At 61.9% G+C, this 56,848-nt stretch carries 55 protein-coding genes and 2 pseudogenes (1 of these 57 cut by a window edge); 33 read left to right on the forward strand and 24 right to left on the reverse strand.

Annotated features, from left to right (window positions below; genetic code table 11):
- The first annotated feature begins 88 nt into the window (after positions 1–88).
- The 5 genes and pseudogenes from LAN64_07315 (at position 89) to LAN64_07335 (ending at position 2,538) form a co-directional block, all read left to right on the forward strand.
- The gene (locus LAN64_07315; protein MBZ5567646.1) at positions 89–358 is read left to right on the forward strand and encodes a hypothetical protein; all 270 of its coding nucleotides are present in this window, start codon (positions 89–91) and stop codon (positions 356–358) included.
- Positions 359–360: 2 nt separating this feature from the next.
- Positions 361–651: a hypothetical protein gene (locus LAN64_07320; GenBank protein MBZ5567647.1), complete on the forward strand. Its 291-nt coding sequence runs from the start codon at positions 361–363 to the stop codon at positions 649–651.
- A gap of 203 nt (positions 652–854) precedes the next feature.
- Positions 855–1,349: pseudogene (locus LAN64_07325) on the forward strand (transposase).
- Between the two features lie 229 nt (positions 1,350–1,578).
- Positions 1,579–2,076, forward strand: a complete 498-nt coding sequence (locus LAN64_07330; protein MBZ5567648.1) for a hypothetical protein — start codon at positions 1,579–1,581, stop codon at positions 2,074–2,076.
- Between the two features lie 210 nt (positions 2,077–2,286).
- Positions 2,287–2,538 (forward strand): hypothetical protein, encoded by a 252-nt coding sequence (locus LAN64_07335; protein MBZ5567649.1) that lies wholly within the window; start codon positions 2,287–2,289, stop codon positions 2,536–2,538.
- Positions 2,539–2,903: 365 nt separating this feature from the next.
- Here the strand turns inward: LAN64_07335 and add are convergent, their stop codons facing one another.
- The 7 genes from add to LAN64_07370 all read right to left on the reverse strand — a co-directional run bounded on the left by add (position 2,904) and on the right by LAN64_07370 (position 10,300).
- On the reverse strand, positions 2,904–3,902 hold the full coding sequence (gene add / locus LAN64_07340; GenBank protein ID MBZ5567650.1) for an adenosine deaminase: 999 nt from the start codon (positions 3,900–3,902) through the stop codon (positions 2,904–2,906).
- A gap of 87 nt (positions 3,903–3,989) precedes the next feature.
- Entirely contained in the window at positions 3,990–5,555 is a 1,566-nt protein-coding gene (locus tag LAN64_07345) for an amino acid permease (GenBank protein MBZ5567651.1), read from the reverse strand.
- Positions 5,556–5,659: 104 nt separating this feature from the next.
- Positions 5,660–5,821: a hypothetical protein gene (locus tag LAN64_07350; GenBank protein MBZ5567652.1), complete on the reverse strand. Its 162-nt coding sequence runs from the start codon at positions 5,819–5,821 to the stop codon at positions 5,660–5,662.
- A gap of 216 nt (positions 5,822–6,037) precedes the next feature.
- Complete coding sequence (locus LAN64_07355) at positions 6,038–8,638, reverse strand: UvrD-helicase domain-containing protein (protein ID MBZ5567653.1); 2,601 nt, start codon at positions 8,636–8,638, stop codon at positions 6,038–6,040.
- Positions 8,639–8,648: 10 nt separating this feature from the next.
- Positions 8,649–9,134: a hypothetical protein gene (locus tag LAN64_07360; protein ID MBZ5567654.1), complete on the reverse strand. Its 486-nt coding sequence runs from the start codon at positions 9,132–9,134 to the stop codon at positions 8,649–8,651.
- A gap of 68 nt (positions 9,135–9,202) precedes the next feature.
- Complete coding sequence (locus tag LAN64_07365) at positions 9,203–9,658, reverse strand: DUF971 domain-containing protein (protein ID MBZ5567655.1); 456 nt, start codon at positions 9,656–9,658, stop codon at positions 9,203–9,205.
- Between the two features lie 435 nt (positions 9,659–10,093).
- Positions 10,094–10,300, reverse strand: a complete 207-nt coding sequence (locus tag LAN64_07370; GenBank protein MBZ5567656.1) for a hypothetical protein — start codon at positions 10,298–10,300, stop codon at positions 10,094–10,096.
- A 120-nt stretch (positions 10,301–10,420) separates the two neighbouring features.
- Between LAN64_07370 and rpmB the strand changes: the two genes are divergently transcribed.
- A complete protein-coding gene (gene rpmB / locus LAN64_07375; GenBank protein MBZ5567657.1) occupies positions 10,421–10,609 on the forward strand; it encodes a 50S ribosomal protein L28 in 189 nt (62 codons plus the stop codon).
- 109 nt (positions 10,610–10,718) lie between these two features.
- Here the strand turns inward: rpmB and LAN64_07380 are convergent, their stop codons facing one another.
- On the reverse strand, positions 10,719–11,096 hold the full coding sequence (locus tag LAN64_07380) for a RidA family protein (GenBank protein MBZ5567658.1): 378 nt from the start codon (positions 11,094–11,096) through the stop codon (positions 10,719–10,721).
- Between the two features lie 298 nt (positions 11,097–11,394).
- Here LAN64_07380 and LAN64_07385 point away from each other — a divergent pair, with 298 nt between their 5' ends.
- The 7 genes and pseudogenes from LAN64_07385 to fsa all read left to right on the forward strand — a co-directional run bounded on the left by LAN64_07385 (position 11,395) and on the right by fsa (position 17,227).
- Complete coding sequence (locus LAN64_07385) at positions 11,395–12,030, forward strand: DoxX family protein (protein ID MBZ5567659.1); 636 nt, start codon at positions 11,395–11,397, stop codon at positions 12,028–12,030.
- A gap of 63 nt (positions 12,031–12,093) precedes the next feature.
- Entirely contained in the window at positions 12,094–12,660 is a 567-nt protein-coding gene (gene hslV, locus LAN64_07390; protein MBZ5567660.1) for an ATP-dependent protease subunit HslV, read from the forward strand.
- Positions 12,661–12,701: 41 nt separating this feature from the next.
- Positions 12,702–12,887, forward strand: a pseudogene (locus LAN64_07395) (DUF3052 domain-containing protein).
- A gap of 26 nt (positions 12,888–12,913) precedes the next feature.
- Positions 12,914–14,329: an ATP-dependent protease ATPase subunit HslU gene (gene hslU / locus LAN64_07400; GenBank protein ID MBZ5567661.1), complete on the forward strand. Its 1,416-nt coding sequence runs from the start codon at positions 12,914–12,916 to the stop codon at positions 14,327–14,329.
- Between the two features lie 107 nt (positions 14,330–14,436).
- Entirely contained in the window at positions 14,437–15,519 is a 1,083-nt protein-coding gene (locus tag LAN64_07405) for a hypothetical protein (protein ID MBZ5567662.1), read from the forward strand.
- A gap of 103 nt (positions 15,520–15,622) precedes the next feature.
- Positions 15,623–16,426, forward strand: coding sequence for a fumarylacetoacetate hydrolase family protein (locus LAN64_07410; GenBank protein ID MBZ5567663.1), 804 nt, complete (start codon positions 15,623–15,625; stop codon positions 16,424–16,426).
- 126 nt (positions 16,427–16,552) lie between these two features.
- On the forward strand, positions 16,553–17,227 hold the full coding sequence (gene fsa / locus LAN64_07415) for a fructose-6-phosphate aldolase (GenBank protein ID MBZ5567664.1): 675 nt from the start codon (positions 16,553–16,555) through the stop codon (positions 17,225–17,227).
- 473 nt (positions 17,228–17,700) lie between these two features.
- Here the strand turns inward: fsa and LAN64_07420 are convergent, their stop codons facing one another.
- The 9 genes from LAN64_07420 to LAN64_07460 form a co-directional block, all read right to left on the reverse strand.
- Positions 17,701–18,729, reverse strand: a complete 1,029-nt coding sequence (locus LAN64_07420) for a hypothetical protein (protein ID MBZ5567665.1) — start codon at positions 18,727–18,729, stop codon at positions 17,701–17,703.
- A gap of 65 nt (positions 18,730–18,794) precedes the next feature.
- Positions 18,795–19,571 carry an SDR family oxidoreductase gene (locus tag LAN64_07425; GenBank protein MBZ5567666.1) on the reverse strand — a complete coding sequence of 259 codons (777 nt, stop codon included), beginning with the start codon at positions 19,569–19,571 and terminating at the stop codon, positions 18,795–18,797.
- A 148-nt stretch (positions 19,572–19,719) separates the two neighbouring features.
- Entirely contained in the window at positions 19,720–20,535 is an 816-nt protein-coding gene (locus LAN64_07430) for a gamma-glutamyl-gamma-aminobutyrate hydrolase family protein (protein MBZ5567667.1), read from the reverse strand.
- Between the two features lie 78 nt (positions 20,536–20,613).
- Complete coding sequence (locus tag LAN64_07435; protein ID MBZ5567668.1) at positions 20,614–21,408, reverse strand: 1-acyl-sn-glycerol-3-phosphate acyltransferase; 795 nt, start codon at positions 21,406–21,408, stop codon at positions 20,614–20,616.
- 147 nt (positions 21,409–21,555) lie between these two features.
- Positions 21,556–22,932 carry a bifunctional folylpolyglutamate synthase/dihydrofolate synthase gene (locus LAN64_07440; GenBank protein ID MBZ5567669.1) on the reverse strand — a complete coding sequence of 459 codons (1,377 nt, stop codon included), beginning with the start codon at positions 22,930–22,932 and terminating at the stop codon, positions 21,556–21,558.
- 80 nt (positions 22,933–23,012) lie between these two features.
- Complete coding sequence (gene accD / locus LAN64_07445) at positions 23,013–23,870, reverse strand: acetyl-CoA carboxylase, carboxyltransferase subunit beta (protein ID MBZ5567670.1); 858 nt, start codon at positions 23,868–23,870, stop codon at positions 23,013–23,015.
- Between the two features lie 96 nt (positions 23,871–23,966).
- The gene (gene cobO / locus LAN64_07450; GenBank protein MBZ5567671.1) at positions 23,967–24,503 is read right to left on the reverse strand and encodes a cob(I)yrinic acid a,c-diamide adenosyltransferase; all 537 of its coding nucleotides are present in this window, start codon (positions 24,501–24,503) and stop codon (positions 23,967–23,969) included.
- Positions 24,504–24,595: 92 nt separating this feature from the next.
- On the reverse strand, positions 24,596–25,039 hold the full coding sequence (locus tag LAN64_07455; GenBank protein ID MBZ5567672.1) for a 23S rRNA (pseudouridine(1915)-N(3))-methyltransferase RlmH: 444 nt from the start codon (positions 25,037–25,039) through the stop codon (positions 24,596–24,598).
- Between the two features lie 138 nt (positions 25,040–25,177).
- Positions 25,178–26,014, reverse strand: coding sequence for a class I SAM-dependent methyltransferase (locus tag LAN64_07460; protein ID MBZ5567673.1), 837 nt, complete (start codon positions 26,012–26,014; stop codon positions 25,178–25,180).
- Positions 26,015–26,418: 404 nt separating this feature from the next.
- On the opposite strand from LAN64_07460, the gene LAN64_07465 reads away from it, so the two are divergent.
- The 18 genes from LAN64_07465 (at position 26,419) to LAN64_07550 (ending at position 44,436) form a co-directional block, all read left to right on the forward strand.
- Positions 26,419–26,586, forward strand: coding sequence for a hypothetical protein (locus LAN64_07465; GenBank protein MBZ5567674.1), 168 nt, complete (start codon positions 26,419–26,421; stop codon positions 26,584–26,586).
- A gap of 155 nt (positions 26,587–26,741) precedes the next feature.
- Positions 26,742–27,653: a universal stress protein gene (locus LAN64_07470; GenBank protein ID MBZ5567675.1), complete on the forward strand. Its 912-nt coding sequence runs from the start codon at positions 26,742–26,744 to the stop codon at positions 27,651–27,653.
- A gap of 202 nt (positions 27,654–27,855) precedes the next feature.
- On the forward strand, positions 27,856–28,572 hold the full coding sequence (locus LAN64_07475; GenBank protein ID MBZ5567676.1) for a Crp/Fnr family transcriptional regulator: 717 nt from the start codon (positions 27,856–27,858) through the stop codon (positions 28,570–28,572).
- Positions 28,573–28,937: 365 nt separating this feature from the next.
- Entirely contained in the window at positions 28,938–29,138 is a 201-nt protein-coding gene (locus LAN64_07480; protein MBZ5567677.1) for a hypothetical protein, read from the forward strand.
- Positions 29,139–29,314: 176 nt separating this feature from the next.
- Positions 29,315–30,622 (forward strand): OFA family MFS transporter, encoded by a 1,308-nt coding sequence (locus LAN64_07485; GenBank protein ID MBZ5567678.1) that lies wholly within the window; start codon positions 29,315–29,317, stop codon positions 30,620–30,622.
- 88 nt (positions 30,623–30,710) lie between these two features.
- Positions 30,711–33,974: a TonB-dependent receptor gene (locus tag LAN64_07490; protein MBZ5567679.1), complete on the forward strand. Its 3,264-nt coding sequence runs from the start codon at positions 30,711–30,713 to the stop codon at positions 33,972–33,974.
- A gap of 158 nt (positions 33,975–34,132) precedes the next feature.
- A complete protein-coding gene (locus LAN64_07495; protein ID MBZ5567680.1) occupies positions 34,133–35,533 on the forward strand; it encodes a CoA transferase in 1,401 nt (466 codons plus the stop codon).
- Between the two features lie 14 nt (positions 35,534–35,547).
- Positions 35,548–36,918, forward strand: coding sequence for a CoA transferase (locus LAN64_07500; GenBank protein MBZ5567681.1), 1,371 nt, complete (start codon positions 35,548–35,550; stop codon positions 36,916–36,918).
- A gap of 9 nt (positions 36,919–36,927) precedes the next feature.
- Complete coding sequence (locus LAN64_07505; GenBank protein ID MBZ5567682.1) at positions 36,928–37,305, forward strand: hypothetical protein; 378 nt, start codon at positions 36,928–36,930, stop codon at positions 37,303–37,305.
- Positions 37,306–37,319: 14 nt separating this feature from the next.
- Complete coding sequence (locus LAN64_07510) at positions 37,320–37,955, forward strand: hypothetical protein (GenBank protein ID MBZ5567683.1); 636 nt, start codon at positions 37,320–37,322, stop codon at positions 37,953–37,955.
- Between the two features lie 9 nt (positions 37,956–37,964).
- Complete coding sequence (locus LAN64_07515) at positions 37,965–39,623, forward strand: acyl-CoA synthetase (GenBank protein ID MBZ5567684.1); 1,659 nt, start codon at positions 37,965–37,967, stop codon at positions 39,621–39,623.
- Positions 39,624–39,825: 202 nt separating this feature from the next.
- Positions 39,826–40,278 (forward strand): PAS domain S-box protein, encoded by a 453-nt coding sequence (locus tag LAN64_07520; protein ID MBZ5567685.1) that lies wholly within the window; start codon positions 39,826–39,828, stop codon positions 40,276–40,278.
- 24 nt (positions 40,279–40,302) lie between these two features.
- A complete protein-coding gene (locus LAN64_07525) occupies positions 40,303–41,049 on the forward strand; it encodes an alpha/beta fold hydrolase (protein ID MBZ5567686.1) in 747 nt (248 codons plus the stop codon).
- A gap of 16 nt (positions 41,050–41,065) precedes the next feature.
- A complete protein-coding gene (locus LAN64_07530; protein ID MBZ5567687.1) occupies positions 41,066–41,365 on the forward strand; it encodes a hypothetical protein in 300 nt (99 codons plus the stop codon).
- Between the two features lie 30 nt (positions 41,366–41,395).
- Positions 41,396–41,905: a hypothetical protein gene (locus LAN64_07535; protein MBZ5567688.1), complete on the forward strand. Its 510-nt coding sequence runs from the start codon at positions 41,396–41,398 to the stop codon at positions 41,903–41,905.
- A 28-nt stretch (positions 41,906–41,933) separates the two neighbouring features.
- Positions 41,934–42,878 carry an ABC transporter substrate-binding protein gene (locus LAN64_07540; protein MBZ5567689.1) on the forward strand — a complete coding sequence of 315 codons (945 nt, stop codon included), beginning with the start codon at positions 41,934–41,936 and terminating at the stop codon, positions 42,876–42,878.
- Positions 42,847–43,650 (forward strand): ATP-binding cassette domain-containing protein, encoded by an 804-nt coding sequence (locus LAN64_07545; GenBank protein MBZ5567690.1) that lies wholly within the window; start codon positions 42,847–42,849, stop codon positions 43,648–43,650. The genes LAN64_07540 and LAN64_07545 overlap by 32 nt, the downstream gene beginning before the upstream one ends.
- 6 nt (positions 43,651–43,656) lie before the next feature.
- Complete coding sequence (locus LAN64_07550; GenBank protein MBZ5567691.1) at positions 43,657–44,436, forward strand: ABC transporter permease subunit; 780 nt, start codon at positions 43,657–43,659, stop codon at positions 44,434–44,436.
- 26 nt (positions 44,437–44,462) lie between these two features.
- Here LAN64_07550 and LAN64_07555 read toward each other — a convergent pair whose 3' ends face one another.
- The 7 genes from LAN64_07555 to LAN64_07585 all read right to left on the reverse strand — a co-directional run bounded on the left by LAN64_07555 (position 44,463) and on the right by LAN64_07585 (position 54,767).
- The gene (locus LAN64_07555) at positions 44,463–45,041 is read right to left on the reverse strand and encodes a hypothetical protein (GenBank protein ID MBZ5567692.1); all 579 of its coding nucleotides are present in this window, start codon (positions 45,039–45,041) and stop codon (positions 44,463–44,465) included.
- 251 nt (positions 45,042–45,292) lie between these two features.
- On the reverse strand, positions 45,293–47,149 hold the full coding sequence (locus LAN64_07560) for a hypothetical protein (protein ID MBZ5567693.1): 1,857 nt from the start codon (positions 47,147–47,149) through the stop codon (positions 45,293–45,295).
- Positions 47,150–47,222: 73 nt separating this feature from the next.
- Positions 47,223–49,103 carry a cytochrome c3 family protein gene (locus LAN64_07565; GenBank protein ID MBZ5567694.1) on the reverse strand — a complete coding sequence of 627 codons (1,881 nt, stop codon included), beginning with the start codon at positions 49,101–49,103 and terminating at the stop codon, positions 47,223–47,225.
- Positions 49,100–50,101, reverse strand: coding sequence for a 6-bladed beta-propeller (locus LAN64_07570; protein MBZ5567695.1), 1,002 nt, complete (start codon positions 50,099–50,101; stop codon positions 49,100–49,102). Before LAN64_07570 ends, LAN64_07565 begins: the two co-directional genes overlap by 4 nt.
- A 52-nt stretch (positions 50,102–50,153) precedes the next feature.
- Positions 50,154–52,919, reverse strand: coding sequence for an AMIN domain-containing protein (locus LAN64_07575; protein MBZ5567696.1), 2,766 nt, complete (start codon positions 52,917–52,919; stop codon positions 50,154–50,156).
- Between the two features lie 59 nt (positions 52,920–52,978).
- A complete protein-coding gene (locus tag LAN64_07580; protein MBZ5567697.1) occupies positions 52,979–53,608 on the reverse strand; it encodes a cytochrome c3 family protein in 630 nt (209 codons plus the stop codon).
- 55 nt (positions 53,609–53,663) lie between these two features.
- Positions 53,664–54,767, reverse strand: coding sequence for a 6-bladed beta-propeller (locus LAN64_07585; protein ID MBZ5567698.1), 1,104 nt, complete (start codon positions 54,765–54,767; stop codon positions 53,664–53,666).
- Positions 54,768–55,642: 875 nt separating this feature from the next.
- Between LAN64_07585 and LAN64_07590 the strand changes: the two genes are divergently transcribed.
- Together LAN64_07590 and LAN64_07595 are read left to right on the forward strand one after the other, a co-directional pair.
- A complete protein-coding gene (locus LAN64_07590; protein ID MBZ5567699.1) occupies positions 55,643–56,344 on the forward strand; it encodes a NapC/NirT family cytochrome c in 702 nt (233 codons plus the stop codon).
- Positions 56,341–56,848, forward strand: partial view of a cyclic nucleotide-binding domain-containing protein gene (locus LAN64_07595; protein ID MBZ5567700.1) — the 5' portion only. It continues 89 nt past the right edge of the window; the window shows 508 of its 597 coding nt (coding positions 1–508); the start codon lies at positions 56,341–56,343; its stop codon lies off the right edge, out of view. Before LAN64_07590 ends, LAN64_07595 begins: the two co-directional genes overlap by 4 nt.

Consider the following 56,848-nt stretch of genomic DNA (forward strand, 5'->3'; position numbering starts at 1 on the left):
ATGGGCTGGAAGGACATCTGGCAACTGAGAGCAATCCTAGGAAGAGGAGAAACAGAAAAAGCTGCGACTAAGCAGGAGGTCGCGTAACATGATCCCGAGCGCCGCTCTTCAACCTCCAACTAAAAGCGGGACACTCTCCCAGAAATTTGCGCAACAACTAGAGAGGCAACTGTCGAAGGATGGTCTCAGTAGCGTCCATAAAACCGAGAAGAGCCTACAGAAGCCTGTTACAGAGCACAAAGCGAAGCTGGCCGATCCGAATCTGCAATACAAGAGTGCAATCGTGAAGCAGCTCGCAAAACAGGAACGGCAACTACAAACTGTCAAGGAATTTTTGACGGACATTCCGAAGGACTGAATATGGCTGACGATCAGGATGTACCGAATGGGCAACAGCGAATAGAAGGTCTGACCGAGAGATTTTATCGATTGGTTAGAGATAAGAATTTACTTTCGGATGAAGTGGCCCAGGATGTTGCCTATGCAATGAAAGAGGTGCATCGTTCCGGCGCGTTGTTCTATGAGCAGTATCTCCCAAGTCTGCTTAGCAACCCTGATGCTGATCCAGATACGCTCCGAGATCGGCTGTGGGACATCAGAGAAGAGTTTCGCAGGCTCCAAGCAGTGATCGAGGAAGCTGTCGAGTTTTGAAATGTGGCTGGCGACGGGTGGCCCACATTTGCCCGGTGTTGGGGGGGCTGGCCCACTCTTTCAGTCAAGAAAAATCCCGAGGTTGCCCCACCCTTGTCTCGCCTGACAGCGCCCTGCCCCGAAACGGAGCAATAGCGAGACAGGGTGGGGATTTTCCGTTCGCATCACAGGCTCCTATCATGTTAAAGGATTATGCTTATGGTATGCCTTGGGGACTGAAGCGTTACCAACAGTCACGCTGCCTGCACTTTATCACCTTCAGTTGTTACCATGGCGAACCCCTGCTGGCGACGCCTCGGGCGCGGGACATCTTCGAGGCAGAACTGGAGCGGGTGCGGCGCTGGTACGGCTTTTACGTGAGCGCCTATGTCGTCATGCCCGAACACCTACATCTGCTGGTCAGCGAGCCGGAGCGCAAGCAGCTTTCGGTTGCGATCCAGATGTTGAAGCAGATCGTATCGCGCAAGCTGCGCCGGCCCGGTGAGCGTCAGTTCTGGCAAACCCGCTACTATGACTTTCCCACTCCTGGCGAGAAGAAACGCGTTGAGAAACTGCAGTACACACACATGAACCCGGTCAAGCGCGGCCTGGTAAAACGACCTGATGACTGGAAATGGAGCAGTTTTCTTCATATCGCCGCCGGGTACGGAGGGACAGTGGTAATCGAGTCACAGTGGACGGCGCGGAAGCGAGAACGCTCGGGTAATGCCTTACCGATGGTGCGCCGTCAGGAACTACCCCACCCTGTCGCTCCAAACCCGGGAGCGACAAGGGTGGGGCAACCTCAAGAGTAGTCGCGCGCGAAAGGGTGGGCCAGCCCCCACAGGAGGCTCCGGGGCAACAACCATAGCAATCCAGAACGCCGCAGGGCGTACCGTCACGAAAATCAGGTACTAAGCAATGTGTGCCACTCAAAGAGGAGAAACTGTGAAGCTGGGCGAGGACGAAATCGTTTCGCTCTTGAATGAAGCGAAGTATCTCTTCTTGCGCGACATCTCTGAACCCGAGGAGAACTCACTACGCCTTGTTGTTGAAGAGGCGATTGCGGATCACACGCAGACCATATCAACGACAGACTCAGCCAGTCCGTTCGCTGAAATCATGAAAGGTGCTTCGCCGGTCAAGGCAGTCGAGGGCTGTCGGAGATTCGAACTCCAGTGGAGCCGCTACGTCGCCTATCTTGTTACCGAAGAGAGCGTGGGTTCTGGCGGGAACTACGAGGACGAGGTTTACACCGGCAAGCTGTTTCGGGAGTACACCAAATCGCATTTTCTCGACCTTCTTGCCCGTGACACGGGAGGCCACTTCGAGCCGATCTTGCAGTACAAGCTGATCTGCCAGAACCATCTCATTGACGTGGCAGCCTACGGCCCACCGGAAGTTCGGCTCTTGGAGAGTAGCGGGACAAAGCTTAAGCCTAACTGAATCAAGACCGACGCGCTCGATAGGCGGGTGGCACACCTTTCAAGTAGAACCAAACTCGTGGGTGGCCCACCTTTCGCGGTTTTCGAAAGGTGGGAGTAGCGGATTTCTGATTTCGGTACTCTGACTTGGCCCACTTTGCGCATCTGATTTGGCCCACCCTGTAAACCGAATCGACCTACTCTGTTCCAACCAGCCGGAACGGGGAGGCCGATGGACAGGAGACGCAAGGTGGAGCTGTTTGAAGAGATCAGACGGGAGTACACCCACGGCGTTGGCACGATCCAAGGCACCGCGCAGAAGTTGGGGGTGCACCGGCGGATGGTGCGGCAAGCGCTGGCCAGCGCAGTTCCTCCGGAGCGGAAGCAGCCGGTACGACGCAAGCCGGCGGGTGGCACACCCTTTAGGCAGCTCAACCCTACCCCAGCGTGGGTGCCCGACCTTTCGCTTCGAAAGGTGGGATAGCGAATCGTCAAGCCTTGATTTATGACTGCCAGTCATCATGCCGCCTTGTCACACTGACCTATGACCAAATCGCTTGACCTCCCGAGATATAATGGAACTAGCTGAAAACTCGGCTGGCATTCGGGCCGCAGGCTTCAATCCTGCGGCCCGCGGTGTCTTGCCACTATTACTTGTGGTCGTGAGGTGTGACAACAGTATATCTTCGGTTTTCCAGAAAACCCGAACGTATCTTGTTGATTCTACAGACCAGCCCCACAGTAACCGTGCCGAATCCACGGTATACCGTGCGTAACTCATTGATTCCACACGATAGGAGTGGGGAGGGGGGTGGGTTAACAGCCCTATGGGTGACTAAGTAGTACTGATTAGAAATTCAGCAGAAATTCTCGCTTGCGCTCTTCCGGCAAAAACGATGCCCGAAATGAATTCTTCGCCAATTCGCGCAGTTGCTCATCGCTGAAGCCGAACGTTTCCTGCGCCAGCTGGTACTCGCGGCAGAGTGAAGTTTCGAACATTGCGGGATCGTCGGTGTTGAGCGTGACCACGATTCCGCGGTCGTAATAAGTCCTCAGCGGATGCTGCTCAATTGCCGCGCAACATCCAGTACGCAGGTTGCTGGTAAGGCAGACCTCGATCGGCACTTGCGTCTTCGCCAGCCGCGCCATCAACTCGCTGTCCTGGCACGCGGTGAGCCCATGCCCGATGCGCTCGGCCCTCAAGGCGTCCAGCGCGCCGAGAATGGATTGCGGCCCGCTGGATTCGCCGGCGTGCGCGGTGAGGCGCAGGCCGTTGCCTTTGGCGCGTGCGTACAGCTTGCGGAAGAGTGCGGGCGCGGCCAGACGCTCGTCGCCGCCGATGCCAATGCCGACCACGTTGCGCTCGCGAAGCTCAATGGCCTTGTTGAAGACGTGCTCCGCCGCCTCGACGCCGAAGTGGCGCACCGCGTCGAAGATCCACAGCAGCGAGACGCCGAAATCGCGCTCGCCGCGCTGTCGCCCGCGCTCCAGGCCCTCGAAGATGGCGTCGAAGTCGCGATTGCGGAACAGGATCACGCCGACCGAAACGTAGACCTCGGCGTGAAGCACGTTTTCCGCCTTGAGCTTCTGCATCAGGCGATAGGTGATCAGCTCGTAATCGTCGGGCGTGCGCAGCCATTGCGTGATGCGCTTGAACGCCTCCAGAAAGGCAGTGAAATCCCGGTGTTTGTAGAGCTGCGCCAGGCGCGTGCGATCCACCGGCCCGCCGCCGTGACGGACGATCAGCTCGGCCAGCTCATCCGGGCCGATGGAGCCTTCCAGGTGGAGATGGAGTTCGGCCTTGGGAAGAGAGCGGATGTAGGTCGACGGTTCCCTCGCTCCGATCACGCAAAAACCCGACACAGAGACACTGAGAGAAAAACGATGATCAATATATCTCTGTGCCTCTGTGTCTCTGGGTTCATCGTTCGTTGCTCAGTGCCGAGCGAATTCTGAGTGCCGCCGGCTCCACAGGAAATAGATGCATAAGCCAATTGCCAGCCAGACGAAGAAACGGATCCAGGTGATGACCGTCAGTCCCGTCATCAGGCCGCCGCAAAGCACCACGGAAATCAGCGGGAACAGCGGCACCAGCGGGACGCGGAAGCCGCGCGGACGATCCGGCTGCGTGCGCCGCAGGAAGATCACGCCCAGAGAGACGAGCACGAAGGCAAACAAGGTTCCGATATTGGAGAGATCGGCGGCATCGCCGATGTCCACCACTCCAGCGGGAATGCCGACTGCGAAACCCGCGATCCAGGTGGACCAGTGCGGCGTCTTGAACTTCTTGTGCACGACGGAAAAGATGCGCGGCAGCAGGCCGTCGCGCGACATGGCAAACCAGATGCGCGTCTGGCCGTACTGGAAGACGAGCAGCGACGACAGCATTCCCGTCAGCGCGCCAATGATGATCACCGACTGCCACACACGGCTGGCGCCGAGGTGCTTGAGCGCGTACGCGACCGGCGCTTCGGCGGCCGCGCCCTCGGTGAAAGTTGTGTATTTCATCATGCCCAGCAGCACCAGCGCCACGCCGACGTAAAGGATGGTGCAGACGATGAGCGAGGCGATGATGCCGAAGGGGATGTCCTTCTGCGGCTCCTTGGATTCTTCGGCGGCGGTGGAAACCGAGTCGAAGCCGATATAGGTGAAGAAAATGATGGCGCCGCCGGTGACCACACCGGCAAAACCCGAGGGCATGAACGGATGCCAGTTCGCCGGACGCACCAGCATGCCGCCGACGATGAGGAAGATCACGATGGCCGTGAGCTTGACGGCAACCATGATGTTATTGGTCTCGGCCGACTCACGCACGCCGCGCACCAGCAGGATGGTCAGGACAAACACGACGAGGAATGCGGGCAGGTTGAAGTACGCGCCGGTCCATTTGCCCGAGGCCCAGACGGCGCTCGACCAGTGATCCGGCAAGACAATGCCAAAGGCGGCGAGCTGGGCTTTCAGATATCCGCTGAATCCGACGGCGACCGCGACGTTGCTGACCGCGTATTCCAGAATCAGGTCCCAGCCGATGATCCAGGCGAAGATTTCGCCGAGCGTGGCGTAGGAGTAGGTGTAGGCGCTGCCGGCGATGGGGATCATCGAAGCCAACTCGGCGTAGCACAGCCCGGCGAAGCTGCACGCGACGGCGACCAGGATGAACGAGATCGCGATCGCCGGTCCCGCCGGAGGACGTCCGTGCATGAGCGCGCCCGCACTCGACGCGTGGCGCAGCCAGTTGGCGATCAGGTCGAGCACCTGCGCGTGCAGGATGGAGGGAACCTCGAAGTGTTCGCCCGCGGCGGCTGTTCCGGTGAGCACGAAGATGCCGCTGCCGATGATGGCGCCGATGCCGAGCGCGGTCAGGCTCCACGGGCCCAGCGTTTTCTTGAGCCGGTGTTCGGGCCGCTCGGAGTCGGAGATCAGCTTGTCAATGGACTTACGGGCGAGAAGCTGGGAGCGCGGGTGTGCGCTCGTCTCTGTCGTGGCAGGTGTTTTGAGCAAAAGGATTTCCGCCGTGATTGAGAATTGCGGAATTGCGGAACCGCGGAATCGGGTAATTGGAATCAAGCACAATTACCCGATTACCTGCTTCAACAATTCCCCGATTAACGTTTGCTCTGGCCGCGCACCATCTTTTTTACTTTGCGCTTCTTGGAGCCGCGGGCGTAATCGCGTTTCTTCTTCGGTTTCTCGATCGAGGCCTTCTTACGGGCCGTGCGCTTGATTTTCTTGCGTTCTTCCTTGGACAGTGCTTGCGTATTTGCCATGAGTTCTCGCTAGATTGGATTAGTTCTGTCGCCCGCTGAAGCGGGCTTGATCTCTTGTTCCCTGCGACCCACGGCTTACGCCGTGGGCTACGTTCTGCCGCGCGCTTCGCTTGCTCGAAGCCGGTCCACAACCGCGAAACAGCCACGCTGCATAGCTGAAAGCTGACAGCTCATAATGACGGCTGCGAGCCGATAACTGGCAGCCGGTAGCTTGTTTCACACGCGCTCCAGTTGCGCATACTTCTCGACCAGCTTCTTCAATCCGAATCTTGGGAATTGTACCGTAAGCTTGGCGTCGTCTCCTTCGCCCTCGCGCTTGTACACCGTGCCCTCGCCGTATTTCGGGTGCTTGACGCGCTGGCCGGGACGGAATCCGGTTCTCCCGGTCGGTGCGGCAGCCTCGACCTTCGGTCGAGCGAATTTCTTGCCGCGCGAGGCGAAGAACTCGGCGATGTTGTCAATTGAGTTGTAGGTTGGGTGCGACGACGCATACGACGCCCGCTTCTGCCGGCCGTATCTGGGACGCTGGTCTTCGCTCTCGTAGTCGTAGTGCGAAGAGGCGTCGTCAGAACCCACACGCGAGGGCGCGTGTGCCACACCATTGGTTTCGCTCCAAGCCGAACGGCGCGGCGCGCCCAGGTCGTCCAGCAATTGCTCCGGAATCTCCTCCAGGAAGCGCGAGGGAATGGAGGCCTCCGGCATATCGGTGCCGTAGCGGCGGCGATAACGAGCGCGGCTGAGGATGAGCTGATCCATGGCGCGCGTCATGCCGACGTAGCACAGGCGGCGCTCTTCCTCGATGTCGTCGGGATTAAGGAACGTCCGCGAGTGCGGAAACAGGCCCTCTTCCATGCCGGCGAGGAAGACGAGCGGAAACTCCAGCCCCTTGGCGGAGTGCAGGGTCATAAGCGTGATCTTTGCCGCGGCATCGTACTGGTCCTGGTCGCTGACCAGCGCGGCGTGATCGAGGAATTCCTGGAGCGACTCGCCGCGGTCACGCGAATCCATGGCGGCGTTGACCAGCTCGCGCAGGTTCTCGACGCGGGCCAGCGATTCGGGTGTGTCCTCCTCCTCGAGCTGCTTGATGTAGCCGGTGCGGTCGAGCAGGTACTTGAGCAGTTCGGCGGTGGTGGCGGCGCGCGGCTCTCCGCTGAGGAGGGCGCCAGCAGCAGCAGAGTCTGCGGCTTCGTCAGGCGAAGGCGAGTTGGAGTCCGAATTGCCGGAAGCGGACGCGGCAACATCCAGATTCGCGCCGAAGTCAAAGGAGTCATCCTCTGTCACCTGCGGTGCGGCTTCGGGCGCAGTGCGGTCTTCGAGCTCGCTGGGGCTCTCGTCAACCGAGTCGCCGAGCCACTCGGCATAATTGCCGGAGAGCACAGCGCGTCCGCCTTCGACGATGTCGCGGAAATTCTTTAGCGAGGCGACGGCGCGCGGCGGGACCAAGCAACCATTGACCACGCTCTCAATCGCGCCCCAGAGCGAGGTGCCGGTTTCGAGCGCAATGCGCTCCAGCGTGTCCAGCGTAGTTCGTCCGATACCGCGCGCGGGCGTATTGATGACGCGCATAAGCGCGATGGTGTCGTCGGCATTCTGCACCACCTTGAGATACGAGATCATGTCCTTGATCTCGGCGCGCTCGTAGAACGAGAAGCCCCCGACCACGTGGTAGGGCAACTGGTAGCGGCGCATCGCCTCTTCAAACAGGCGCGACTGCGCGTTGGTGCGGTAGAGCACGGCGGCGCGGGCGCGGGCTTCATCCATGCCGTCCTGCGCCGCTTGCCGCAGGTACTTGGAGAACAAGTCGGCGGCGAAGAGCGCTTCGTTCTCGCCGTCGGGCGCCTCGTAACAGCCGATGCGATTGCCGCCCTGGCGCGAGGTCCACAGGTTCTTGCCCTTGCGCTTGACGTTGTTGGCGACCACGGCGGAGGCGGCGCTCAGGATGTTTTGGGTGGAGCGGTAGTTCTGCTCCAGGCGGATGATTTTGGCATCGGGAAAATCTTTTTCGAACTCGAGGATGTTGCGGATGTCGGCGCCGCGCCAGGAGTAGATGGACTGGTCCTCGTCGCCAACGGCGCAAACGTTGTGGCGCTCGCCGGCCAGCAGCCGCATGAGCTCGTACTGCGGGCGGTTGGTGTCCTGGTACTCGTCAATCAGGATGTACTGAAAGCGGCGGTTCCAGTAATGGCGCACCGGTTCGGCGACCTTCAGCAGGCGCACGGTCTCCAGCAGCAGGTCGTCGAAATCCATGGCGTTGGCCTTGCGCAGCTCCTGGCGGTAGATCTGGTAGACATGCGCGACTTGCTCGGATTTCAGGTCGGAGGATTGCAGGAAAGTTTCCTGCGGATCGAGCATGTGGTTCTTGGCCCAGGAAATGCGCGCCAGCACGGAACGCGGCGTGAGTTGCTTGTCGTCGAGGCCGAGACGCCGGATGGCCTGCTTGACCAGCGCTTGCTGGTCGGCTTCGTCGTAGATAGCGAAATCCTTGCGGTAGCCAACGTTGTTGACGCGCAGGACCTCGATGTCGCGGCGCAACATGCGCACGCACATGGAGTGGAAGGTGGAAATCCAGGGCTTGGCGAAGCTGCGGCCGCCGAGCAGGTGCTCGACGCGCTCCGCCATTTCGGAAGCGGCTTTGTTGGTGAAGGTGACCGCCAGGATGGCCTCGGGCTGCACTCCCAGGTGCTCGATCACGTGCGCGATGCGGTAGGTGATGACGCGGGTCTTGCCCGAGCCGGCGCCGGCGAGGATGAGGATGGGCCCGTCGGCGGTTTCGACCGCTTCGCGCTGCTGGGGATTGAGCTCGTCCAGGAACGTCACTGTCACCAGTTTACCGCGAGGGAGGGCCCCCAATCGTAAGCCGCTTGTGCAATTCGCCAAGCCACCAAAGCATCCCGAGAAAGATCGGGATCAAAGCAAGACGTGGCCAACCAGGACGGATCCAATTGGAGTGGAAGGGATCAAAGATGAGCAAAACTGCTATCCCGATGACCGCTGCGACAGTCAACAGAAAGACGATTAATCGTTTGTCGAAAAGCTGCGGAATGGCCAGTGGGCGCGGTATTCCAGCAGCATCGACCATAACAAGTCCGTAGAAATCCTCTTTCTGCAGAGCAGAAAGCGCATCCTCCCAAGCAGCCTTTTCAGGAGCACTCTTGCAGGCGTTCCGGTACGCTTTTTTCAAGAGAGACGCGATTTTCTTCTCGTACCCCTCCGAATCGTACTCAGAGTCGAATTTCTCGTTTGCTTCCAAGTCAGCTTCGCCGGATGTTTCCGAGAACAGAAACATGCGGCGTTCGATATCTGAGAGCTTCACACCGTCCCGCTGCGCTTGCGAATTGCTTTGCGGAGTCGGACGTTTGGGATGCGACTTCCATTTAGCACTCAGTGCGGCACGGTGCGGGTTACACCCGCACCCGGCGGTTTCATCTCGCGTCGCAGGCTGGAGCACTCGCGGCAGGGGCAGAACTCGCGCAGGAAATCCCAGGAAAAGATGCCGTGCTCGTGGCCGTCGCTCCAGGTGAAGCGGATAGCGTACTTGCCGACGCCTTCGGCCACGGTGGGCTTCGGAGGCGGCGTGAACATGGGCAGGGCGCCGGGCGCGGGCTTGGGACGCTCGCCGGGTTCGCGATTTTCCTTAACGCGCAGCTCGTTGCAGAGGGCGCAAGGACAGGCGTCGCGCAGATATTGGAACGAGTAGGAGCTCTTGTGCCCGTCCATCCACTCGATGTCCATACCGGTGCCGTCCTTCAGGTGGACTTTGACCGACTTGGGGGCGGGCTGCGTAACGACAGGCATGGAGTTAGTATCGCATAGTCGGTAAATTACATTTGACGCCATTTCGCGCAGGCGCGCGTCTGTGGAGAAGCCAGGGGCAAGGCCGTGCTACTTTCGCGCGGGCAAGCTGGTGCGCTATCGGCGCGCCGATGGGGACCGATCGACGGCCCGCTGCAGACGGCGCGGCCACAGCCGTGAGTTGCAGCAAGGCCACTGTACCGCGCCGCGCCGCCGGCTAATGGAATCGCCTTCAGTTTCTTAATTCTCCCTTTTTTTGACCCCAATTCGCGCAGGCGCGTATAGTCGGCCCCGCAATGAAAGACGAAGGATCCAAGGAAAAAGAACTTCGGGAAGTCATGCGATCTGAGCGCAGCCGCGGTGCGCGGCACGCGTCGGTCGCAGCCCAGAGAGATCGCGACGTCTTACGCCGGATGAAGGCGCTACTCGAACTCGACAACGAGCGGGAGTTCGTTTCAGTGTTGAAAAATGAATTTGGAATTATCGAGACTTCGCTGAACTTCGCTGCGATTTTGCAGGCTTGGCGTGCGAGGCGGTGAGCTTGTCCACGCGCTCGCAGAACGAGTCGATCCGGCGGTTCTGTTCTTCCTCGGAGAACTGCTCGAGATGTTCAAACACGAGGTCGGTGATCTTCCGCGCCGCTTGCTTGGCAGTCAATTTCGGCGGTCGTTTGGGTGCAGTCGCCATGGAGTCGCTCGAACGAATTGTACACCTGGATCATTAGATGCCTCAGCGGTTGTCAGGTCGCGGCAGCTCCTGTAAAATCTATGTTTTGCCCCACTGGGAATGGAAGGATTCTGAGCAGTCATGGCACAAGTCTGTGATGTCTGCGGCAAGGGACCGCAGTTCGGCAACAATATCAGCCACGCCCACAACGTCACCAGGCGGCGCTGGAACGTCAACCTGCGCCCGGTACGCGCCAAGGTGAAGGGCGCGACCAAGAAACTGCGGGTGTGCGCGTCGTGTTTGCGCAGCGGGAAAGTTGTGAAAGCGTAGCAAGCTCTTAGCTTTTAGCGATCCACGCTCTGGGCGCTGCTAACATTCTGAGGACGATCAGCCGGCCGAAGTGGCCGGTTTTGTTTAGTCCGTCGGAACCGGCCAACTTCTACAGCACGGCAATCACATCAATTTCCACCAGCACATCCTTGGGCAGTCGCGCCGCCTCGACGGTGGAGCGCGCCGGCGGCTGCTGGCTGAAGAACTTCCCGTAAACCTCATTCATCGCCGCGAAATCGTACATGGATTTCAGGAAAACCGTCGTCTTCACCACTTGCTCCAGGTTGCTGCCCGCTTCCCCGAGCACGGCGGAGAGGTTTTTCAGCACGCGCTCAGTCTGGGCGGCGATATCGCCCTCGATCAGTTGGTTAGTGGCGGGATCGAGCGCGATCTGGCCGGAGCAGAAAATCATTCCATTGGCGCGGATGGCTTGCGAGTAGGGGCCGATGGCTTTGGGGGCATTCGCGGTGGCGATGACTTGGCGCATGATTTCTCCCTCGGTGTTGGTTGGTGTTTAGTCCTCGGCCTGCCATTCCCGGGCGCGGCGCGGTAGCAGTTTTGCCCTTTCAAGGGCTCGTCGAGCCAATGAATCGCGCGCCAGACGGCGGATTGTAGCAGCAGTCCGACGACGCGGTGAGGGCCATAATTACCGCGGTCGATTCCCGAATGCGGTCCGAAGTGCAATAATTTGCAACCGCTTTGGTGCAAATATCCCTTGGTGCATGAGGGCCAATGGGTGCATGATTCCGAATAGGAAAGTCCCCCGAGCCTCAGCGGGAGCGTTCATGGCCTATTCGCACTCGCGGCTACACCGGACGCTGGCATTGGTCCGCATCCTAACGGGCGTGCTGTTCCTGTTCCTCGGCGCGCACAAGATATCCTCCTGGGAATTCGCCAAGGTTGAATTCCCGCAATTCGTGTGGGATGCGACCCATGGCGCTGCCGTCGGCTTCTATGCCACTTTCCTCAATAACGCGTTCGAGAGTCATCCGTCGGGGATGGCGTTCCTGATTGGGCTGACGGAACTATTTATCGGTGTAGGACTGGTACTGGGGCTAGCCGTGCGCCCCATCTCGGTGCTCGGGATGGTGTACATGCTGAATCTCATCCTGGCGACGTGGATGGCGCCCGGCTCGAACGTCGACCTGTGGCGCTACCTGGACAACGAGTCCAAGCTAATCACGATGTTCTTTCTCTTTCTGCTGTTCGGCATCGGGCACGCGGGCGAGTCCTTTGGGCTCGGGGCGCTATATCACCGCCGCCGGCGCCTGAAGTGGGCGGCGGCGGAAGCAGGCCAGGAGGAATCCGCCGACGATCGCAAGTACGATAAGATTGACCAGCGGTACGGGACGGATGAGGAACATGCCGCCCGCGGCCGGGAGCTGGGCAGCCATTCCATGCACTCCCGTCTAATGCCCTGAGCTTCGTACACCGTTCGCCCGCGCAACCCCGCTTCTGTGGCTGCTATAATCAAATCAGTTCTAATGAAAGCTCCGCGTGCAGTAGCCGAAGCTCATTTCCCGAAAATCCGCTCTACCACTGTGCTGGCTGTACGCAAGGACGGCAAGGTGGTCATGGCTGGAGATGGCCAGGTCACCCTCGGCGAGGGCGTGGTCAAGCATACGGCGCGCAAGATCCGGCGGCTTTACCAGGACAAGATCCTAGCCGGTTTTGCCGGGTCCACGGCCGACGCTTTCTCGCTGTTCAGCCGTTTCGAATCCAAGCTGGAGCAGTATCACGGGAACCTGGGCCGCGCCGCGGTGGAGCTGGCGAAGGACTGGCGCACCGACAAGGCGCTGCGCCACCTGGAGGCGCTGCTGCTGGTGGCCGACCACACGCAGACGTTCCTGATCAGCGGCGCGGGCGACGTGATTGAGCCCGATTCCGGGATTGCCGCCATCGGCAGCGGAGGCCCGTATGCGCAAGCGGCGGCCCAGGCCCTGGCGGCGCATACCGAGCTGCCGGCGCGCATGATCGCCGAGGAAGCGATGAAGATCGCCGCCCGCATGTGCATCTATACGAACGAGCAGTTCACGTTTGAAGAGCTGTGAGGGGAGCGCTGTTCGCCCGGATTAGCGATACGACAGGCGCCATGGTTTGGGTCTCGTGGCCGAAGAAAGCATCCGGGGTGGCCACCGATCTCACCGAAGACGTGGTGCGTCGGGCTGGGCTGCCGCTGGGCTGGGTGGACGTGAAGGTTTGGGCGATTGACCAAACCTGGTCGGGCCTGAAGTTTTATCGGCGCAAAGCGCAAGCGAAGGCGGCCGCTCGAAACTAGAAACCAGAAACTAGAAACTGTCTCTTATGGCTATTTACTTACCGCAGACCGCAGAAGAAGAAAGCATCGGACTCGACGAGCTGACCCCGCGCGAGATCGTGGGCGAGCTCGACAAGCACGTTGTGGGCCAGCAGGCGGCCAAGCGCGCTGTGGCCATCGCCCTGCGCAACCGCATGCGCCGCCAGAAACTGTCGCCCGAGCTGGCGGAAGAAGTCATTCCCAAGAACATCATCATGATCGGCCCCACGGGCGTGGGGAAAACCGAGATCGCGCGCCGTCTGGCCAAGCTGGCCAACTCACCGTTCCTCAAGGTCGAGGCCTCGAAGTTCACCGAGGTCGGCTACGTCGGGCGCGACGTTGAGTCCATGGTCCGCGACCTGGTCGAGATCGCCATTGACATGGTGCGCGAAGAGAAGCTGGAGGACGTGGCGGACAAGGCCGAACTGAACGCCGAGGAGCGGCTGCTGGACCTGCTGCTGCCTGCCAACGTCGGATTCGCCAGCACGCCACCGCGGACGGATGGCGGATCTGCGATTGAGATAGTCCATCCCGGAGACTCGAATACGCGCACGCGGGAAAAACTGCGTCAGCAGTTGCGCGAAGGCAAGCTCGACGACCGCATTGTCGAGCTCGACGTGCGCGAAAAGTCGTTTCCCGCGTTCGAAATCGTCTCCAACCAGGGTGTCGAGGAGATGGACGTCAATATCAAGGACATGCTGCCCAATATCTTCGGCCAGCGCACCAAGAAGCGGAAGATGAAGGTCAGCGAGGCCTTCGAGTACCTGGTGCAGGAAGAAGAGTCGCGCCTGATCGACATGGACCAGGTGACGCGCATCGCGGTGGAGCGGGTGGAGCAGTCGGGCATCATTTTCCTGGACGAGATCGACAAGATCGCCGGCCGCGAAAGCGGTCACGGACCCGACGTTTCGCGCGAAGGCGTGCAGCGCGACATCCTGCCCATCGTGGAAGGCACCACGGTCAACACGCGCTACGGCATGGTGCGCACCGACCACATCCTGTTCATTGCTGCGGGCGCGTTCCACGTCTCCAAGCCGAGCGACCTGATTCCGGAACTGCAGGGCCGGTTCCCGATCCGCGTCGAACTGCAATCGCTGACCATCGCCGACTTCATCAAGATCCTCACCGAACCCAAGTCATCGCTGGTAAAGCAGTACACGGCGCTGCTGGAGACCGAGGGCCTGAAGCTGGAGTTCACCCCGGAATCGCTGGAAGAAGTGGCGAACTTCGCGGCGCGGGTGAACGAGGGAACGGAAAACATCGGGGCGCGGCGGCTGCACACCATCATGGAGCGCGTGCTCGACCAGATCAGCTTCGACGCCCCCGACATGAAGGAAAAACAGGTTACCGTGGACGCCGACTACGTGCGCAAGATGCTGTCGGAGATCGTGAAGGACCAGGATTTGTCGCGGTACATTTTGTGATTTGCTGATTGGGTGATTGGCCCGGCGGACTGCTGGGCCTTTTCGTTTTCCAATCGGCAAATCAGTAAGTCGGCAAATCGGAAATTCTGCTACGCTGATTGGCTTTCATGAAATCCAAGCTTGATCTCATTGCAGCGCTGCTGTGGTGTGCGCTGCTCGCCGCCTGCGGGACGCCGGGCGCGCCGCGTCCGCCGTCGCTGGAGTTGCCGCAGCCGATCAATGATCTGGTGGCCACGCGGCAGGGAGACAAGGTCACGCTCGCCTGGACCGTCCTGCGCGAGACTACCGACAAGCAGAACATCCGGCATCCCGGGCCGGTGCGGGTTTGCCGCGGCGTGAACACCACCGCCATGGTGCAGTGCCCGCAGGTGGCGGAGCTTCCGCCTGCCAACGCGCCGCCGTTGAAGAACGCCAAGCAGGAGCAGAGGACGTACACGGACACCTTGCCGCCGCAATTGCAGCAACAGTATCCAACGGGTTTTGCGACCTACGCGGTGGAGACGCTCAACCCACGCGGGCGCAGCGCCGGGTTGTCGAACCAGGTGGAGGTGCCGCTGGCGCCGACGCTGGCGCCGCCCAATGATGTGCGCGCGCAGGTCAGGCCGGAGGGCATTGTGCTCACCTGGACAGGCGTGCTCCACGAGCACGAAGCGCCGGAGTTGCGGCACGTGCATCGCATCTACCGCCGGACACCGGAGACACCGGCGTGGAGCGCGGTTGGAGAGGTACAGCTTTCCACCGACCCGCACGCCCGCTTCGTGGACATCGGATTCGAGTGGGAAAAGACGTATCTGTATCGCGTGGTGGTGGTCACCTCGGTCGTTCGCGGTGGTGAAACGGCGGTGCAGGTTGAGGGCGAGCCGTCAGCAGACGTTCAGGTCTTCGCGCACGATGTGTTCCCGCCGGCGGCGCCGAGCGGGTTGCAGGCGGTGGCCAGCGGCGTGGGACAGCCGCCGTTTTTGGATTTGACCTGGGCGCCGAACACCGAGCCCGACCTCTCCGGCTACAACCTCTATCGTCACGAGGCAGGCCAGCCGCCGGTGAAAATCAATTCCGAGCTGGTGCAGACACCGGCGTACCGCGACCGCGCGGTGGCGTCAGGACACAAGTACATTTATTCCGTGACTGCGGTGGATTTGCGCGGGAACGAAAGCCAGCAGTCACCCGAAGCTTCTGAGTCAGTTCCATAAAAAGCTGACCGCAGAGGTTGCGAAGGAAGCGTGCCAACAATTTCTGAATTCCTTTGCGCGCCTTGGCGTTCTTTGCGGTAAAAATGTGTTGTAAGGTTCCCAAATGAAATATTGCCGACTGCTCATTAACAACGAACCGCAGTTCGCGCTGGTGGAGACCGAAGGGTCCACCGGGCGGGAGCTGATCACGCGCGTGTTCAAGTCCGCGCCCGCAGCGCGTATTCCGGACGAAGACGCGGTGTCGAAGCGCATTAATCCCATCCCGCTGCAAGATGCCGGTCTGCTGACGCCGGTGTTGCCCTCGAAGATCGTCTGCGTGGGCCGGAACTACCGCGCGCACGCGGCCGAGCTGGGCAACGAGGTTCCCACCGAGCCGCTAATCTTTTTCAAGCCGCCGTCTTCGCTCAACGATCCCGGCGCGCAGATTCGCCTGCCCCGACTCTCGCAGAACGTGCCCTACGAAGGCGAGCTGGCGGTGGTGATCGGCAAGACCTGCTACCACGTGCGCGAGGGCGAGGACGTGCGCGACTACATCCTCGGCTACACCATCCTCAACGACGTCACCGCGCGCGACCTGCAGAAGAAAGAGAACCAGTGGGCGCGCGCCAAGGGCTTCGACACCTTCGCTCCAGTCGGGCCGGTCGTGGTGGACGGCCTGGATCCGTGGGCCGGCATCGAGGTGGAAACGCGTATCAACCACGAGGTGCGGCAGCACGGCACCACCGCCGATTTCATCTTCCCGCTCGATGTTATAATCCGCCATATTACCGCCGCCATGACGCTGGTTCCCGGCGATGTCATTGCTACCGGAACGCCCGAAGGCGTCGGGCCGCTGCACGCCGGCGACGTCGTGGAAATCTCCGTCCAGGGTGTCGGCACGCTGCGCAATCCCGTGGTGGACGAATGACGAGGTGGGTAATTTCGTAAGTGGGTGACTCGGTAATGGAAGCGGTTCGATTGGCCGTTAGTTTTCTGCAATTACGAAATTACCAATTTACCCGATTACCAAATTTGTAGAAGATGTGGGTTCAGCATGAAATTCTTCATTGATACCGCCAACCTGAACGAAATCCGTGAGGCCAATGCCATGGGCATCCTCGACGGCGTCACCACCAACCCCTCGCTGATCGCCAAGGAAGGCAAGCCATTCAAGGACACGATCCTGGAGATCTGCCGGATTGTGGACGGGCCGGTCAGCGTGGAAGTAGTGGCCATCGAAGCCAGGGGCATGCTGCGCGAGGCGGAAGAATTCGCGACGTGGCACAAGAATGTCGTGGTTAAGCTGCCCACCACGAAAGAAGGATTGAAGGCGTGTAAGACGCTGAGCGGAAAAGGCATTCGCACGAATTTGACGCTGTGCTTCTCGCCCAACCAGGCGCTGATGGTGGCCAAGGCGGGCGCCACCTATGTCAGCCCGTTTGTCGGGCGGTTGGATGACATCAGCCACGTCGGTATGGACTTGGTTCGGCAGATCATCCAGATCTATAACAATTACGGATACAAGACGCAGGTGCTGGCAGCATCGCTGCGGCATCCGCTGCACGTGGTGGAAGCTGCGATGGCGGGCGCGCACGTGGCCACTATCCCATTCAAGGTGCTGGACCAGATGATCAAGCATCCGCTCACCGACAGGGGCCTGGACGCCTTCCTCAAAGACTGGGAGAAGGTGAAGGCGCTAGCGGAAGCGGAGTTGATCGCGAAGGGCTGACGCAGTTGCAGGAATGAAAGCGGTGCGGCGCGAGGTAGCGCCGTTTGCATTTGGGCTATCGGCGTTCGGCTGTCGCTTCGGCGGCTGGGCGGATTGATTCACCCGACTGACGTTAGTCCATGGCCGAGAGCCGTACCGCACCCCAATCGTAACCTCTCGCAACCCGCATCTAAGGGGTAAGCTGGATTTGTCCGCTGCGAGAGGAGCAGTAGGTTGCGCGTGCGGGTGGCCAAGTATGTTTCCGAGAGGAGTATGAGCGCGCTTCGTTTTTATGCTGTGATGGCGGCGGGCATTACCGCCGTGGGTGTTGGTGTGTGGCAGTGGATCCGCGCCCATCGCACCACTCCAGAACAGCGGGAGCGCGCGCGGCGGCAGCGGCTGGCGCAGATCGGCCGCATCTGCGATGGCACCATCGTCGACGTGCAGGAAATCAGCGCCAACGGCCGCGGCCCTATGCAACTGATCATGTTTACCTACGATGTCGGCGGCGTGTCGTACGAGGCGTCGCAGGACATCACCCACCTGCAGCAGGCCATCGACATCCACTCCTGCAAGCTGGGCCTGCCGACCTCAATCAGGTACGATCCGCACAATCCGGGAAACTCCATCGTCGTTGCTGAAGCCTGGACGGGAATCAGGCAGTAGGCGAAAGGCGAAGGGCGCAAGGCTTCACGGAGGCTTTTCGGCGGGGTCTTGTTCGGGTCGTAAGTGATCGCGGCCTGGAACATCGAGTCGGAGATCCCGACGTTGTAACGCACGCCGGTGATGAAGCGCTGGTTGTTGGTGTCGCCGTTGTGCGAGCGCAGGATGCTGTATGGCGTCATCACCCCCTGCACGAGACGCCAGTTGTCGAAGATCTCGCCTTCCACGTTTTTCAGCCGGTCGGTGGGGTCGCGCCACTCGAACGTCTTCTTGATCGGCAGATGGGTGTGGCTGTCGAGGAAGAGCGTGACCGCGTCATTGTCGGCGGTGAAGATGCTGACCTGGTCCGCCGGCTTCTGCTCGGCCACCGCGGGCCCGTCGTAGAACAGCGCCATGCCGGGCTGATTGAGCCACTGACGCAACACGATCTCGAGTGAATGGCGATAGCGGCGGTTGTAGTCGGCGACCTGCTCGGGCTCCTGCGCGGCGGTGCCCTTGTAGGTGATCTCGTAGCCCTTGTCGCCGACGTTGATGAACACCACGTCGCGCTGCTTGGTGAGCTCAATGCGGTCCTTGTCGGGATATTTCCAGAAGCGCCAAAACAGGGTGCCCAGGCTGTTGGGCTGGCCCTGGAAATAACTGTACGAGCGTCCCTGCTGCTCCATGTCCTGCAAGTTGAGCCACGCCTGCCCGCCCAGCGCCTGGATGCACTGGTCGAGCAGGGCGCGGGCTTTCTGCGCGTTGGCGTCCTGCGGGGCTTGCGCCGGCTTAGCCACAGAGGGCACGGAGGATGGAGGGGCTTGGGCCGCGGCTAAAACCGCGTACGCCGCAAGAAGCACGACAATGACGAATGACTTCATAGTGAACTGACTATTTTAGATGCTTGCCGGAAATCGCGTCCGGCAAGGAGCCCGGAGCCTGAAGCCTATCCCACCAGCACCGCGCCGCCGTTGACGTTGAAGATTTCGCCGGTGATGAAGCCGGCATGTTCAGTGCACAGAAACAGGATAGGCGCGGCGATCTCTTCTGGGGTGGCGACGCGGCGCAGCGGAATGGTGTTGAACACCTTCTCGCGCGTGACCGGATGATTGAGCGCGGGGGCGGCCATATCGGTCGCCACCCAACCGGGAGCGACGCAGTTGACGCGGATGCGGTCGGGCGCCAGCTCGGTCGAGAGTCCCTTGACCATGCTGATTACCGCGCCCTTGGCGGCGGCGTAGTCGCAATGGAAGGACTCGCCGCGCTGCCCGGCAGTCGAACTGACCAGCACGATGCTGCCGCCGCGGCCCTGTTTTTTCATCTGCGCCACCGCGTGCTTCACCAGGCCGAAGACGCTGTCGAGGTTGATGGCGATGGTTTCGTGCCATTGCTGATCCGTCATGCGATCGATGGGAACATCTTCGGGTGGCCAGATGCCGTGGTTGGCAACCAGAATGTCCACGCCGCCAAAGCGCTGGACGGCCCGCTCGATCAGCTCGCGAGCGGACTCGACATTGCGGAGATTGGCCTGCACGGCGGCGCAGCGGTCTGTACCGCACTCGTTCACTACGCGATCGGCAGCGGTGCGGTTCTGCTGGTAGTTAAACAGCACCTTGGCGCCGGCGGCGGCGAACATCTTGACGGTGGCCGCGCCGATGCCGCGCGACCCGCCGGTGATGACGGCGACGCGATCCGGGAGCGAGAGATTTGGCGCATTAGGCATCAACGAATGAAATTAGCAGAAGCGAGTTTCTAGTTTCCAGTTTCTAGTTTCCTAAATGGCAGCACATGTCAGGTTACCAGTGTCACACAAGCAACTCTAGAACTCGGGTCGGAGACCCAAGCCACACATCCCCGCTGGAAACTGGAAACTAGAAACTGCTCTTCAGCGACTCGAAGTCCGGCACCGGGACGCGCGGCTGCTGGTGGCGGCGCAGCGCGGCCTGCGTGAATGCCCGGAAGATGGCGCGCGAGGGTTCGTCGTCAGCAAAGCTGCGCTCCGGGTGCCACTGGACGGCGAGGACGAAGTGGTCGGACGCAGCGCCTTCGACGGCTTCGACGACTTGATCTTTGTCGGAGCGGGCGACCACGCGCAGGCCGTCGCCAATCATGTCCGCCGCCTGGTGGTGGCTGGAGTTCACCTCGACGGAAATTTCCTGCTGCGGAACATAGTTCCCATCTTCGCAAACTTCGGTCGCGAATTCCTTCACCGGCGCAACGATGCCGGCGAGACGCGATCCATGCTCAATGGTGACGGTGTGCGCGCGCGGCACGGTGTGTCCGGCGGCGTGGTTGACCCCGGTGTCAAGGTGCTGGATGAGCGTTCCCGTGCGCCAGACGTTGAGTGCCTGCAAGCCGTAGCAGATTCCGAGGATGGGTTTGCGCATGTTGAACGCGTCCTGGAGCAGGAGTTCGTCCACATTGTCGCGGGTGGGATCGGCGGGCGCGGTGTGCGGATCGCGAGTGGCGGCGCCGTATTTTTCCGGGTCGATGTCGGCCTTGCTGCCGGGCAGAAGAATGCCGTCGCAACGCTTGGCCGCTTGCGCGATCTGCTGATTCGACCATTCCAGCGGAATGACGATGGGCTCACCGCCGGCCTGGCGCATCGCGTCTTCATATTGCGTCAGGGCGCGCAGAGCGTAGTCGCGCTCGGAGTGCGGGACGGGGATAGCAATCCTGGGTCGCATAAAAACAGCCGTTGGTAGCTGGTAGTTAGGAGTTAGCAAAAAACCGGTTTCGGCGATATCCAAAATAGTTTACCGCGCTCACGCCTGACTTCCTATGGTGCCCGCAGCCATGCGCGGGTCGGGTACGCGGGAATGGGAATAGTAGAGGTCCTCGACGGCTTTCTGCGCGCGGGCGGCGAGGACGTCCATGTCGCGCAGGCTGTAGCCAGCGGTTGAAATCGGCTCACCGATGACCAGCCGCATCGTGCCGGGTCGGATGTGAAAGCTGTTCATGGGGAGAACTTCGTAGGTGCCGACGATGGCCATGGGGACGATGTCCACCCCGGCCTTGATGGCGATGTAGAACGCGCCGCTCATGAAGGGCCGGACCTGCCCGCTGGCGGAGCGACCGCCTTCGGGGAAGACGACCAGTGGCATGCCGCCCTGCAGGCTGCGAACGCCGCGCATCAGGCTGCGCATGGAGGCCATAGCGCTGCCGGCGTCCACCGGAATCTGGCCGGAACGGCGCAGGTGCCAGCCCATGAACGGGTAGCGGAACAATTCTCTTTTGGCCATGATGCGGAACTGGAAGGGCAGGTGCTCGTAGAGGAGCGGGATGTCGAGTGCGGAAATGTGATTGGCGGCCAGCACCTGCGGGCGCGAGCGGTCGAGCCTCTCCATGCCGGTGATGGTGACCGGGCAGAAGATGGTGTGCAGGATCAGCCACGACCAGAGCCGCGCAAAACCGTGCTGGATGCGGCCGTCACGGTCGAACAGCGACGACAGCAGGGACAGCGTGCCGAGCACGAAGGTGTAGATGTAGATGAGGACGTCGAAGATGAAGATGGAGCGAGCCCAGCTCAGGGCGTTCCAGTGTTTCGCCGATGTGTTCACGTGCAATGTTTCTCTTGGTCTATCCGTCGATCGGTCCCAGCATCAACAAGCAGGCGCACAGGACCGACAGACCGAAGGGCCGACTGACCCGCGATTCACCTGAGATTTTAGCTTGTCCTCATCGCTTGGACGTAAACGACACTTTGGCTACGGCGCGATGCCCAGCACCGGCATGGCTTCGCCGACCACATAAATCGAGCCGGTGATCACAACTACAGCGTTGGCAGGGGTGAGGCGGCGGGCGGCTTGGATGGCGGCGGCGACGGTGGCACCGGTTTCGATCTCGGCGCCGGTGCGGGCGGCGGCGTCGCGGATCTCCTGGGGCGCGGCGGAGCGTGGGTTCTCGGCGCGAGTGGCGATGACGCGGTGCGCGAGTGGAAAGAGGATTTCCGCCATTTCGGCGATTGCCTTGTCGCGCATGGCGCCGAAGACAAACAGCAGCGGGCGGTCTGGGTAGCGCTGCGACAGCGCAGAACGCAGGGCCCAGGCGCCGGCGGGATTATGCGCGACGTCGAGGACGAAATCGATCGAGCCCTGGGGCTCAATCTGGAAGCGTCCCGGCCAGCGGGTTTCGCGGATGCCGCGCTCGATGTCCTGCGGGGTGATGCGCAGGCCCGCGTCATTGAGTTCGACAGCGGCAGCAACGGCGAGCGCGAGGTTGCGGAGTTGGTGACGGCCGAAAAGTGGCGACGCCACGGTGATTTCCTGGCCCATGACGGTGAGAGGGTAGGAGGTTCTGGTTTCTCGTTTCTGGTCGCTGGAAACAACAGATTCCTCGCTCCGCTCGGAATGACAATTCTCGATGGGTGAACCCGGCGACAGGGGCGGGACGTAGGGAACAGCGCTGACGCCGCGTGCGCCGCGGTCGAGGATGGTGTTGCCGATGACGTCGTTGGCTTCGGGATGCTGGGGCAGCGTGACCACAGTTCCGCCGGGACGAATGATGCCGGCTTTCTCACCCGCGATCTCGCGCACGGTGTTGCCGAGGAATTTCTGGTGGTCGAGCGAGATGTCGGTGATGACCGAGACCAGCGGGTCGACGACGTTGGTCGCGTCGAGGCGCCCGCCCATGCCGACCTCGAGCACGGCGATGTCCACGCCGCTGCGGGCGAAGTGCAGGAACGCCATCGCGGTGAGGATTTCGAAAAAGCTGGGATGCCAGGGCAGCTTGCCGGAGTCGAGCAGGCGGGCGACGGCGGCCTCGACGTCGTCGTGGGCGCGGGTGAAATCGGAGTCGGAAATCGGTTCGCCGTTGATGCGGATGCGCTCGTTGATGCGCACCAGGTGCGGCGAGGTGTAAAGGCCGGTGCGGTGGCCGGCGGCGCGCAGGATCGAGGCGAGCGTGGCGGCGGTGGAGCCTTTGCCGTTGGTGCCCGCGATCAGCACCGAACGGAATTGGCGCTCCGGCATGCCCAGCGGCTGCAGCAGCACGCGCATGTGCGCCAGGTCGAACTTGTGCGCCGGAGTACGCGCCAATTCGTGCCCCAGTTCGTAGAGTTGCGCGACTGCGGAATCGTAGGGCAAAGCTTCTAGCTCTTGGCTCTTAGCTGCCGTTCGGTGCAAGGTCAGCAGTCAAGTCCAAGCTGACAGCTAAGAGCTAATAGCTAAGAGCTTTTGCCGTTGGGCATCATGAAATCGAGCGCGCGCGCGATGTAGTTCTTCAGGTCCTTGCGGTGGACCACGGCGTCGAGCATGCCGTGCTCGAGCAGGAACTCGCTGCGCTGGAAGCCCTCGGGCAATTTCTGGCGAATGGTCTGCTCGATGACGCGCGGTCCGGCGAAGCCGATGAGGGCGCCGGGTTCGGCGATATTCAGGTCGCCCAGCATGGCAAACGACGCCGTCGTGCCGCCCGTGGTGGGGTCGGTCAGGACCGAGATGTAGGGCACGCGCGCGTCATCCATGCGCGCCAGCGCGGCGGATATTTTTGCTAACTGCATCAGGCTGATGACGCCTTCCATCATGCGCGCGCCGCCGGAGGCGGAGACGATGAGCAGCGGGTTGCCCAGGTCGGTGGCGCGTTCGACGGCGCGGGTGATGGCTTCGCCGACCACCGAGCCCATGCTGCCGCCGATGAAGGCGTACTCCATGGAGCTGACAATCACCGGTCGTCCGTTCAGTTTGCCGCGCGCGTTGACGATCGCATCTTTCAGGCCGGTATCCTTCCGCGTTTTCGTCAGCCGGTCGGAATATTTTTTCAGGTCGGTGAATTTCAGCGGGTCGGTGGAGGCGAGCTTCATGTCATCGGTGGTGTACTCGCCATCGTCGAGCAGTTGGGCGAGGCGGGTGCGCGCGTCCACGCGGAAGTGGTGCTGGCACTTGGGGCAGACGTTGAGATTGGCGTCGAGGTCCTTCTTCCAGATGATCTGGCGGCAGTCCTCGCACTTCACCCACAAGCCCTCGGTGCGGACCTTCTTTTCGCCGGAGGGTTCCAGGTCGCCCGACTGTCGTTTAAACCAGGTCATATTAATCGCGAAATTGCGGAATCGGGTAATTGCGGAATTTCAGCGACTGACGGCTCCAGTCGATTACACAATTCGGCAGTCACGCAGTTCCGCAATTCAGTACTCGATTCCCCGCTGCGCCTGCACGCCCTTTTCATAGGCGTGCTTCACCTGGCGCATCTCGGTGACGGTATCGGCCAAATCAACAATTGTGGGGTGCGCGTTGCGTCCCGTCAAGATGACGTGCACCATTTCGGGGCGATTCTTCAGCGCGTCGGCGACCTTGGCCGGGTCGAGCATGCCGTAGCTGATGGCATAGTTGATCTCGTCGAGGATCACCAGGTCCCACTCGCCGGACAGGATGGCCCTCTCCGCCTCGGCCCAGGCTTGCTCGACCATGCGAATGTCCTCGGGATCGGTTTCGGCGCCGCCCACCTTAACGAAGCCGCGTCCCATCTGCTTCATGACGAAACGGTCGCCGAAGGCCTGCACCGCGTCCAGCTCGCCGTAATGCCACGAGCCTTTCAGGAATTGCAGCATCAGCACCTTCATGCCCTGCCCGACGGCGCGCAGCGCCGTGCCCATGGCGGCGGTGGTCTTGCCCTTGCCCGGGCCGGTGTTGACGATGATGAGACCGCGGCGAACGTCTGGCATGCAGTTTCCAGTTTCTGGTTTCTAGTTTCTGGTCGTGAAGTGTGGTTTTCGAGCAAACCGGCCACTCGAAACCAGAAACTTGAAACTGTCCTTCAGTGCCCCAGGTGGTACGGATGTCCCTTGAGGATTGTAAATCCTCGGTATAGCTGCTCCAGCAAAACCACGCGGGCGAGTTCGTGCGCGAGGGTCATTTTGCCGAGCGAAAGCTGGAATGAGGCGGCAGCGCGAGCGGCGTCGGAGAAGCCGTCCGGACCGCCCACGGCGAAGAGCAGCGACTGCGTGCCGCGGTCTTGCTGCTGTTGGAGATATTCGGCGAACTGCTCGGAAGAAAGCTGCTTGCCACGCGCGTCGAGCAGGACGAGGGTCTGCGCAGGGCGGACGCCGGATTTTTCGAGTTGCCTCAGTAGTGCGGCTTCATGCGGCAGCTCGATCGAATCGGTTGGGATGTAGCGCGAAAGGCGCTCGAGGTATTCGGCGGTGAGCGACTGGATGGCGGACTCTTTGGTTTTGCCGATCCAGGCAATGCGCAGGCGCATACGCCATTTGTAATGGGTAATTGGTAATTTGCAAATTGATTCGGGCGGGCTGCGTCTGGTCAGGAATCGTAGTAGGTAGTCGGTAGTCCGTAGACTGGCCGACTGAGGACTACCGTGAGATGCAATTTACATCTTGAGTTATCGAACCCCGGCCGCGAGCACAAAGTCCGCCGTCATGTTCACTTTCTCGCCGTCCCAGAAGCGGGAGAAAGCGGCGTGGACGTCGCGGGTGATCGGTTCCATCTGTTCGGGGCGGATTTGCTCCAGCACGGGACGAAACGGGATGGTCACCGCCTGGTAATACTGCCAGAGCTCGTCAATGGAGCCGTGCCACACCCACGGTACGGTGTGGAGTTCTTCGTTGACGTCGCGGAATCCGGCGGCGGTAAGCGCGGCGGCCAGCGTACCGCGCTCGCCGAACTTGAACACCTGCTTGGCGGCTGGAGGCAAGTCGCCGCCGATGTGCCGCATGAGGATCATGCCGGTGGCTTGAAAATACGGCTGCTCCATCGGACCCCAGGCGAGGATGGCGACACGGCCGCCCGGCTTGAGCACGCGCCGTAGCTCGCTCAGGGCGCGCGGCAGGTCGGCGAAGAACATGACGCCGAGTCGCGAGGTCACAAGGTCGAAGTTCTCGTCGGGAAATCGCAGGCGATGCACGTCCTCGACTTCGAAGCTGATGTTGGTGAGGCCGCGGTCGCGGGCGCGCTGGGCGGCGATCTTCAGCGGCTCGGGCGACAGATCGGTGGCGATAACGTGGCCGTCCGGCGCAACCCGTCGCGCCACGAGCAGCGCCGGCGCGCCGGTGCCGCTGGCTACGTCGAGCACCTTCATGCCAGGTTGCGGCCGCGCGAAGTCAACAATCGCTTGGGTGGCGCCGCGACCCATTGCCGCCGAGGGGCGCTCCCAGCGGTTGGCGGCGTTCATGCGCGCGTGAGTTGCCCAGTCGGAGGCCCTTGGAGGCTTGGTTGCCATCAGGAAAAAATACCAGAAGAAGTGCTGCTCGTGGGGTATTCAATGCTAGCGCCGAATTGGGAACGCACGCGCAGCGGTGATGGCCGTCACCGCCGGGGAGCCCGCGCCGGGTAAAGACTTTCGATAGCGCGAGCGGTGAAAAAATACTGCCTTGCCTGAGCACAGCAACAGCGAAAACACACTGTTGCGTTGGCCGCGCTCCGCGGCCCCGTAAACCTTCACCCTAACCGGTTTCGCCTCACAAGGGGGAGGTATGGTGCTCCAGGATTCGAACCGTCTAAACCTACGATCCACGTTCATCTATCGCGGATGCGCCGCCCCTTGTATCTGCGTTTGCGCGGGCAAACGCTCCGGTGTGCGCCGTGAGGGTGCGCGCGATCGCAGGTCACATCGAGGAGGATGGTATGGCTGATCTGTACACCTGCAGTTGCGGCAATCAAGTCTGGCAGATTTTCGATACGGTGGTGCGCTGCACCGCTTGCAACCAGGAATTTCTGACGCAGCACACGGCCGTGGCGGAGTTCAATCACCGGGTGACGCAGGAGTTGGACGAGGAACTGGAAGAGGTGTAAGGGCGTCGCCTCTGCCCTAGATCACGTGAGCGTCCTTCCACATCTCCAGGCATGAGTATGGTGCTCGTGCCCGGAGGCAGATTCGAGGCGGGAGGACCGGGCGCCGACGCGCCGGTTGGCGGTCGGCGTCCCGCTCCCGCTTCGGAAGGAGGAATATGACAGCGGTCACTGCTCCAACCCGCATAGCAATCAAGAACATCGTGGTGGCCACCGACTTCTCCGCCTGCGCGGATTCGGCGGTGGCATATGCCTCGGGCCTGGCGCGCCGCTACGGCAGCATGCTGTACATGGTAAATGTGCTGCCGCACGCTCCCTTCGTGGAGTCCTCCGACGCAGACCCGGAGAAGGTGAAACGTATCGCGGAAAGAAAGATGACCGACATGGCTGGCTCCCAAGCTTTCCAGGGTGTGACGCATACGGAGTTGATCCGGGAGGGCGAGGTCGCCGGCGTGCTGTCGGAACTGGTAAGACAACATCAAATTGACCTGATCGTGCTGGGGACGGAAGGCCGAACCGGACTGCGGAAGTTTTTGCTGGGCTCCGTAGCGGAGGAGGTTTACCGCACCGCGGAATGCCCGGTGCTGACGGTGGGCCCGCACGCGTCGCGGGGCCTCAACGGCGGCATGCTGCAGCACATCCTGTTCGCCACTGACTTTGGCCCGGAATCGGAGCACGGGCTACCGTACGCCATTGCGTTGGCGGAGGAGCACCGGGCGCGGCTGACGATGTTGCACGTCGCCTCCGTCCCCGGAGTCGCCTTTGCCCAGGCCGAAACTGGCGCCCTGCCGGTGATCCCTCCGTATGAGGCGGTGGCGAGTGGCGAGAAGCAATTGCACGAGCTGATCGCCAAAGGGCCGCCGTTGTGGCGCGAGCCGGAATACCTGGTGCAATTCGGTCCACCGGCGGAAACGATCGTGCGCATCGCCGGCAAGGACGTAGATCTGATCGTATTGGGGGTGAAGCGGCCGGCGGCGCTGACCAAACACCTGGGCAGCGGAGTGGCATACAAAGTCGTATGCGAGGCGCCGTGCCCGGTGCTGTCGGTGGGCGCGCCGTACCACCGCTAGGCAGCGTTGCGAGAGGCAAGGCGAACGCCAGAATGTCGCCTTGCCTCCACAGTGCGGACAAGGGGAACGCAAGAGGGAGTTTCTGTCTTGCCAGCGCAGTCGCCGCGAAACTGCGCTGGCGAGCCGGTGGTTGTTGTGATAAGGTGTTAGGTTTTAACTACCACAGGTGACCGGCTCGTCCGACCGTGCCGGGGAGGTAGTTATGCCCTCTCCCTACGGTCTGAAGCTCGTCGAAAGCTGCGTCACGTGCAAGTTGAGGAACCACACTTTCTTCTGCTCCCTGCCGCGTTCCTCGCTCGTCCATCTGGATACCCTCAGCTTGGCTAATCTGCTGCCCAAGGGGAGCATCCTGTTTGTCGCCGGACAGAAGCCCGGGGGCGTCCACATCTTGTGCGCGGGTAAGGTCAAGGTGTGCACACAGCGAGGCAACGGGAAGCTGGCGATGGTGAAGATCGCGGGCCCCGGCGAGGTGCTGGGGCTGCACGCCTGCATCGGCGGGACAGTGCATGAATTCACGGCGGAAACGGTGGAACCGTCGCACATCGTGTTCGTCAGGGGCGATGATTTCAAGCAATTCCTGAGCCAAAACGAAGTCGCGTGCTGGAAGGCGGCGCAGATTCTGAGCCGCGATTGCCACGAGGCGTACGAGATCATCCGCTCGGGTGGCGGGGCTCGTTCGGGCAGCGCCAAGCTGGCGCGGCTGCTGCTGGACATCGCGGTCATCGGAAAGCCGCATGGGGACGAGATTGAAGTGGTCCTGCCGCTGACGCACAAGGAAATGGCGCAGGCGATCGGGATGTCGCGGGAAACGGTATGGCGAAAGCTGGTGGAGTTCCGCCACCGCGGAATCGCAATCCTGAAAGGCTCCGTGCTGCTGATCCACAACAAAGCGGAGTTGCAACGCTTGGCCGGCCGGTAACTTGGCCATTGGACCGGCGCGCGGCCCCGTGGACGGAGATCACTCATGGGTGTGACGTACGTCACTGACGAGTGCTTCATCTTAATAGACTATGCCACCCCATCTTGAGCTGGCATGGGCGGAACGGTGGCGGATGCAATCGACTCTGCAGCCGCCGACAGCCTGCGTATGCCGGGAATTCTCGAGATTCGAGCACTCAACGCAGACGGATGTAATTGACTCTGCACCCGCCCGGTTCCGGAGTGCCGAAGAGGAGCCCAGTTCCCCGATTCAAGCCCGGTGAAGTCGAGGTCGCCAGACTGAATGCCCGAGAATGCCATCAGCGGCAGCCTCGGGGACATGCAGACAAGGGGATTTCAGGCGGTATGAGGGAGTTCATGGCGGTGTTGTCGGACTGTAATCCGGAGAGCGCAGTGATTCGCGAGGCGCGGTCGGAAGCGCCGCTCGTGAACGACGCGCGGCCCGGAATGCACCCGACATGGTCCGCAGTTGAGCCCCTGGTCTTGACCGCCGCAGACGAGGACTTCCAGGGCGCGCTGCACATCTACCCAAGCTCGATCAGGTAAGCGACTCCCCGCCCGTGCAAGCGGCCGCCGAGTTCATGACCCCAATCGAGCGAACGTTCGATAGAAGCAAGCCGCCGGCGGCAGGCCGGGGGTAGCAGTCCCGGATCGGGGCAATGAACCCGATGTGGTTAGGCCCAGGCTCGTGACCCTTAGCAATTCACGAAGGAGATTCAGCTATGGCAACCGCAGCAATGCAGCAGGACGCTCAAATCAGCCGTTGGTGGCGAGTGGTGGGCGGACTTTCCATGAACCTCGCACTCGGCTCGCTCTACGCTTGGAGCCTGTTTGTCCCACAGTTTCAGAAAGATGCAGAATTCAAAGGCTATGCGCCGACCGCTTACGCGCTTACCTTCACCATCGCGGTGGTGGTCTTCGCCCTGACCTTCGTGGTCGCCGGACGCATTCAGGACAAGAAAGGACCGTTCATCTGTTCCGCCTTGGGCGGCATTCTGGTGAGCGTTGGCTTCTTCGCGTCCGCCTATGCCCACAGCCTAACCGCCCTGTACGTTTCGTTCGGCGTCATCGGCGGGCTGGGCAACGGTTTTGGCTACGCGACACCCATCCCGGTTATGGCCAAGTGGTTTCCCGATAGGCGCGGTTTGGCCGTCGGTCTTGCCGTGGCCGGCTACGGCGGCGGCTCGGCCATCTTCGGGAAATTGGCGCTTAACTATCTCGTCCCCGCCTATGGCTGGCGGTCGACCTTCCAGATCTTGGGAGTGATCTTCTTCGTCATGACCATGGTTGGGGCATTCTTGCTGAAGAATCCGCCCGTCGGCTACCGACCCGAAGGCTGGACGCCCGCGCCGGCGACGGCGAAGGCGGCGGCCACGACGCATGAGTTCACGCCGGCCGAGACCCTGCGCACCCCGACCTTCTACTTCATGTGGTTGGCGTATGCGTTGGGCTGCGCCGCCGGCCTGATGGTGATCAGCCAGTTGGTGCCGTTCTTTGTTTCCAGCCTGAAGGGCACCGGCATGGATGCCAAGGTGGTGGCGGGGTTGGCGGGTACGGCCTTCATCGTGGGCGCCGTCGGCAACGCCGCCGGACGTATTCTGTCCGGCTGGATGTCGGATGCCCTCGGCCGCGTCAACGTGCTACGGCTGATGATCGCGATATCCATGATCGCCATGCCGATTCTGTACCTGGTGGGCGGCAGCGTGGCCCTGCTGTTCGTGTCGATCTTCGTCATTTATTGGTGCTACGGGACGCAATTGTCGGTCAACGGCTCTGCCGCTTCCGACTTCTGGGGCACCAAGAACGCGGGGATCAATTACGGCATGTTGTTCACGGCGTGGGGCGTGGCTGGCATCCTTGGACCCATGATCGGGGCCAAGCTGCTGGCTGCGACCAAGAGCTTCAAGGCTCCGTTCTATGCTGCTGCGGGTATGGCGGCTGTGGCCCTGGTTTGCGAGCTGCTGGCGAAGCGTCCTGCAGTTCCGGCCGAGTCCGAACTCAAGGCGGCGGCGGCGCCGGCTCGAGGCTGAGCGGACGCGCTGGGCTGCTGAGTGGTCATGAACCTGGAGGGCTAGTGCGCCCACTGGACGCACTAGCCCCGAGTCTGGAGACTGTATCGTGCAACGACCGACACGAGTGGCGACACCGGGGGCATTCACACTCGCGTTGGTCTGCCTGGTCTGGCTGCCGTGCGCCTGGGCACAATACACAGTCGGACGGGTGGAAGGAACGGTGATGGATCCGATGGGGGCCGTACTAGTCGGCGCCACGATCCGGCTGGTGAATCGCGCCACCAATTCGACCAGCACGTTCACCACCGGCCGCGACGGGTACTACGTCTTTTTTGCGCTTTCGCCCGGCCAATACCAGCTCTCGGCAGAAGCTCCCCGGTTCGCCCGGCGCACGGTGGACCTGGTGGTTACCAGCGATCAGACGCTGACGCAAAAACTGGTGTTGCCGGTGGGAGATCCCTCGACAACCGTGGAGGTCAAGTCCGACGAGGCGGTTGCGGTAGCGTCGTCGGACGCGCAACGCAGCATCACGCGCACCGAAGCCGAACTCGCCAACCTGCCCAGCCTGGGGCGCAACATGATCTCGACGGTACAACTCGGAGCGGGACTGGCGCCGACGAACAATCCGCGCGGGGGATCCACGTTCGGCGGGGGCGGCTCGTTTGTCATCGTGCTGGGCGTGCAGTCGGGGCTGATCGCGGCCAACGGAGGGCGGGCGCGCGCCACCTCGGTGCAACTCGATTACACCGACGCCAACGACTGGGAGGCGGGCGGCTTCGCTCCCGGCATGCAGGCGATCACGCCCGACATGCTGCAAGAGCTGAAAATTCTGACCAGCAACTTTTCCGCTGAGTACGGGGTCAAGTCGAACGCGCAAGTGATCATGGTGACCAAGAGCGGGAGCAACTTCCTGCACGGCAGCGCCTACGACTTTGTTCAGAACGATGCCTTCAACGCGCGCGACTACTTCGACCAGACGGGCCATGCTTCGCCCCTGAAGCAGAACGTGTACGGGATCACGCTGGGCGGACCGCTGAAGAAAAACCGGACCTTCCTGTTCGGCGGGTACGAAGGGCGGAGGACGCGGGGTGGAAGCTTCACCGCGCTGGCCAACGTGCCGAGCGCGGCGGCGCGGGCGCGCGCCACCGACCCGTCCATCATTGATCTGATGAACCGGTTCCTGCCGGCGGCGACCGGGACGACCAACAACCCCGACATCGGGACGGTCGCGGTCCAGGTGCCATCGCCGGTGGACAACTATCAGTTCGTGATGAAAGCGGACCACCAGATCAGCGAGGCGCACAGGATTTCCGCGCGCTACCTGCAGGGGACGGCGTCGTTCGTGGCGCGCTTCCCGTCGCAGAACACGCTGCGCGGCTTTGATGTGGACAACCACTTCGAACTGCGCAACCTGAACATTACCGACACGTTGATTCTCAGCCCGAAGACGGTGAACGAGCTGCGGGCGGCGTACGGACGTTCGGTGGCGCAGGGAGCGCCGCAAAACGGGCTGGATACACCGCGCTTCCTGATCAGCGGGCTGGTAAATTTCGGCGCGCTGCAGTCGGTGCCGGCGAGCCGGGTGTTCAACGTTTTCCAGTTGAACGAGGTCTTCAGTCACCTGCTTGGCAGCCACGTGCTGCGGGTGGGCGTGGACCTGCGCAAGATCCAGGACAACTCGGTGAATGCGACCAACAGCCGCGGCGTTTTCACGTTCGCGTCGCTGAACCAGTTCCTTGCCGGCCAGCCGACCGCGTGGACGCAGTTGTTCGGCAATACCAGCCGCGGATTCCGCACCGGCCTGTACGGGTTCTTCGTGCAGGATGATTGGAAGTTGAAGCCGACGCTAACCATCAACGCCGGCCTGCGGTGGGAAATACAAGGCGCGCTCAGCGATGCCGGCGGCAGTACTTCCATTCTTGATCCGCGTAGCACGGGAACCATCGGGGTGGCGGGACCGGGGCCGCTGGGAAGCTTTCGACTGGGTGGAGACGCAATTGAGGCGAACCCTTTTAATATCGCGCCCCGGATCGGCTTTGCCTGGAACCCGCATGTCGGCAAGTTGGTGATCCGCGGCGGCTACGGGATTTATTGGGATTCGTTCACCTTCAGCCCGCTGGCGGCGTCGCGCTCGGTGCCGCCTTTCAATTACAGTCCGAGCCTGTCCTGCGTGTCGATACTTGCGCCGACCTGCCAGATGACGGGCGCCAACAATGTTCAGAACTTGCTGCAGGGCACGGCCCTGATCCAGACGCAGACGCAAGCGCAGATCGGCGGATTTGGCCAACTGACGAACTTCAAGAGCGTCACCACCAGCGATCCGCATCTGGGCAACCCCTACGTACAGCAGTTCAGCTTCGGGATTGAGCGGCAAATGCCGGCGAACTCGGTGTTCACGCTGGGGTACGTGGGCACCAAAGGCACGCAACTGACGCGGCTGGTGGCCATCAATCCGCTGGTACGTCGTCCCGCCGGGGCAACCGGCATCGCCGACGAAACAACGCGCCTCAGCCAGTTCCAAGCCGCGGCCGGAACGGAGAACGGGGCGGGAAATGCGCGGCTGGACCCGCGGTTCGACCAGGTGAACCTGCATGAAGCGGGCGGCAGCTCGATCTATCACTCGCTGCAAGTCGAGTGGAAGAAGGGGTTCTCGCACGGGCTGCAATTCCAGGCTTCATATACCTGGTCGAAATCCATCGACGACGCTTCTGATTTCAGCCCCACCATCCAGGCCAACGACAACAGCTTCGCGCAAGATGCCGCGAACCCGCGGGCGGAACGGGCGGTGTCGAATTTCGACATCGCGCACCGCGTGCTGGTCACCGGAATTTGGCGGATCCCGTTTTTCCACCACTTGAACGGGACGCCGAGGAAAGTGCTGGACGGCTGGAGCTTCGAGTCGGTGAACCTGTGGCAGACGGGGATCCCGGCGACCGTGCTAGCGGGCGCGCGGCGGGGCATTGCCGACGTGAACCTGGACGGCAACCTGATTCCCACCGGCGCCGACAACACGCGCGCCAACTGCGCGGCCGACGCCTCCTTCCGGCTGGGCGATGCGAGCGCAATCCATGGATACTCGCAGCCGCTGCTGGGCAACAACGGCACCTGCGGGCGCAACACCATCCGCATGAACCACCTGGCCAACTTCGACTGGTCGCTGTTCAAGGAGACAACGCTGACCGAGAGAGGGTGGATGGGATCGGCGCCGCTGACGCTGCAACTGCGAGCCGAGGCCTACAACGTGTTCAACGTGCCGTTCCTGACGGCGCAGACCGATAACTGGCGGACCGTCGCCAGCCCCAGTTTCGGCTTGTACAACTCCGCCGGCGCGACGCGGCGCCTGCAGTTGGCGGCGAGATTGAGTTGGTAATTGCAGTGACGATGTAGGGACGAGCGAGTTGAAGTAGGGCAATCACACGGTTCGTTGGGTCAAGCATTCCTCGTACAGACAGCGAATCCAGCAACGGGCAATTGAGGTCACGCAGCGTCCGAGCGGATGAGATGCGAAGACGCCGAGGAGAAATGGGAATGAGTAGCGAGAAAACCATACCCTGGCCGGCAGTGCCGATCCCAAAACCGGAGGAGGTCTATGCCGGTTTGAGTGATCAGGCGAAGGATTATCCACTGTTTCTTGAATCCATCTGTCGTCAATCACACAACTTCGAAAAACCGGAGGCGTTGTCGCGCCTGCGGGTTTATGACACCTCCACGCGCATGATGATCGGACACTGGTGTTCGTCCATGTTGTCCGAGCTAGGCGCGGAGGTCATTCAGATCGAGCCGCCGGGCGGCGACCCGATGCGCAAGCTGACTCCTTTCGGGCGGAAAGAGTACATGTTCACCGACAAGGAGACGGGCGAGCCAGTGGGAGCCCACTTCCTGCACGAGATGCGCAACAAGATGTCGGTGACGCTCAACCTGGAAACGGAAGAGGGAAGGGAGATCTTCAAGAAGTTGGCGGTGCACGCGGACATCGTCATTGAAAACGATCCGCCGGGACATCGCGATAGCCTGGGGATCGGCTACCGTCAGTTGAAGGAGATCAACCCCCGTCTGATCTACTGCTGGGTGGGCCAACTCGGGCAGTGGGGCCCGCACAAGGACAAGCCCGGGATGCTGGAGCCGACGGCGCAGGCGGCCTGCGGCTTCTGCCACGGCACCGGCGATCCCAAGGAGTTCGGCGGCACCCCGATGCGCTCGGCGCTGTGGATGGCCGATCACGTCGGCGGGACGCAGGCGGCCATGGGCATCCTGGCGGCGCTGTATTACCGCGAGATGGTGTCTGGCGAAGGGCAGTTTGTCGAAGCGACATCGGCGGAAGCGATCATCCGCATCCTCGACTACTCGTGGGCGTGGTACGGCATGGATGGCAGCATCCGGCCGCGCTTCGGCAACTGGGACCTGGCCATCAACATTTACGCCGTCAATCCTTGCAAGGACGGCTACATGATGGTGGGCGGGGGCCACGACCGCCTGTGGTACCGCATCTGGCGCGTGGTGGGCGACGAGCATCCGGCGGTCGAAGAGGACATCCTCGGCGATCCGCACCTGCGTGAAGTGGCCGATCGCCTGGCCATGAACCAGCAGATCAAGACCTACACCATGCTGGGCGAGTGGCTGAAAGACAACTCCCGTAGCGATGCGGAACGGAAGCTCTCCAAGCAGCAGGTGGCGTCGGGCGGCGTGCTCTACGTCAACGAAGTGGCCGAGTACCCGCACTTCAAGTATCGCGGCCACGTGGCGGAGACCGAGTCGCCGCACTACGGCAAAATCCTGTACGGGACCACACCCTTCCAGCAACACAAGACACCGGGCCGCCTGAAGTGGATGGGCCGCCCGACCGGCTATGACAACCAGGACACGTACCGTCGGCTGCTCGGCTTCACCAGTGAAGACTTCGCGCGGCTGCAAAAGGCGAACGTCATTTGAGGCGGAGGAAAAACATGGCAACTGATACCGCTGTTTCCAAAACCCCGCAAATCAGTTTCGAGGAGTTTTGCCGCAAGACCTTCGACCCGAAGGGCGAGTTCGCCAAGCCTGAAGCATTGAAGGGCATCCGCGTGCTCTCCTGTACGCAGTACATTCTGGGTCCGTCTTGCGCCTCGTATCTGGCGGAACTGGGCGCCGAGGTCATTAAGATCGAAGCTCCCCGGCGCGGTGAGGCGATGCGCCACACCACGCCGTTCAACGAACCATTTCTCTACCCGCTCTCCAAGTACGTGCCCGAGCGCGGCACCGGCCTGGGGTTCCTGGGCGCGAATCCGAACGAATACTTCTGCTCCATCGATTTCCACCGGCCGGAGGGCCAGAACCTGGTCAAGAAGCTGGCGGCGAAATCGGACGTATTCGTGGAAAACTATCGTCCGGGAACGTTCGACCGCTGGGGCATCGGCTACCGGCAGTTGAGCGCGATCAACCCGCGGCTGGTTTACCAGTGGCTGGGCGGGTTCGGCGGCTGGGGTCCGGGGCGCGTACGCGCGTCCTACGACATTCTCGGCCAATCCCAGGGCGGCAACTTCGGCATGACCGGCGCGCCCGAGTTCAAGGGAGGTTCGCCTGCCAAGCACACCATCTGGCTCGCCGATTACTGGGGCGGAATGATGGGAGCGGTCCAGATCCTGGCCTCTCTCTATTACCGCGACAAGATTTCTGGCGAGGGCACCTTCATGGAGTATTCGCAGGTGCACGGCGTGACCCGGCAACTGGAGTACGCGCTGCCGCTGTACGGGCGGCACGGCATCACCCGCGAACGGTGGGGCACCTGGGACACGCAACTCTGTGTGCACGGGATCATCAAATGCGGCAAGTCCTCGTACCCGAACTCCGATAATCCACAGGAGAACGAGGAAGGCTACATCCTGATCAGTGCCAGCAGCGACGAAGACTTCGCGCGTTTGTGCAAAACGATTGGCGACGGTAATGTTGCCTCGAAGTACGGCAAGGCCGATGCGCGCGTAAAGCCGGAAGCGCAGATGGAGATTTACCCATTCCTGGAGAAGTGGGCGGCGGACAAGACCAAGGAAGACGTCGCCAACATTCTCGACAAAGCCAACATCCTCAACCAGCCCGTGTGGAACGCCAAGGAGGTTGCTACCAACCCTCACTGGCAGCAGCGCGGCGCGGTGCGTTGGCTGGACGACCCCTACTACGGAGACCTGCTGCACCAGGGGCCGGGGTACAAGATGTCGCAAACCCCGCCGCGTTTGAAGTGGGCCCTGAAACCCGTCGGCGCAGACAACGAAATGATCCTGGGAAAACTGGCCGGCTTGACGCCCGAAGATATCAAGCGGTTGGAAGACCAGGAGTGCATCTGAGGAGGCACCATGCTGCTAACTTGCCCGAACTGTAAGACTAAGAATTTTCTGGATCCCTACCCCTTTTGGAATTTCAAGGGGACGACCCAATGCGCCGGGTGCAAGAAAATCTGGCGGCTGGAGACCTCCAACGGAGCCTGCGTTAGCGGGCCGGAGGCGGCGTCGGGAACAGCCGACCTGCTGCCCGGCTTCGCCGAGACGCCGGCCTACGAAGGCATTTCCGGTACGGGGCTGACCCGTCCCGCTCCCAAAGCGCAGAAGGAAACCGTCTGCAAACCCAAAGCCATTAAGCGCAACGTCCGCGGCAATGTCATCGCGGGCTATCCGCTTACCAAGAACGATCTCGTCGGCAGCCGCGCAAAATTCATGGTTGCCGGGGCGAAGTGAGAAACGGAGGGCATATGCACTATAACGACAAGTCGCTCTGCGTCCGCTGTACCCATCTGCGCCCGGCACTGGACCCCAATATTCAGAAGGCGTACCTCGGCAAGTGCGTAAAGCGCGAATTTCCCTTCACCCTGGCTATCACGCTGCAGGGCTGGTCGGAATGCGAGGTCTTCCAGGATAGCGGGAAAGCCTACGTGCCGCCCGATCCGGCGGTGGCGACGGCTGCCGCCGCTGCCAAGAGCGCCAAGGGAGCCAAGCGCGTCGAGTTCTACTATTCCAGTAAGCAGAAGTCCGGCGAGCTGTTTCCCTGCGACAACAACAAGGCCTTGGAACTGGTCCACGCCCTCAAAGCAGCGGGGGTGGACGCCAAAGCCATTGACGTGGCCGACGTGAAAGATCGTTTCCCGGTCTATCACAAATCGGTCAGCGGACCGGACGCAACCGTGCGCCCGGTGTTCGGCGCCAAGGGCGCGCTGGTGGAGGATTTCGGCACCAACGTTCCCGCCCTGCTGGTCTTTGAAGGCGACCGGTATCCGACGTTTGCCTTTCCACGGAGCGATGCCAAACGGGGCACCATCCGGGTGGAGCAGGCGCTGGAAGACCTGATCGCGGAAACGAAAGGCGCCGCCGTAGGCGCGGCGCACGACTGAGGAGGGGGCATGGGGGAACTTGAACATCTTCCGCCCCGCGATCTCTGGCCGACTCGAATTTACACATTGCCGGAGTTTGCCTCTTACCCCGACCGGCTGAACCCGACCGAGGAGTTGCTGGACAAAGCGGTCGCAGCCGGCCGGGGCGATCGCCCGGCTATCCTGTTCGAGGACCAGAAGATCACCTACGGGCAGTTGCTGGCCCAGTCCAACAAGCTGGGGAATGCGCTGCGCGGGCTCGGGATCAACGCGGGCGACCGCGTGATCCTGCGTTCACCCAACATTCCGCCCGCGCTGGTCACCAACTTCGCGGTGCTGAAACTGGGTGCGGTGTTGACGCCGACCTCGCCGTTGTTCTCGCGTGCGGAAATCGCGCACGTGGCCAACGATGCCGAGGCGGTAGCGATCGTGGTCCATGCCGCGCTGCTGGCCGAACTGGAAGCGGCGCGCGCTGACCTGAAAACCGTCGAAAACATCATCGTGATCGGCGGCGAACCGGCGGATCTGAAGGCCAAGGGCTACCTGCCGTATAGCGAGCTGCTGCAGTCCGGGAGCGCATCCCTGGACCCGGTGCTGCGAAACCGGCAAGACCTCGGCATTCTGCTCTACACCTCGGGCACCACCGGCCGGCCCAAAGGCACGGTGCATTTCGTCGAGGAGACGCTGATCATCCCCGACGCGTTCGGCAAGTACGGCTGGCGCGTTACGGAGAACGATGTCCTCGGCGGGACCGCACCGCTGGCGTTTGGCGCCGGCTACTCGACTTTCGCCACCATTCCGTTTCGCTTCGGAGCGGCCGCGTCGCTGATCTCGAAGTTCGAGCCGGAAAAGGTCTTCGAGACCATCCAGAAGCACAAAATCACCGTGCTTTCCCTGGCGCCGACGGCCTACCGCAAAATGATGCAGGTGCCGGATGCGGAGAAGAAGTACGATCTCCGCAGCCTGCGCATCTGTACCGGCGGCGGCGAAAGCCTGACGGCGGCCACCTACCACGCCTGGAAAAACAAGTTCGGGGTTGACATCTACGAGGGTCTGGGCACCACCGAGATGATGTACGTGTTCGCCTCGAACGTGGTCAGCCTGAAGGCGAGGCCGGGTTCCTTCGGCCAGGCGGTCCCCGGCTATGAACTCAAGGTGATCGACGAAGACGGGCAGGAAACCAAGCCCGGCAACGCCGGACACTTTATGGCTCGCGGACCGACCGGCACTATCTACTGGCGCGACTTCGAAAAGCAGAAGCACGCCATCTCGCCGGACGGCTGGAACCGAGCGGGCGATTTCGTCTACGCGGACGAGGACGGGTACTTCTGGTTCGTGTCCCGCGAGGACGACGTTATCAAAAGCTCGGCCTACCGCATCGGTCCGGAGGAGATTGAGGTCACGCTCAACGCTCATCCGGCGGTGGCGGAAGCGGGGGTCATCGGCGTGCCCGATGAAATCCGCGGCCAGATCGCGAAGGCGTTCGTGGTGCTGAAACCAGGGGAAAAAGCCACTGCGGAAGAGCTGATCGAGTTCTGCCGCGGGCGGATTGCGACCTACAAGATGCCCCGCGAGGTCGAAATCGTGGCGGAACTGCCACGCACGCCAACCGGCAAGCTGTTACGACGGGTGTTGCGCGACAAGGATAAGGCCAAGGCTGGTGGCCGCGCCCCAGTGCACAGTGCTTAACCGGCGGGAGACTGCGCACACAACATCCAGTCGTGTGCCGCGCTGGGACGCCTAACCGGGCGTCCCGGCGCATCGGTGGTCACTGGAGCAACGCGGCCGAACCCTTTCATTTTGGGGAGGGTACAAGGCCGCAAGCTCTGGTGGCTGCCATCCACTGAACCTGCCTTGCAAGCAAGTCGCGGGCGTGCGAAATTACTCTCCCATGAATTTTTCCTACAATCACTCCTGGTTATGCGAGCGGATCGTGGACGAATCGCACGTCGCCACCGTCTACGCCGACCGCGAGGGCCTCATTCGCCTGTGGAATGCCGGCGCGGAAGCCATGTTCGGCTACACCGCCGCGGAGGCGGTCGGGCAGTCGATGGAGATGATCATCCCGGAAAAGCATCGCGCCCGGCACAACGAGGGTTATCGCCGGGTGATGGAAACCGGCATCACCAAGTACGGACGGGATGTGCTCGCCGTGCCTGGCTTGCGCAAGGACGGAACTCGCATCTCGATTGAGTTTTACATCAGCCTCGTGCGCTCGCCGAACGGCGACGTGCTGGGCGCGGCCGCCATGATCCAGGATGTCACCTCCCGCTGGGAGCGCGAGAAGGCGATGCGCGCCAAGCTGGCCGCGCTGGAAGCGAAGGCGGCGGAATCAGGTACGTGAAAACGAATTGGGGCGGCAAAACCTATGAACTTTGAGCGGCTGAACATCAGCGCTGCGGACGGTCACGCAATTCCCGGATTTCTTCTCGCCCAGGAAGCTGCACGCGGTGGCGCGCTTCTCCTGCCCCCGTACGGCGGCAGCAAGGAACACATGCTGGGTCTGGCTGCCGCGCTGGCGGAGGCGGGCTGGGCAGCGTTGTCAGTTGACCTTTGCGGCCACGGAGAAAATACGGCGGCCATCGGCGCCGGCATGGTGCAGGAAGTGGAAGCGTCGCTGAAGTATTTGCGCCGCTTCGGGCGCACCGCCGCGGTCGGCTTGAGCCTGGGCGGGCGGCTGGCGCTCACTTCATCGGCTGATGCCATGGTCGCGATCTCGCCGTCGGTAATCACCGAAATGTCGCCGCAGGGGAAATGGATGTTCGAGAATTTTCCCAGCCCGGCGGTGCGCGAACCGTATCCCGGCTACGTGGTAAAGCTGCTGGACGACCTGGGCCCGGTCACCCCTCACTCCCGTTCTTGCCTGATTCTTTACGCCGAGCGCGACATCCCGGCCATCCTGAACGGGGCCACCGGGCTGAAGGCAGCGTTGCCGCAGGCGGAGGTGCGCTACATCACGAAAGACACGCGCCCCGACGTCCAGCACGAGAACGGATTCATCCGCTATCTGCCGCGCTGGTTTAACCACGGCGAACTGAAGTTCAACTTCGAGGTGCTCCAGTCAGCGGCGCAATGGCTGGCGCAGTTGCAGCCTGCCCCGCCAGCCCATGACTGACGGTCGAGGCCGCGGCATGATCGAAGCGCGCTTCGGACCTCTCGGTTGCGGTACGCAGTTCCTGACCCTCGGCGGCGAGAAGCTCGGCATGGACGAGTTGCTGCACCGCATGGGGCTGGATTTCGATGACGCCAAGACGATTGACCTGATCATCGTCTCGGAGAACCGCTACGCGGTGCGCTACTACGACGGGCAGGACCAGCGCGTCGTCGCCCACGAGTTTGACGCGGAGATGCATTTTCTGGGCGAGACGCGCGCCCATGTCGCCGAGTGGATTGGCGAGGAGGCGTATTTCTCGTTGTTCGGCGGACACTGACCGACCCGGGCAACGCTTGCGGGTGAGGCTATGGGAAAAGAACCGCCGAACCAGGGCGAAGACAACAGCATTGGGGCCAGCACGGGCGACGCGCAAGTCATACTTCAGCTCTACGAACTGCGCCGCGATCCAGCCATGCGCGACGCGCGCCACTTTATTTCCGCCAATTTCTGGCCGGAAAATGCGGAAGATGTGCTGCGCCTGGCGCGCAGTTATCCCAGCCAGGAAAACACCTATCTGCGGCAGGTGACCAGCTACTGGGAGATGGCGGCGTCACTGGTGTTGCGGGGCGCGCTGCACGAAGGCCTGTTCTTCGATTGCAGCGGCGAGATGTATTGCGTGTTCGCCAAATTCAAGCCATTTCTTGAAGAAATTCGCAGAAAGCTGCCATACTTCCTGTTGAGCGTGGAGGCGGTGATTATGCGCACCGCCGATGGCCGTGCTCGCCTGCAGCGGCTGGAGCTCCGCCTGGCGCGCCGCAAGCAGAAGCTGGCGCAGCGCCGGGCCGCCGTGGCCGCCACTTCGGCGGGATACAGCTAGACACCAGGTGGGATTGACTCAGACGCGCATGGCCCGGGTGGTTGCTGCCGCCTCGATGATCGTCATCCTGGTGGCGGCCGTGCGCCTGACCTCGCGCCGCAATGGCCGGGTGCGCATCGCCTATCCACCCATGCTGGCGAGCCTGCCGGTGGTCGCGGCTCAGGATCAGCAGATGTTCCAACGCCATCACTTGCAGGCCGAGGTCGTGTCGTTCAGCAGCAGCAACGACATGGTGAGCGCCCTTGTCGCCGGCCAGGTCGATGTGCTGCCAGCGGTGTCGCTGGTGCCGCTGCTGCATCTGGAAATCCAGCACCCGGGACGATTTCGCGTGTTCTCGCACAGCCGCATGCGGCGCGAGAACTCCACCTATCGCATCGTGGTCAAGAGCGGCTCGCCGCTGCAAAAGCTAGCGGACCTGAAAGGGAACAAGGTCGGCGTTTTCCCCGGCATGTCGGCAACGCGCCTGATCAGCGCGTTCCTGCAACGCAATGGCGTGGACCCGCAGACGGTCACGTTCATCCAATTGCCGCCATCGGCGCAGGTGTCGAGCCTGGAATCCGGCGCGGTGGATGCGCTGTTTTCCTACGACCCGCTCACCTTGATCGCCGAGCCGGGAAAGTACCGTCCGCTGTCGGATTCCGTGTACGCCGAGTTGATGGAGCCGTGCCCGGTGGGCGTGTCCGTCATTTCCCGCGATTTCGAGCGCAGGCAACCGGAGGCCGGCGGGCGGGCGGTGGCCGTGATGCGGGAAGCCATCGCCTACGTCGGCTCCCACCCGCGGCAGGCGACCGCGCTCCTGCCCCGTTTCACCCGCATGACGCCGGAGATGGCGTCGCGCGTAAACGTGGCCGACATCACCTTGTCGAACCAGGTGGACGCGGCCGTGCTGCAACGTTTTATTGACATGCTGTACGAGATCGGCGAAATTCCCGAGAAGATCGATGCTCACCGTCTTATCGACCCAACGCGCTAGAGCGCACGCGGCCGGCGAACACGCGCTGCGCGTGCGCGGCGTGGACTTCTCCTACTGCACGGCGGCGAACGACTCCAAGGCGCTGTACTCCGGGTTCGCCCTCGACATCGAGCAGGGCTCGGTGGTCGCGCTCATGGGCGCCAGCGGCTGCGGCAAAAGCACGCTGGGAAAAATGATGGCCCGCATCATCAAACCGACCGCGGGGCGTATCGAGTGGTCGCCGCAGTTCAGCAAGCGTGCCGACGTGGTCTACATGGACCAGCACCCGATGAACAGCATCTTCCCGTGGCAGACGGTGCGCGGCAACCTGGAGTACCCACTCGAAAAATTGGGATGGAGCGAACTGGAGAGCCAAGCGCGGGTTGCGTATCTGGCTTCCTTGTTCCGGCTCGATGGCATTTTGCATTCGCTGCCGGCGCAGATTTCCGGCGGCGAACTGCAACGGCTGGCGTTGGCGCGCTGCCTGTCGTGGAGGCCCCCGCTGGTCATCCTCGATGAACCCTTCTCCGCGCTCGATCGCGACGTCAAGACCAACATCATCCACGCGCTCCACGCGCTTGCCACCAAGGATGGCATGACCGTGGTGCTGATCACGCACAACGTCTCCGACGCGCTCGCCATCGGCATGCGCTACGTGATCGTCGGCGACCGCCCCGTGCGGATCATGTCCGACATGGAATTCAAGAGCCCGCATCCGCGCGAACGCGGCACGCTGGATTACGACACCATGGAGAAGGCGCTCATCGCCTGCATCCGCGATGGACTGGTGTAACCCCTCATGCCGAGATTGACCAAGCCGCTGCGCAAGCCGACGCGAGTGATCGCGCCGCTGCTCTTGCTGCTGGCTGCCTGGGCGGCGGTGGCCGGCTTTCGTTTGGTGGACCCGATCGTGCTGCCCGCGCCCTGGAGCGTGCTGCGCGCCGTCAGCGGCATGGTGCGGGACCGCATCGTCGGCGACGTTGCGCTGACGCTGGGCCGCGTCTTGGGCGCTCTGACGATAGCGGGCGCGGTGGGAATTCCTGTCGGCCTGTACCTGGGATATCGCCAGCGCTGGTACCAGATGGTGGAAGGTCCGCTGCACGCGCTGCGGTCCATCCCGGCTTCGGCGCTGTTTCCGCTGTTTCTGATCATTGTCGGCGTCGGAGAAACCTCCATCGTTGCCCTCGCCGCGTATCCCAGCCTGCTGGTGATTCTGGTGAACACGGTGACCGGCGCCACGCTGGCCAACAAGCGGCGTCTCTACCAAGCCAAGCTGTTCGAGCTCAGTTCGTTTGAGACCATCACCGACATCGTCTTTTACGAGGCCCTGCCCAGCGTCTTCGACGGCGTGCGCACCGCCGCCTCTTACTCCATGGTGCTGGTGATTGCCGTGGAGATGTTCGTCGGGCTGGGCGAGCGCGGACTGGGGCGCGCGATTTACGAGTACCAGGCGACCTACCGCATTCCCGAAGCCTATGCTGCGGTCATCGTGGCGGGCGCCATCGGCATCCTGCTGAACCTGGTGGTCAACACGCTGCAAAACCGCATGCTGCGCTGGCTACCAAACGTGCACGAATAAGCGGTGACCGAGCGCCAGCGATTCCGCTACAGATGACAGACAACGCACAGCGACGAATTCTTATTGGGCGACCGCAGGAGGTCGGCATCATTGTTGTCGTGGACCTCGTGACAGGTGGTGCATTGTACAGTGTTGGTGCGACCGAACAACTTTACCTGCCGGAGGACAACGGGCAACGCAGCCAGTTTCGGATCCTTCGTGGGGTCATGGGGAACGTCGACGGGATGCTCGTTCTGCAGGCCCCTGGGGACGCTGGATAAGAAATCGGCTTTGGAGCCACGATTCATATCCGTGGTGGAGACTCCATCGTGACAGCTCGCGCACAGCATGGAGGACATGCGCACTTGCGTGTCGTCCCCAGGCAATGCCGCACCCGCGGCTTTGCTGCCGGCCGCAGGCGCGTCGTAGCTTTGAAAGGTCCGGGAGAGCAATGCGCAGTCCCACAACAGGGTTGTGTCGCAGTTGCCTGCCTGCGCCGCGGGCGATGGCGAAGCGGTCGACGCGACATGGCACGTCGAGCAGCTTTGACCATTCAAATTGTGCTTTCTGCCGCTTTCACCAGCATCCTGCGACCATGCGACGAGCGTGAAGAGCAGAACAATCACAAGGCCCAGGCTGCGCGGGAGATTCGTCAGCTTGCCTCTGACGCACATGGAATCACCTCCGGCAGCCGATCGCAGATTTCCGATGAAGAATGCCGATTTCGGGCTGGCGAATTACCGGCAACGGATTTTATATTCCGCATTGACTCCCTCCCGCATCCCCTTTGGACCTGGCAGCCGCTTGCACTGTCATCGTGAACTTCTCTTGCGCGATCGAAGTCTTCCTTTCGGAGTCGGTCACAGGCGACTGTTCCTCAGACCGGATTGCGATGGCACGCCGCGCACTCGGTTGGCGTGCGTTTGAATTCGGTCACCGTCTTTCCCTCAACCAGCTTCACATTCTTGTGACAAGCTGCGCATTTCACGTCACGATGCTTGCCGAGAAGCGGGAACCGCGTTTCCCTTCCGTGGTCGAACAGCGACGGCACCCACCGCCCACTGCTGTGGCAGTCAGCGCAGGGAGTGATTCCGCCGGCCCGGGCGAATTGACCAAGGTGATAATCCTGGTGGCATCGCTCGCATTTACTGGGGGCAGATTTGAAGTCCACCAACTTCAGCGGAATATCCGGCTGCGCCGGCTTGTGACAATTCACGCACGCGGTGGTGGCGTGCTTTCCGAGTAGCGGAAAGCCGTCCACGGAATGCGGGAAGCTCATGTCTTTCCAGGACTCTGGCGAGTGGCAGAGCCGGCATTCCATGGTGCTGCCATCGGCGCCTGCCTGCATGAGCCGGCTGAACTGCCCGCGGTGCGGATCCTGGTGGCAGGCGGTGCAGGAGCGATCTTCAAAGCGGTAGCGCGCCACGCTCTTCGGGTCAGTCCCGACAATCGGTTTGTGACAGTCGGAGCACTTAACCGCAACGTGCTTGCCGGTCAGCGGGAACGCCGTTGTACTGTGTCGCGCCACCGTGAATGTGGATGGCCGGAAGCCTTGCACGGAATGGCAGGTTTCACAACGGTTGAGGAGCGGAGCGGCGGCGAACTGGCGCCCGTGAGCGTCCTTGTGGCAGTCGGCACACTGGGCAAACTTGATGCGGTATACCGTCGCCTTGCCCGCCGGAATATGACAGCGCTCGCAGCCCACCGTAGCATGCTTGCCTTGCAGCGAGAACTCGGTTTTCGCGTGTTCCAGCAGGCCGAATTTCGCCGGCTTGAATCCTTCGACCGTGTGGCAGGCGGAACACTCGCCAGCGTCGGCGCGCTTGGCGAATTGCCCGCTGTGCGGATCGGGGTGGTGACAATCGGAGCACTTCTGGAACGCGATCGGCTTCTTGAAGTCGCCGGCCACGTGGCATTGACCGCAGCGCAGCGACGCATGCCTGCCCAGCAAGGGGAACTTCGTGGTCGCGTGATCGAATCTCGCGGCCACCGCCTGCATCGAAACCGACCTCCAGCCGGCGGTGCTATGGCACGACTGGCAGGCGGTGGCGAATTTGCCGCGATGGGGATCCGTATGGCATCCCGTGCAGCCATCGAACACCAGCCCAGTCCAGCGCGGCGGGCCGCCTCGCTCCGCCGGCGTGTGGCATTTGTCGCAGCTAACCCGCGCGTGCGCTCCGGTCAGCGTGAAGTGCGTGCGCGCGTGGTCGAAGTTCGGTACCGCCTTCCAGTCGCTGGGGTTGTGGCACTGTTCGCAGTTGCGGCCGAAATGGCCGCGGTGCTGATCGTTGTGGCACGCGGCGCACTCGCGCGACAGGCCGAGGAAGGTCCGCCTCAGATCCTTGACCCGAATCTGCGGCTTCTCGCTTGCCACGATGTTCTCCGGCGCATGGCAGCGGCTGCATGTCAGCGCCGTATGTTTGCCGGTGAGCGGCCATCCTGTCTTGCTGTGGTCGAACAGCGGCTGCGGCGGTTCCCACCGGATCAGCGCGAAGCGCTCGCCATTGTGCTCGGAGTGGCACGTGGAGCAGCTTGGACTGCCGGCGGTTTTTCCCGCCACGCGCGCGTGCATGCCACGTCCGGCCGCGATCCTGATCGCAATTTCGGTGTGGCAATCAAGACACTTCGTCGCCTGGCCGCCCAGCCGATGGCAACTGGTGCAATTGGTGGCGCCGTTCAGGAAGCTATGTGCCTTCGACAGCGGTCCGGGAGCGAGTTGGGCCGAGGCGTACATGGAAAAAAAAAGCAGGTCAGCACGGCGACCATCGCGATCGCCTTTGCACCTCGTAGTTGAGCGAGCTTGGTCATCAGTTATTCGGGTATCTATACGGGTTGTGATTTTCGCCGTGGCAGGTCAGAAAACAGAGACCGGAATTCGTCCCGGTACTCAGGTAAAGCAGTAGACCGCTGCTGCTGGGCCGCACGATCGCAGTGTCGAAATTCACCAGGCTCTTGGTGGTGGCGGCTAACCCCCCTCCTTGAATTCCATGCGCCGCATGGCAGGTGGAGCAGGCAGTGCGCTCCTCGACAATGTGCATCGAGTGCCCACTGCCAGATGTAAAACTCCGGTTCTGCAGGATGCTGTTGGTGATGTCGTGGCACTTGTCGCAAAGGGCATAGGTGCCCGTCGTCCCGCCGGTGTACCTGACGCCATTGCCTGGCGGGTTTTCTACCTCATAACGGCGCTCGAGCAAGTGCGGATAGGCCGATCCATGCGGTCCGTTGGGACCCGTGCCGCCGGCACCGCGGGCTCGGTCATTATTGTGGCAGTCGCCGCAGTAGATGTAGGTGCCTGGGCCGAGGCTGCGGCCAGTGCTGCCATCCAAATTCACAATGGCAGGGCGCAGGCTGGGGGTCGCCGCCGCCGTCAGGTACCGAGGCTGCGTGACCGGGTGCCGCGCCAAGCCGGTATTGAAATCCAGCCGTACATTGTTCGGGTCAGCCAGGCGGCTGAACGTCAGCCGCACGGGCGTCCGGCCGTACACACTGTAGCCGGCGCCATCTTGAGGTTTGTTGGTGCTGTTGGCGTGACACTTGAAGCAGATCTCGTACTCGTTGCTGGCGGGGCGCAGCGCGATGGCGCCGGTGGCCTGGTCCACGCCGGAGGCGCCCAGGAGGGGGGACTGCAGCGCCGGTGGCACGTTGCTGCCGCCGGTGTTGGAGGCGGCGTGCGAATTGTGGCAGTCGACACATTCAGAGTGACGATTGCCATTCAAAGGAAACGCATCCTCGGCCGCGTCGTGCAGGCCGGTAACGGTTATTACCGGGTGGCTGTACGTCTTGCTGAATTCCCCCATGATATCGGCGATCGCCGGACTCAAGTTGGTGCCGCTGTGGCATTGGCGGCACGCCTCTTCTTCGGGGCCGCGCAGCAGGCGAGCCGCGGCGCCGGCGGGAGCGTTGTGCGACTGGTGGCAGTTGAGGCAGGCATCCGAGGCTACGTCGCCGTAGGGACCAAACATGGCGCCGCCGGCGGTGGCGTTGCCGGAGGTGCGGTGGGCGCTGCTGGTCCAGCCGTTCAAGGCGTTCGGCTGCGGCCGGGAAGGATCGTGGCAGGCCAGGCAAATCGCGCTATTGGAGTTGGGACGGACCAGGAACATGCCTGCGATGGGATCCAGGTTCGGTGTGTGCGGATCATGACAGGTCACACATTCGACGTTACCATTCCGCAGTTTTACGGTCGGATCGCCTGTAACCGGCGGGCTTAGGAACAGGTTGGGAGAGAGTTCGCCGTTGTTGGTGAGGGTGAAACTGACGGGATGGTCATCGCTCAGGTCGGTCGTCAGGTTCTTGGCGGGACTCAGAGCACCGGTTGTCGTGATCAGCCCGCTTGTGATGGTCTGTCCGAGGGCGACGGTTCCGTCGTGGCAACTCAAGCACAGCTTCGAGGTCTGGCTGGGCATCGCCGCCGCCGCTTTCATCGTGGAGCTGCTGTATGGATTGTAGGACTGCACCGGCAGGAAGCGATTCCACAGCGGCTGGACCTCGGGAAACACGTTGTGCGGCGCATGGCAGAAAATGCAGACTTGCGTTTCCGAAGACTGCACGGTTCCCGGACCGCTGGCGGACAGGTTGTGCGACGAGTGGATGACGTCCGCCGTACCTGCCGACACCGGCCCGGCCAGCCAGCTCGCGAATATCAGGACGAGGCCGCCCCCGATTACGGCCCCGGCTCGCGCCCGCATCACGGCATACCCCTTCCGCGTGCGCGCACAAACTGGAACACCTGTACACGCCGATTCAGGGCATCCGCGACAAAGATGCGGTCGTGGGGGTCAATCCAGACTCCGGCGGGCAACTGGAACTCGCCGGGTCCCGTGCCGGTGTTCCCGAAGTAGTACAAGAAATGGCCGTCGCCGTCGAAAATCTGCACGGCTTCCAGCAGCGCTTCGGCAGTGTAGATGTCGCCTTCGCTGTCCACGGCCAGTCCTTTGGGCCGGCTCAGGGACCCGGTGCTATTGCCCAGCTGGCCAAACACCCGCTGCAGCCTGCCACTGGGATCAAATCCCTGCACGCGGAAGTTCATGGCATCCAGGACCAGCAGCTCGCCGTCGCGCCAGGCGAGGTCAGTTGGGAAATTGAGTTGGCCGGGAGCGCTGCCGCGCTCTCCGAAACTGCCCAGCACGTTGCCTTCAAGGTCGAGGATGAAGATCCTGTGGCGCAGCGTGTCGCTCAGGTAGATGCGGCGCTGCGCCGAATCCACGACAATGCCGGTGGGCCGCTTGAAGATGCCCTCCCCGCCTCGCTCACCGAGGAAGCGGCGGAAGTGGAGGTCGCGGTCGAAAACGAAAATATGGCCGCGCAAGGAATCGGTGACGTAGATGTTGTCGTCGGCGTCGGTGGCGACGCCGATCGGAGATTCGAAGCGCCGATGCCGCCCGCCCTCCAGGTGATGGTACTTCTTCTGGGCGAAGTCAAAGATGTGCACCATTTGCGCGCCCGGATCGGTGACGATGATCCGTCCGTGGGAATCGGTGGTGATCGCGTAAGGTCGCACCAGGTGGCGGTACTTGGGCGCGCCCGCCACGAAGTCCACCAGCTTGTTCCAGAACGAACGTGTGGGATTGACGTCTTTTTCCGAGGCGATGGAACGCAGGTAATCGATGCGCCGCCCGCCGGCGATGACCGCGGGCGCGGGCACGTCGGCGCAAAGGCCATTCGGCGCTGTCGCAAGACACAGCCACACCGCGACCACCAGGCGCGCACCAGCTCGAATTATTTTTCGTCCAGCCAATTTCTCAAAACACCGTGAATTCACGAACCACGCGGAAAAAGAAACGATTGCGCTGGAACACATCGACGGCAAAATTCTGGTCGTGGGACAGGTAGCCGGCGTCCAGCGTGATGGAGCGGAACCGGTATCCGGCGGATACCTCCCACTCGCGATATGAATTGGTGACGGCGCCCTGCAGCCTCTGCCGGCTGGTGAGCCAGGCCACGCGTCCTGTCAATTTTTGAACCGGGTGGACGGCCAGTGCCGCGCTGCTCCAAGTAGCGCCGGTGGGCACTACCAACGTGCCCGGGAAGGCCCCCAGCAACAGGCCGCCCTGGCCGGAGGAAACCAACTGCAGGCGGGGATCGGCTTGAAAAGTCAGACCGTCGCGGATGTTGTGAGAAACGGACAGCTCAGCGGACGGATGGACTACCGAAACTGTTACCCCGTTGAGGACGGAGGAATATTGCGCGGCCAGGAAATTGTACTTGTCATTTTCGCGGTCGTAGGTCGCGCGCACCTTCCAGCGTTCCCAGAGCGAGCGCGACAAGGCCAAGTTCGCCCCGGCGCTGCGGTCGTGCACGTAGGTGCTGCCGGTGACATCTTGCAGGCTGCCGTTGACCCCGGCCGTCAGCTCCATAGAGGCCAGCGAGCCGAGGGTGGCGCTGGCGTTCGCCCGCTGGCCGTAGGTGGTGTTCGATCCCGCGGCCGCGTAGGTGAAATTTCCGCCGTTCGCGGCGTAGTAGGCCTGCAGACGCCAGAACCGGAAGCGGTGAGTCAAGGAAAGGCTGCCCTGTGCGGAGGTCAATCCGCTGGCGGAGCTTGCAATCGTGCTGGACAGCGGCGCATGCGTGGTTTCCCGCGTGACGTCGGCCTGCGCACGCAAGTCGTTGGTGAACGCGTACTGCGCCGAGCCGTTGAAACTGATCATCCGCAAGTCAGCCTGACTGGGCACTAACAGGATTGGCTGGGCGGAGGTTAAGCTGTTTCCTCCGGTAACCTGTTCGAGGAAGGCGCCCACAATGTTGTCGGTCACTCCAGCGCGGAAGGAGAATGTCAGTTTCTTGCTCGGCCGGAGGAACGAGCTGCCGGTCAAAAACCGGAAGCTTTGGTCGAACGGGCGCCCCTGGACCTGGTTCCGTGCCTTGGTTGCACCGGCCACAATGGCGGTGCTCAGCCACTCGCCGACCTCGCGATCGGCCGAAACGCGAACTTCCTGATCGTTGCGTTTGTAGAGATAAGGAGCTTGCTTAGGATCGAAGATGTTGATTAGGTCCTGCGTCGAGCGTTCTAACTTGTAGCGCGATTGCAGGTTCCAGCCCGACAATTTGTAGGTGACGTCCACCGAGAACAAACGCCCGCCGTCGACCGTCTTGGGGGCTAGGGCGGTTAGAGGCTCATAGTTGTCGGAGTACTTGGAATAACTCACTGCCAGCTCGGGAACGTTTTTCAAGTGGAGCTGCCAACTTGCTCCGAGCGAGTCTTGAAAGGTGTTGGCTTCCAGCCCGGCGAGCCGGTCGAGCGGCCCAAAGGTCACCAACGCGCGGTTTAGGCGGTGGTACGACACCGTGAACGGTGTCGCCCCACCGCCAAATAGAGTGGTAGTGACGGAAACGCCATTTCCATCGGGGAACACGCCTTCGCTGGACAGGCGGCCCAAACTGCCTTGTGGCTTGACCGTGAAATTCAGAATCTGTGGGCTGCGGACAAAGCCGGTCGCATCCAGACGCAAGCTCCCCACCGGGGAATCCTGTTGTGACACATACCCGTTGCTGGTGGAAGCCTGGTAGTAGCCGCCGGTGACGGCACCTGACACCTGCAGGCCATAGGCGCCGCCATTGCGTGGCGCCGGGACACGTTTTTCCGCTGGCAGGGTCGCCCTGATGGCCTCTTCCTCGCGTCCCAGTTCGACGTCCTTGGCTTTGCCGGTTACGCCGACACCCAGCCGCACCGGCGGCGCAACCGGATTGGTTTCGGGAACGCCGGCCGGCGCCGCTATCTCGGCTGTTTCAGCCGCCAAGGCCGGCGGACGCGAGAGTACCCCCTCCATATTGACGGGTTCAGGGACTTCCAGCGGAGGCGCCGCTATCTCTGCGGTGACGGCCGACAACGCCGTTGGCCGCGAGATTAAACCTTCGATATTGACTGGTTCCGGCGGTGGGACGTTGCCAGCAGGCTCCGCGGTGGCCGCTAACGGGGGGTGTTCAAGTTTTGCTTCGACTTCATTCGTTTCAGCTGCCCCCGCCGCCGTGCCGTGTTCAAGTTCATCCACCTTGCGGGAGCGGTGCCGTATTCGCGCCCAGAATCCTCCCGATGCGGCCGGCGCCGCCCGCGGCGACACTGTGATTGGGGCAATTCGCAGCCTCAGCTTCAACCCGTCGGGCGCCAGCGCGATCTCCATGTCGCGCTTGGGGGCCACTTCCACGCTGATCCGCGTCACGGGTTTGCCACGCAGATACCCATGATCGATGTGGACTGACTTGATTTCAGCCGTATTCACTGCGATGGAATGGATTGCACTCAATTCTGGACTCGGGATCGAATCCGGCACGTCAACGACAAATCGCTCCGGCTTGGAGAGCTGCATGGTGGTGTATTGCATGGGACCGCTGGTGGTGATCTCAATCTCCACGCCGCTGCTGCCGCGGATGAGGTCAATCCGCTCCACGACTAGCGGTCCGGCGGCGATGCTCTCTTGCGGACGAATGATGGCGGTCGCCGCCACGCTGGCGGTGATCAGCAGAATCAGGACTGGCAGCGCTGCCAGCGTCCTGCGCTTGCGGGAACTCATCCGTGCCTCGGCCTAAAATTTGCGGGAGGGAGGCGAACTCCCTCCCCACGTTGTCCTGGTTAGAGGTGGCAAGTGGTGCAGAGAGCGGAATTGGTATTCGCTTTCCGCAGGAACGACCCGTTGGTCGGGTCGTGCGTGGTGTGGCACGAGGAGCACTGGACGGTGTTGGCGGAGCCGTACAGCGTCAGTCCCCCGCTGGTGACGCTCGACACCGGCGCCAATTGCGCGTTCTTCGTCGGATCATGCGACATGTTGACCGGATGGTCATTCTGCAAGCCGAACGAATTTGCGGGATTTCCGATGGACACCGAACCCGTCGGCCCCGTGTTAGCTGTCAAGTTGGGGGTGGTCACACCGTCATGGCAGGACATGCAGAGCAGCGAGTTCATGCGTGCGTCAGTGTTTTGCAGGGGGGTGGCTCCGCCGATCTCGCTCGCCTTGTTTTGCATGCTCGGCGAATCGTAAACGCCGAACGTCTGCGTGGAGAAGTCGCGGTCCCAGAGCAGAATCTTGCCCGAAGCCGCGTTGGTGCCGCCGGTGGCCGAGGCTCCGTCGTGCGACGCGTGGCAACCCTTACAGCCCTGGGCGTTAATGTCGTGCTTGGAGCCAATGACCTTGGACGTCTGTGCCCAGGCTGCGCTGGTGATCACAAATGCTGCCAGCACAACCAGGACGATTGAGCACTTCACGAGTCCTCCTTTTGGTCCACAGTCGTGCAGACCAGGTGTTTTCGTGGGGATTCGACTACGGGGCCGTCCCGGTCCGCACAACCGCCGCTTGTTCCGGGAAATACTGAAAAATCTGCAAGCGTCCATGCCATTGGTCGGTTACATAGATCCGGTTGGATTTGTCGATTGCCATGCCGGCAATCAGAGCAAACTGGCCGGGATTCGTCCCGTAATCGCCAACCGCCAGCAGCGGACGCCCGTCGGGAGTCAAGATCTGGAAATTGTTGAATTCGGCGTCGGCGACGTACACATGCCCCTCGCTATCCACGGCGATGCCCTTGGGACGGACAAAATCACCTGGGGTAACACCATGTCGGCCGAACGCGCGCACGAATTTGCCGGCGGAGTCGAACACCTGCACCCGCTGGTTCCAGGTGTCGGTGACAAACACCTGGCCATCGGCACCGACCGCCACATTGCTCGGGGCGGAGAATTTGCCGGGTTCGCCTTTGCCCGGGGTACTGGGCCCTCCGATATGCTGCAGCCGACGAAACGAAGTGGTATCGAAGACCGCCAGTCGGTTGGCTTTTGCATCGGCGACGTACAAACGATGGAGGCGGTTGTCGAGCGCCATGCCGGCGGGTCGCTGCAGGTCGTCCATGCCAAACACCGCCAGCACCTCGCCATCAGGGCGGAAACAGGTAATCTGGTGCAGCGCCGCATCGGAGACGAACAGGCGGTCCTCGTCATCGATGGCCAGTCCAATGGGGAGCGCCAGGCGCGCGGGAGGCCGGTCGCCACGATACTCCACTCGCTTCTGTTCCAGGTTGAAGATGAACACCGCGTGATTGGCGGCATCGGCCACATAGATCTGGCGCTTGGAATCGACGGCCACGCCATAGGGCGATTTCAAGACTTGTCGCCGTGCCGGAGGCCTGGCCCCAGCGGCGCGATCCATCCAACTCCGCTTGGGAACGCCGACAACGTCGTCCGTTGCAGTGATCTGGGCGAGATAGGCGATCCGGCGCCGTTGCGGAGGTTGCGGCCACACCAGGTTGCTGGTATCGACCGGTTCCTCCTTCTTTTGCTTCTTACTGCCGGCGCACAGCAGGCTGGCTGGAACCAGCAGACACAACGTCAGGGATGCGCGGAATAGATATAGATAGCTTCTGCGGCTCATGAGTGGCGCTCTCAAGTGAGTTGCAACTCGGAACAAAACCTGCCATGCGACCGACCGCCCTTCCGTCCGGCTCCTGCGGTGTCCCTGCGCTGCCTGGTCCCTTGCTGCACGCAGCGAATACACACCGATGTACAGGACGATTGGCGTAGGTCTGGGGGGTGACCTTCGCAGCCGCCAGACTGGCCAGGTGACGCTAAATAATCAAAACGCCACGCGAAGACGCGTAGCGCGAGGCCAGTTCCGGATTCGTGGAGCGTTGCTCACCACAAACACGTGGTGCCAGATTAACCTCGGAAATGCCGACGCACACAGGGACATAAAGTCTCTAGGGACGAATTTCTCTAGGCGAGTTCGGCGCGACGCCCGGAACGTCAATGCTCGTCCCTAATTGCTGGCAGTCATTGCCGCAGTTTCTTGCCTAACCAGCCGGCTGGAATGCCCCATAGCCGCTTCGGGTTACTACTTGGGTAATTGTTCTCCGGGCTTTCAGCATGGTATAGAGCCCTACACTTTGCTGGAGTTTTGGTAGCCGTGGGGATTCGGTACCCCAGCACCGCGACCGGTTCGCAACGCCTTATGTGCACCCATCACCTGTGCCTCGCAACTGTCGGGCATTGTTGCCGCAACGTTCTTGTAGGTGGGCTGGGGCGCAGGTCAGACGACGGCTGTCGACGTGACCGCGAATGAGAAGCCGGGAACCTTCTACCTTATATGGCTTTCATGTCAAGGGACGCGCCCCGATTGCAGCACCTGCCACACCCCGGTGAAGGAAGGCTCAGTGACGTTCCAGCGACCCGGCCACGATGGTGCATGGTCTGCGGCTCCGACACTGGCCGCAAGAGTCGTGTTCCGATCTAAGTGGCAGTGGGGGAGTCATGCGGGTCAGGAAAGCTGGGCGCGTTGTCCATGTGGCCGCGCTGGCGCTCACGCCGCTCCTGCTGCGCGCGCAGGAGATCTCCCGGTTTCAGAGGGACCCAGTGGAGCATTTCGGCGCGCGGTTGCTGGCGGCCGTGATCGTGATCGGAATCGCAGTCGTTCTCTACTCGCTGGTGCGCTACCGTGGCCGGACGTTGAGCGCCGCGTCGTGGGGGGTTCTCGCCCTGGGTGTCGGGGTCCTTCCGGTGGTTTCGTCGGGGGTCGGCACCGTTCTCGTCTTTGAACGGGCGGAGAGAGTCGAGTTTTGCGAATCCTGCCACCTGACGATGCAGGCGTTCGTCAGCGACATGAAGAATCCGAAGAGTGAGAGCCTGGCGGCCCTGCACTACAAGAACCGGTACATCCCCGACGATCAGTGCTACATCTGCCATACTTCATACGGCCTTTTTGGCACGGTGGAGGCGAAGAAGGAGGGCATGCACGACGTGTGGGTGTACTACACGCGCACCTTCAAGTTGCCGGTCAAGCTGCGCCATCCGTATCCCAACACCGATTGCCTGAAGTGCCATGCGGAATCCGTCAAGTGGCTGGGCGTGCACGACGAATTCAAGGCTTCCCTGTTCTCCGGCGAGACCAGTTGCATGCAATGCCATGGGGCGACGAATCCCGCGCACAACGTTCCAGGGGAAGTGAAGCCATGAATAAAGTTGCGACGAAGCTGGAGCGAATTGAATCCGATCCCATCATCGCCCGGCGGCTGCTGATTGCGGCGCAACTCCTGGCGCTGGTGGCATACGGGCTGGGATTACAGTTTTTGATGAACACCACGGGCGGTACGCTGTTCGTGTTTTCCGTGATCGCGCCTGCGCTGGTGGCGGTTGGAATCGCCGTTCTGCTGGGGGTGCTGGCGTGGAAGTTCCTGCGGAGCCATAGCCTGTTCTACTTTGAGGAATTCGATCCAGGACAGTTCATCTTCCAGCAGGGCGACACAGGCGACTGCGCCTACTTCATCCACAGCGGTGAAGTGGAGGTGGTGACCGGATCGGGCGGGCAGGAACAGCTCGTGGCGAAACTTCAGCCGGGCCAGTATTTTGGCGAGATGGCGTTGATCACCAGCCACCCTCGCAACGCCACCGTGCGCGCGACTACGAAGACGACGGTTGCGGTGCTGGGGAAGGAGAATTTCCTCACCCTGGTCAGCGTGA

The sequence above is a fragment of the Terriglobia bacterium genome (genome assembly GCA_020073185.1).
Taxonomy (GTDB): domain Bacteria; phylum Acidobacteriota; class Terriglobia; order Terriglobales; family Acidobacteriaceae; genus JAIQGF01.

Bases quoted from the DNA above. Each gene is read 5' to 3' on its own strand.
- LAN64_07315 (MBZ5567646.1), top strand. From the start codon at position 89: ATGATCCCGAGCGCCGCTCTTCAACCTCCAACTAAAAGCGGGACACTC.
- LAN64_07320 (MBZ5567647.1), top strand. From the start codon at position 361: ATGGCTGACGATCAGGATGTACCGAATGGGCAACAGCGAATAGAAGGT.
- LAN64_07335 (MBZ5567649.1), top strand. From the start codon at position 2,287: ATGGACAGGAGACGCAAGGTGGAGCTGTTTGAAGAGATCAGACGGGAG.
- LAN64_07350 (MBZ5567652.1), bottom strand. From the start codon at position 5,821: ATGGCAAATACGCAAGCACTGTCCAAGGAAGAACGCAAGAAAATCAAG.
- LAN64_07365 (MBZ5567655.1), bottom strand. From the start codon at position 9,658: ATGGCGTCAAATGTAATTTACCGACTATGCGATACTAACTCCATGCCT.
- LAN64_07370 (MBZ5567656.1), bottom strand. From the start codon at position 10,300: ATGGCGACTGCACCCAAACGACCGCCGAAATTGACTGCCAAGCAAGCG.
- rpmB (MBZ5567657.1), top strand. From the start codon at position 10,421: ATGGCACAAGTCTGTGATGTCTGCGGCAAGGGACCGCAGTTCGGCAAC.
- LAN64_07380 (MBZ5567658.1), bottom strand. From the start codon at position 11,096: ATGCGCCAAGTCATCGCCACCGCGAATGCCCCCAAAGCCATCGGCCCC.
- LAN64_07385 (MBZ5567659.1), top strand. From the start codon at position 11,395: ATGGCCTATTCGCACTCGCGGCTACACCGGACGCTGGCATTGGTCCGC.
- hslV (MBZ5567660.1), top strand. From the start codon at position 12,094: ATGAAAGCTCCGCGTGCAGTAGCCGAAGCTCATTTCCCGAAAATCCGC.
- hslU (MBZ5567661.1), top strand. From the start codon at position 12,914: ATGGCTATTTACTTACCGCAGACCGCAGAAGAAGAAAGCATCGGACTC.
- LAN64_07405 (MBZ5567662.1), top strand. From the start codon at position 14,437: ATGAAATCCAAGCTTGATCTCATTGCAGCGCTGCTGTGGTGTGCGCTG.
- LAN64_07410 (MBZ5567663.1), top strand. From the start codon at position 15,623: ATGAAATATTGCCGACTGCTCATTAACAACGAACCGCAGTTCGCGCTG.
- fsa (MBZ5567664.1), top strand. From the start codon at position 16,553: ATGAAATTCTTCATTGATACCGCCAACCTGAACGAAATCCGTGAGGCC.
- LAN64_07420 (MBZ5567665.1), bottom strand. From the start codon at position 18,729: ATGAAGTCATTCGTCATTGTCGTGCTTCTTGCGGCGTACGCGGTTTTA.
- LAN64_07425 (MBZ5567666.1), bottom strand. From the start codon at position 19,571: ATGCCTAATGCGCCAAATCTCTCGCTCCCGGATCGCGTCGCCGTCATC.
- LAN64_07430 (MBZ5567667.1), bottom strand. From the start codon at position 20,535: ATGCGACCCAGGATTGCTATCCCCGTCCCGCACTCCGAGCGCGACTAC.
- accD (MBZ5567670.1), bottom strand. From the start codon at position 23,870: ATGACCTGGTTTAAACGACAGTCGGGCGACCTGGAACCCTCCGGCGAA.
- cobO (MBZ5567671.1), bottom strand. From the start codon at position 24,503: ATGCCAGACGTTCGCCGCGGTCTCATCATCGTCAACACCGGCCCGGGC.
- LAN64_07455 (MBZ5567672.1), bottom strand. From the start codon at position 25,039: ATGCGCCTGCGCATTGCCTGGATCGGCAAAACCAAAGAGTCCGCCATC.
- LAN64_07460 (MBZ5567673.1), bottom strand. From the start codon at position 26,014: ATGGCAACCAAGCCTCCAAGGGCCTCCGACTGGGCAACTCACGCGCGC.
- LAN64_07465 (MBZ5567674.1), top strand. From the start codon at position 26,419: ATGGCTGATCTGTACACCTGCAGTTGCGGCAATCAAGTCTGGCAGATT.
- LAN64_07470 (MBZ5567675.1), top strand. From the start codon at position 26,742: ATGACAGCGGTCACTGCTCCAACCCGCATAGCAATCAAGAACATCGTG.
- LAN64_07475 (MBZ5567676.1), top strand. From the start codon at position 27,856: ATGCCCTCTCCCTACGGTCTGAAGCTCGTCGAAAGCTGCGTCACGTGC.
- LAN64_07480 (MBZ5567677.1), top strand. From the start codon at position 28,938: ATGAGGGAGTTCATGGCGGTGTTGTCGGACTGTAATCCGGAGAGCGCA.
- LAN64_07485 (MBZ5567678.1), top strand. From the start codon at position 29,315: ATGGCAACCGCAGCAATGCAGCAGGACGCTCAAATCAGCCGTTGGTGG.
- LAN64_07495 (MBZ5567680.1), top strand. From the start codon at position 34,133: ATGAGTAGCGAGAAAACCATACCCTGGCCGGCAGTGCCGATCCCAAAA.
- LAN64_07500 (MBZ5567681.1), top strand. From the start codon at position 35,548: ATGGCAACTGATACCGCTGTTTCCAAAACCCCGCAAATCAGTTTCGAG.
- LAN64_07505 (MBZ5567682.1), top strand. From the start codon at position 36,928: ATGCTGCTAACTTGCCCGAACTGTAAGACTAAGAATTTTCTGGATCCC.
- LAN64_07510 (MBZ5567683.1), top strand. From the start codon at position 37,320: ATGCACTATAACGACAAGTCGCTCTGCGTCCGCTGTACCCATCTGCGC.
- LAN64_07515 (MBZ5567684.1), top strand. From the start codon at position 37,965: ATGGGGGAACTTGAACATCTTCCGCCCCGCGATCTCTGGCCGACTCGA.
- LAN64_07520 (MBZ5567685.1), top strand. From the start codon at position 39,826: ATGAATTTTTCCTACAATCACTCCTGGTTATGCGAGCGGATCGTGGAC.
- LAN64_07525 (MBZ5567686.1), top strand. From the start codon at position 40,303: ATGAACTTTGAGCGGCTGAACATCAGCGCTGCGGACGGTCACGCAATT.
- LAN64_07530 (MBZ5567687.1), top strand. From the start codon at position 41,066: ATGATCGAAGCGCGCTTCGGACCTCTCGGTTGCGGTACGCAGTTCCTG.
- LAN64_07535 (MBZ5567688.1), top strand. From the start codon at position 41,396: ATGGGAAAAGAACCGCCGAACCAGGGCGAAGACAACAGCATTGGGGCC.
- LAN64_07540 (MBZ5567689.1), top strand. From the start codon at position 41,934: ATGGCCCGGGTGGTTGCTGCCGCCTCGATGATCGTCATCCTGGTGGCG.
- LAN64_07545 (MBZ5567690.1), top strand. From the start codon at position 42,847: ATGCTCACCGTCTTATCGACCCAACGCGCTAGAGCGCACGCGGCCGGC.
- LAN64_07550 (MBZ5567691.1), top strand. From the start codon at position 43,657: ATGCCGAGATTGACCAAGCCGCTGCGCAAGCCGACGCGAGTGATCGCG.
- LAN64_07560 (MBZ5567693.1), bottom strand. From the start codon at position 47,149: ATGTACGCCTCGGCCCAACTCGCTCCCGGACCGCTGTCGAAGGCACAT.
- LAN64_07575 (MBZ5567696.1), bottom strand. From the start codon at position 52,919: ATGAGTTCCCGCAAGCGCAGGACGCTGGCAGCGCTGCCAGTCCTGATT.
- LAN64_07585 (MBZ5567698.1), bottom strand. From the start codon at position 54,767: ATGAGCCGCAGAAGCTATCTATATCTATTCCGCGCATCCCTGACGTTG.
- LAN64_07590 (MBZ5567699.1), top strand. From the start codon at position 55,643: ATGCGGGTCAGGAAAGCTGGGCGCGTTGTCCATGTGGCCGCGCTGGCG.